At 74.6% G+C, this 53970-nt stretch carries 58 protein-coding genes (2 of these 58 running past the window's edge); 29 read left to right on the forward strand and 29 right to left on the reverse strand.

Going from position 1 to position 53970, the window contains the following annotated elements; translation table 11 throughout:
* A protein-coding gene (locus KBX06_RS08080; RefSeq protein ID WP_307854506.1) for an acyl-CoA dehydrogenase crosses the window boundary here: on the forward strand, positions 1-726 show its 3' portion. The gene continues 1092 nt to the left of window position 1, outside the view; 726 of the gene's 1818 nt are visible here — the last part of the coding sequence; its start codon lies off the left edge, out of view; it ends in the stop codon at positions 724-726.
* 22 nt (positions 727-748) lie between these two features.
* On the opposite strand, the gene KBX06_RS08085 is transcribed toward KBX06_RS08080, so the two are convergent.
* The 7 genes from KBX06_RS08085 to KBX06_RS08115 all read right to left on the reverse strand — a co-directional run bounded on the left by KBX06_RS08085 (position 749) and on the right by KBX06_RS08115 (position 7080).
* Positions 749-2437: a long-chain-fatty-acid--CoA ligase gene (locus KBX06_RS08085; RefSeq protein ID WP_210833615.1), complete on the reverse strand. Its 1689-nt coding sequence runs from the start codon at positions 2435-2437 to the stop codon at positions 749-751.
* Between the two features lie 99 nt (positions 2438-2536).
* Entirely contained in the window at positions 2537-2752 is a 216-nt protein-coding gene (locus KBX06_RS08090) for a hypothetical protein (protein WP_210833772.1), read from the reverse strand.
* Between the two features lie 129 nt (positions 2753-2881).
* A complete protein-coding gene (locus tag KBX06_RS08095) occupies positions 2882-3595 on the reverse strand; it encodes a spermidine synthase (protein ID WP_210833616.1) in 714 nt (237 codons plus the stop codon).
* A gap of 11 nt (positions 3596-3606) precedes the next feature.
* Positions 3607-4515, reverse strand: a complete 909-nt coding sequence (locus KBX06_RS08100; RefSeq protein WP_210833617.1) for a sulfite exporter TauE/SafE family protein — start codon at positions 4513-4515, stop codon at positions 3607-3609.
* Entirely contained in the window at positions 4512-5117 is a 606-nt protein-coding gene (locus KBX06_RS08105) for a rhodanese-like domain-containing protein (RefSeq protein ID WP_210833618.1), read from the reverse strand. Before KBX06_RS08105 ends, KBX06_RS08100 begins: the two co-directional genes overlap by 4 nt.
* A 153-nt stretch (positions 5118-5270) precedes the next feature.
* Complete coding sequence (locus KBX06_RS08110; protein ID WP_210833619.1) at positions 5271-6674, reverse strand: rhodanese-like domain-containing protein; 1404 nt, start codon at positions 6672-6674, stop codon at positions 5271-5273.
* Positions 6675-6810: 136 nt separating this feature from the next.
* The gene (locus KBX06_RS08115) at positions 6811-7080 is read right to left on the reverse strand and encodes a metal-sensitive transcriptional regulator (RefSeq protein ID WP_151454694.1); all 270 of its coding nucleotides are present in this window, start codon (positions 7078-7080) and stop codon (positions 6811-6813) included.
* Positions 7081-7297: 217 nt separating this feature from the next.
* Between KBX06_RS08115 and eccB the strand changes: the two genes are divergently transcribed.
* Positions 7298-8701 carry a type VII secretion protein EccB gene (gene eccB / locus KBX06_RS08120; protein WP_210833620.1) on the forward strand — a complete coding sequence of 468 codons (1404 nt, stop codon included), beginning with the start codon at positions 7298-7300 and terminating at the stop codon, positions 8699-8701.
* Positions 8702-8838: 137 nt separating this feature from the next.
* On the opposite strand, the gene KBX06_RS08125 is transcribed toward eccB, so the two are convergent.
* The 5 genes from KBX06_RS08125 to KBX06_RS08145 form a co-directional block, all read right to left on the reverse strand.
* Positions 8839-9444: a bifunctional 2-polyprenyl-6-hydroxyphenol methylase/3-demethylubiquinol 3-O-methyltransferase UbiG gene (locus tag KBX06_RS08125; protein ID WP_210833621.1), complete on the reverse strand. Its 606-nt coding sequence runs from the start codon at positions 9442-9444 to the stop codon at positions 8839-8841.
* 242 nt (positions 9445-9686) lie between these two features.
* Positions 9687-10244: a GNAT family N-acetyltransferase gene (locus tag KBX06_RS08130; RefSeq protein ID WP_210833622.1), complete on the reverse strand. Its 558-nt coding sequence runs from the start codon at positions 10242-10244 to the stop codon at positions 9687-9689.
* A gap of 53 nt (positions 10245-10297) precedes the next feature.
* A complete protein-coding gene (locus KBX06_RS08135) occupies positions 10298-11164 on the reverse strand; it encodes a carbohydrate ABC transporter permease (protein WP_210833623.1) in 867 nt (288 codons plus the stop codon).
* Positions 11164-12126, reverse strand: a complete 963-nt coding sequence (locus KBX06_RS08140) for a carbohydrate ABC transporter permease (RefSeq protein WP_210833624.1) — start codon at positions 12124-12126, stop codon at positions 11164-11166. The genes KBX06_RS08135 and KBX06_RS08140 overlap by 1 nt, the downstream gene beginning before the upstream one ends.
* On the reverse strand, positions 12123-13517 hold the full coding sequence (locus KBX06_RS08145) for an ABC transporter substrate-binding protein (RefSeq protein WP_210833625.1): 1395 nt from the start codon (positions 13515-13517) through the stop codon (positions 12123-12125). The genes KBX06_RS08140 and KBX06_RS08145 overlap by 4 nt, the downstream gene beginning before the upstream one ends.
* 116 nt (positions 13518-13633) lie before the next feature.
* Here KBX06_RS08145 and KBX06_RS08150 point away from each other — a divergent pair, with 116 nt between their 5' ends.
* The 3 genes from KBX06_RS08150 to KBX06_RS08160 are packed head-to-tail and all read left to right on the forward strand — an operon-like array spanning position 13634 to position 16877.
* Positions 13634-14671, forward strand: coding sequence for a zinc-binding alcohol dehydrogenase (locus KBX06_RS08150; protein ID WP_210833626.1), 1038 nt, complete (start codon positions 13634-13636; stop codon positions 14669-14671).
* The gene (locus tag KBX06_RS08155; RefSeq protein WP_210833627.1) at positions 14671-15489 is read left to right on the forward strand and encodes a sugar phosphate isomerase/epimerase family protein; all 819 of its coding nucleotides are present in this window, start codon (positions 14671-14673) and stop codon (positions 15487-15489) included. Before KBX06_RS08150 ends, KBX06_RS08155 begins: the two co-directional genes overlap by 1 nt.
* The gene (locus tag KBX06_RS08160; protein WP_247685482.1) at positions 15486-16877 is read left to right on the forward strand and encodes a hypothetical protein; all 1392 of its coding nucleotides are present in this window, start codon (positions 15486-15488) and stop codon (positions 16875-16877) included. Before KBX06_RS08155 ends, KBX06_RS08160 begins: the two co-directional genes overlap by 4 nt.
* A gap of 15 nt (positions 16878-16892) precedes the next feature.
* On the opposite strand, the gene KBX06_RS08165 is transcribed toward KBX06_RS08160, so the two are convergent.
* The 4 genes from KBX06_RS08165 to KBX06_RS08180 form a co-directional block, all read right to left on the reverse strand.
* Positions 16893-17300, reverse strand: coding sequence for an arsenate reductase ArsC (locus KBX06_RS08165; protein ID WP_210833628.1), 408 nt, complete (start codon positions 17298-17300; stop codon positions 16893-16895).
* 14 nt (positions 17301-17314) lie between these two features.
* Positions 17315-18424, reverse strand: coding sequence for an ACR3 family arsenite efflux transporter (gene arsB / locus KBX06_RS08170; RefSeq protein WP_307854507.1), 1110 nt, complete (start codon positions 18422-18424; stop codon positions 17315-17317).
* 91 nt (positions 18425-18515) lie between these two features.
* On the reverse strand, positions 18516-19175 hold the full coding sequence (locus KBX06_RS08175; protein WP_210833629.1) for an arsenate reductase ArsC: 660 nt from the start codon (positions 19173-19175) through the stop codon (positions 18516-18518).
* A complete protein-coding gene (locus KBX06_RS08180) occupies positions 19172-19855 on the reverse strand; it encodes a helix-turn-helix domain-containing protein (RefSeq protein WP_210833630.1) in 684 nt (227 codons plus the stop codon). Before KBX06_RS08180 ends, KBX06_RS08175 begins: the two co-directional genes overlap by 4 nt.
* A gap of 169 nt (positions 19856-20024) precedes the next feature.
* Here KBX06_RS08180 and KBX06_RS08185 point away from each other — a divergent pair, with 169 nt between their 5' ends.
* Entirely contained in the window at positions 20025-20411 is a 387-nt protein-coding gene (locus KBX06_RS08185; RefSeq protein ID WP_210833631.1) for a DUF2267 domain-containing protein, read from the forward strand.
* 254 nt (positions 20412-20665) lie between these two features.
* Complete coding sequence (locus tag KBX06_RS08190) at positions 20666-21424, forward strand: thioesterase II family protein (RefSeq protein WP_210833632.1); 759 nt, start codon at positions 20666-20668, stop codon at positions 21422-21424.
* Positions 21425-21693: 269 nt separating this feature from the next.
* Here the strand turns inward: KBX06_RS08190 and KBX06_RS08195 are convergent, their stop codons facing one another.
* A complete protein-coding gene (locus KBX06_RS08195; protein WP_210833633.1) occupies positions 21694-22950 on the reverse strand; it encodes a hypothetical protein in 1257 nt (418 codons plus the stop codon).
* A 407-nt stretch (positions 22951-23357) separates the two neighbouring features.
* Between KBX06_RS08195 and KBX06_RS08200 the strand changes: the two genes are divergently transcribed.
* Both KBX06_RS08200 and KBX06_RS08205 read left to right on the forward strand, forming a co-directional pair.
* On the forward strand, positions 23358-24992 hold the full coding sequence (locus tag KBX06_RS08200; RefSeq protein WP_210833634.1) for a BCCT family transporter: 1635 nt from the start codon (positions 23358-23360) through the stop codon (positions 24990-24992).
* Between the two features lie 98 nt (positions 24993-25090).
* The gene (locus KBX06_RS08205) at positions 25091-25669 is read left to right on the forward strand and encodes an AAA family ATPase (RefSeq protein WP_307854508.1); all 579 of its coding nucleotides are present in this window, start codon (positions 25091-25093) and stop codon (positions 25667-25669) included.
* Here the strand turns inward: KBX06_RS08205 and prfH are convergent.
* The 3 genes from prfH to KBX06_RS08220 form a co-directional block, all read right to left on the reverse strand.
* Positions 25666-26343, reverse strand: a complete 678-nt coding sequence (gene prfH / locus KBX06_RS08210) for a peptide chain release factor H (protein ID WP_210833635.1) — start codon at positions 26341-26343, stop codon at positions 25666-25668. The two genes, KBX06_RS08205 and prfH, sit on opposite strands and share 4 nt — an antisense overlap.
* Positions 26340-27515 (reverse strand): RNA ligase RtcB family protein, encoded by a 1176-nt coding sequence (locus KBX06_RS08215; protein WP_210833636.1) that lies wholly within the window; start codon positions 27513-27515, stop codon positions 26340-26342. The genes prfH and KBX06_RS08215 overlap by 4 nt, the downstream gene beginning before the upstream one ends.
* Before the next feature lie 338 nt (positions 27516-27853).
* Positions 27854-28456, reverse strand: coding sequence for a DUF4291 domain-containing protein (locus KBX06_RS08220; RefSeq protein WP_210833637.1), 603 nt, complete (start codon positions 28454-28456; stop codon positions 27854-27856).
* Positions 28457-28544: 88 nt separating this feature from the next.
* On the opposite strand from KBX06_RS08220, the gene KBX06_RS08225 reads away from it, so the two are divergent.
* Positions 28545-29027 (forward strand): type II toxin-antitoxin system PemK/MazF family toxin, encoded by a 483-nt coding sequence (locus tag KBX06_RS08225; RefSeq protein WP_210833638.1) that lies wholly within the window; start codon positions 28545-28547, stop codon positions 29025-29027.
* A gap of 3 nt (positions 29028-29030) precedes the next feature.
* On the opposite strand, the gene KBX06_RS08230 is transcribed toward KBX06_RS08225, so the two are convergent.
* Together KBX06_RS08230 and KBX06_RS08235 are read right to left on the reverse strand one after the other, a co-directional pair.
* Positions 29031-29681 carry an NAD(P)H-dependent oxidoreductase gene (locus KBX06_RS08230; RefSeq protein WP_210833639.1) on the reverse strand — a complete coding sequence of 217 codons (651 nt, stop codon included), beginning with the start codon at positions 29679-29681 and terminating at the stop codon, positions 29031-29033.
* 168 nt (positions 29682-29849) lie between these two features.
* Positions 29850-30500, reverse strand: coding sequence for a GGDEF domain-containing protein (locus KBX06_RS08235; protein ID WP_210833640.1), 651 nt, complete (start codon positions 30498-30500; stop codon positions 29850-29852).
* Positions 30501-30762: 262 nt separating this feature from the next.
* Here KBX06_RS08235 and KBX06_RS08240 point away from each other — a divergent pair, with 262 nt between their 5' ends.
* The 7 genes from KBX06_RS08240 (at position 30763) to KBX06_RS08270 (ending at position 37909) form a co-directional block, all read left to right on the forward strand.
* The gene (locus KBX06_RS08240; RefSeq protein WP_210833641.1) at positions 30763-31002 is read left to right on the forward strand and encodes a DUF397 domain-containing protein; all 240 of its coding nucleotides are present in this window, start codon (positions 30763-30765) and stop codon (positions 31000-31002) included.
* 127 nt (positions 31003-31129) lie between these two features.
* Complete coding sequence (locus KBX06_RS08245; protein ID WP_210833642.1) at positions 31130-32017, forward strand: helix-turn-helix transcriptional regulator; 888 nt, start codon at positions 31130-31132, stop codon at positions 32015-32017.
* Between the two features lie 107 nt (positions 32018-32124).
* On the forward strand, positions 32125-32973 hold the full coding sequence (locus tag KBX06_RS08250) for an SAM-dependent methyltransferase (RefSeq protein ID WP_210833643.1): 849 nt from the start codon (positions 32125-32127) through the stop codon (positions 32971-32973).
* 98 nt (positions 32974-33071) lie between these two features.
* Positions 33072-34613 (forward strand): serine/threonine-protein kinase, encoded by a 1542-nt coding sequence (locus tag KBX06_RS08255; protein ID WP_210833644.1) that lies wholly within the window; start codon positions 33072-33074, stop codon positions 34611-34613.
* A gap of 216 nt (positions 34614-34829) precedes the next feature.
* Positions 34830-35654, forward strand: coding sequence for a DedA family protein (locus KBX06_RS08260; protein WP_210833645.1), 825 nt, complete (start codon positions 34830-34832; stop codon positions 35652-35654).
* A 460-nt stretch (positions 35655-36114) separates the two neighbouring features.
* Entirely contained in the window at positions 36115-36708 is a 594-nt protein-coding gene (locus KBX06_RS08265; protein WP_210833646.1) for a hypothetical protein, read from the forward strand.
* 229 nt (positions 36709-36937) lie between these two features.
* On the forward strand, positions 36938-37909 hold the full coding sequence (locus KBX06_RS08270; RefSeq protein WP_210833647.1) for a pirin family protein: 972 nt from the start codon (positions 36938-36940) through the stop codon (positions 37907-37909).
* Positions 37910-38399: 490 nt separating this feature from the next.
* Here the strand turns inward: KBX06_RS08270 and KBX06_RS08275 are convergent, their stop codons facing one another.
* Positions 38400-38669, reverse strand: coding sequence for a DUF2795 domain-containing protein (locus tag KBX06_RS08275; protein WP_210833648.1), 270 nt, complete (start codon positions 38667-38669; stop codon positions 38400-38402).
* Positions 38670-38823: 154 nt separating this feature from the next.
* On the opposite strand from KBX06_RS08275, the gene KBX06_RS08280 reads away from it, so the two are divergent.
* On the forward strand, positions 38824-39234 hold the full coding sequence (locus KBX06_RS08280) for a DUF2267 domain-containing protein (protein ID WP_210833649.1): 411 nt from the start codon (positions 38824-38826) through the stop codon (positions 39232-39234).
* A gap of 53 nt (positions 39235-39287) precedes the next feature.
* On the opposite strand, the gene KBX06_RS08285 is transcribed toward KBX06_RS08280, so the two are convergent.
* Positions 39288-40454, reverse strand: a complete 1167-nt coding sequence (locus KBX06_RS08285; RefSeq protein ID WP_210833650.1) for a CaiB/BaiF CoA-transferase family protein — start codon at positions 40452-40454, stop codon at positions 39288-39290.
* Positions 40455-40527: 73 nt separating this feature from the next.
* Here KBX06_RS08285 and KBX06_RS08290 point away from each other — a divergent pair, with 73 nt between their 5' ends.
* The 4 genes from KBX06_RS08290 to KBX06_RS08305 all read left to right on the forward strand — a co-directional run bounded on the left by KBX06_RS08290 (position 40528) and on the right by KBX06_RS08305 (position 44536).
* The gene (locus tag KBX06_RS08290) at positions 40528-41706 is read left to right on the forward strand and encodes a glycosyltransferase family 4 protein (protein ID WP_210833651.1); all 1179 of its coding nucleotides are present in this window, start codon (positions 40528-40530) and stop codon (positions 41704-41706) included.
* On the forward strand, positions 41699-42688 hold the full coding sequence (locus KBX06_RS08295; protein ID WP_210833652.1) for a glycosyltransferase family 9 protein: 990 nt from the start codon (positions 41699-41701) through the stop codon (positions 42686-42688). Before KBX06_RS08290 ends, KBX06_RS08295 begins: the two co-directional genes overlap by 8 nt.
* 224 nt (positions 42689-42912) lie before the next feature.
* Positions 42913-43932 carry a TerC/Alx family metal homeostasis membrane protein gene (locus KBX06_RS08300; RefSeq protein ID WP_210833653.1) on the forward strand — a complete coding sequence of 340 codons (1020 nt, stop codon included), beginning with the start codon at positions 42913-42915 and terminating at the stop codon, positions 43930-43932.
* Positions 43933-44098: 166 nt separating this feature from the next.
* The gene (locus KBX06_RS08305) at positions 44099-44536 is read left to right on the forward strand and encodes a hypothetical protein (RefSeq protein ID WP_210833654.1); all 438 of its coding nucleotides are present in this window, start codon (positions 44099-44101) and stop codon (positions 44534-44536) included.
* Between the two features lie 148 nt (positions 44537-44684).
* Here KBX06_RS08305 and KBX06_RS08310 read toward each other — a convergent pair whose 3' ends face one another.
* Positions 44685-44822: a hypothetical protein gene (locus tag KBX06_RS08310; protein ID WP_210833655.1), complete on the reverse strand. Its 138-nt coding sequence runs from the start codon at positions 44820-44822 to the stop codon at positions 44685-44687.
* Positions 44823-44894: 72 nt separating this feature from the next.
* Between KBX06_RS08310 and KBX06_RS08315 the strand changes: the two genes are divergently transcribed.
* Positions 44895-46196 (forward strand): NAD(P)/FAD-dependent oxidoreductase, encoded by a 1302-nt coding sequence (locus tag KBX06_RS08315; protein ID WP_210833656.1) that lies wholly within the window; start codon positions 44895-44897, stop codon positions 46194-46196.
* A gap of 52 nt (positions 46197-46248) precedes the next feature.
* Here the strand turns inward: KBX06_RS08315 and KBX06_RS08320 are convergent, their stop codons facing one another.
* Both KBX06_RS08320 and KBX06_RS08325 read right to left on the reverse strand, forming a co-directional pair.
* On the reverse strand, positions 46249-47043 hold the full coding sequence (locus tag KBX06_RS08320) for a spermidine synthase (RefSeq protein WP_210833657.1): 795 nt from the start codon (positions 47041-47043) through the stop codon (positions 46249-46251).
* Between the two features lie 83 nt (positions 47044-47126).
* Positions 47127-48107, reverse strand: a complete 981-nt coding sequence (locus KBX06_RS08325; RefSeq protein ID WP_210833658.1) for a DUF2267 domain-containing protein — start codon at positions 48105-48107, stop codon at positions 47127-47129.
* Between the two features lie 203 nt (positions 48108-48310).
* Between KBX06_RS08325 and KBX06_RS08330 the strand changes: the two genes are divergently transcribed.
* Positions 48311-48625 carry a hypothetical protein gene (locus KBX06_RS08330; RefSeq protein WP_210833659.1) on the forward strand — a complete coding sequence of 105 codons (315 nt, stop codon included), beginning with the start codon at positions 48311-48313 and terminating at the stop codon, positions 48623-48625.
* 70 nt (positions 48626-48695) lie between these two features.
* On the opposite strand, the gene KBX06_RS08335 is transcribed toward KBX06_RS08330, so the two are convergent.
* Together KBX06_RS08335 and KBX06_RS08340 are read right to left on the reverse strand one after the other, a co-directional pair.
* A complete protein-coding gene (locus KBX06_RS08335; protein ID WP_210833660.1) occupies positions 48696-49040 on the reverse strand; it encodes an STAS domain-containing protein in 345 nt (114 codons plus the stop codon).
* A 55-nt stretch (positions 49041-49095) separates the two neighbouring features.
* Complete coding sequence (locus KBX06_RS08340) at positions 49096-49497, reverse strand: STAS domain-containing protein (protein ID WP_307854511.1); 402 nt, start codon at positions 49495-49497, stop codon at positions 49096-49098.
* A 204-nt stretch (positions 49498-49701) separates the two neighbouring features.
* On the opposite strand from KBX06_RS08340, the gene KBX06_RS08345 reads away from it, so the two are divergent.
* From KBX06_RS08345 to KBX06_RS08365, 5 genes are all read left to right on the forward strand, one after another.
* Positions 49702-51462 (forward strand): PP2C family protein-serine/threonine phosphatase, encoded by a 1761-nt coding sequence (locus KBX06_RS08345; RefSeq protein WP_210833661.1) that lies wholly within the window; start codon positions 49702-49704, stop codon positions 51460-51462.
* Positions 51459-52511 (forward strand): B12-binding domain-containing protein, encoded by a 1053-nt coding sequence (locus KBX06_RS08350; RefSeq protein ID WP_210833662.1) that lies wholly within the window; start codon positions 51459-51461, stop codon positions 52509-52511. Before KBX06_RS08345 ends, KBX06_RS08350 begins: the two co-directional genes overlap by 4 nt.
* 84 nt (positions 52512-52595) lie before the next feature.
* A complete protein-coding gene (locus KBX06_RS08355; RefSeq protein ID WP_210833663.1) occupies positions 52596-52943 on the forward strand; it encodes an STAS domain-containing protein in 348 nt (115 codons plus the stop codon).
* Positions 52944-53013: 70 nt separating this feature from the next.
* A complete protein-coding gene (locus KBX06_RS08360) occupies positions 53014-53460 on the forward strand; it encodes a response regulator (protein ID WP_210833664.1) in 447 nt (148 codons plus the stop codon).
* A gap of 161 nt (positions 53461-53621) precedes the next feature.
* Positions 53622-53970 carry the 5' portion of an ATPase gene (locus KBX06_RS08365; protein WP_210833665.1) on the forward strand. It continues 185 nt past the right edge of the window, so 349 of the gene's 534 nt are visible here — the first part of the coding sequence; it begins with the start codon at positions 53622-53624; its stop codon lies beyond the right edge, outside the window.

Raw genomic sequence — 53970 nt, forward strand, 5'->3', positions numbered from 1 at the left:
GTGGAGGGCGCCATGGCGCTGGTCCTCTACTGTGGCCGGCTGCTCGACGAGGAGGGGACCGCGCCGGATGCGGCGGACCGGGAGCGGGCGCGCCTGCTGCTGGACGTGCTCACCCCGATCGCGAAGAGCTGGCCCGCGCAGTGGTGCCTGGCCGCCAACGACCTGGCCATCCAGGTGCACGGCGGCTCCGGCTACACCCGGGACTACGACGTCGAGCAGCACTGGCGCGACAACCGGCTCAACCCGATCCACGAGGGCACCCACGGCATCCAGGCCCTGGACCTGCTGGGGCGCAAGGTCACCATGCGCGACGGGGCCGGGCTGGCGCTGCTGGTGGAGACGGTCCGGGCCACGACCACCCGCGCGTGGCGGGTCGGGGGCGAGGCCGCCGAGCTGGCCGCCTCGCTCGGCACCGCCCTCGACCGGGTCTCCCTGGTCACCCGGCGGCTGTGGAGCACCGGCGATCCGGAGGTGGCGCTGGCCAACGCGAGCGTCTACCTGGAGGCGGTCGGCCACGTGGTGATCGCCTGGATGTGGTTGGAGCAGCTCCTCGTCGTCGAGGCGGCCGGCGACCCCGGCGACGGCCCGGACGCCGACCTGCACGCCGGCAAGCGGCAGGCCGCCCGGTTCTTCTTCCGTCACGAACTGCCCCGCACCGGCCCGCAGTTCGACCTGCTGGACAGCCTCGACCGGACCACGCTGGAGATGCGCGACGACTGGTTCTGAGCGCCACCCCCGCCGGGCGGCCTCAGCCGTCGGCGAGCAGCCGGTCGCGGACCTCGCGGCGCAGGACCTTGCCGATCGGGGAGCGGGGCAGGTCCGCCACGACGACCACGCGGCGGGGCACCTTGTACCCGGCCAGGTGCTGCCGGCACGCGGCCCGGACGTCCGCCTCGTCGGGATCGGCTCCCTCCTCCGCGACGACGGCCGCCACCACCTCCTCGCCGTGCGCGCCCGGCAGGCCGACGACCGCGGCGTCGCGGACGCCGGGGGCGCGACGCAGCGCGTCCTCCACCTCCGACGGATAGACGTTGAACCCCCCGGTGATGATCAGCTCCTTGATCCGGTCGACCACCCTGACGAAGCCGTCGGCGTCGGCCACCACGACGTCGCCGGTGCGTAGCCAGCCGTCGGGCAGCAGCGTCGCTGCCGTCTCCGCCGGGCGGTTCCAGTAGCCGGCGAACACCTGCGGCCCCCGGATCAGCAGCTCGCCCGCCTCTCCCGGGCTGCGGTCGCGCGACGGGTTCTCGGGATCGACGATGCGGATGTCGGTGGACGGAAACGGCACGCCGACAGTGCCCGGCCGCCGGGCGGGGGAGACCGGGTTGGCGAGCGCGACGGGCGAGGTCTCCGTCAGGCCGTAGCCCTCGACGAGCAGCCCGCCGCTGACCGACTCCCACAGTTCGACCGTCGCCGGAGGCAGCGCCATGGCGCCGGAGATGGCGTACCGGGCCGAGGAGAGGTCGACTCCTCGTTCCCGGGCGGCCGTGGCGAGCTTCTCGTAGATCGGCGGGACGGCGGGCAGGAAGGTCGGCGGGCGGCGGCGCACCGCTTCCAGCGTCTGGTCCAGGTCGAAGCGGGGGAAGAGCACCAGCGTGGCGCCGATGCCCACCGAGAAGGTGAGGCAGAGCGTCAGCCCGTACGCGTGGAACAGCGGCAGCACCGCGTACACCGTCTCCTCGCCGTCGCGCAGGCCTGGCACCCAGGCGCGGCCCTGCGCCGCGTTGGTCCGCAGGTTGCGGTGGGACAGGATGGCGCCCTTCGGGGTGCCGGTGGTGCCGCCCGTGTACTGCAACAGCGCCGTGTCGTCCGGCCCGGGGGCGGGGTGCGTGGCGGCCAGCGGGCTGGCCGCGGCCACCAGCCGTTCCCAGGACAGCGCCCCGGGCGCGGGCCCGGTCATCGCCGCGCGGGTGGCCCGCGCGCGGGCCAGTGGCAGCCGCAGCGCCCAGCGCTTGCGCAGGGGCAGTGCCCGGGTCAGGTCCACCGCGACCACCGTCTCGACGGCCGTCGCGCCGACGGCGCCCTGTACGAGGGGGGCGACCTTGTCCCAGACCACCGCGACCCGGGCGCCGTGGTCGGCGAGCTGGTGGGTGAGCTCCTGCGGGGTGTAGAGCGGGTTGTGCTCCACCACCACCGCGCCCAGCCGCAGCACGGCGTAGAACGCGACCACGTGCTGCGGGCAGTTCGGCAGCACCAGCGCCACCCGGTCGCCCCGGCCGACGCCGAGCCGGCGCAGCGCCTCGGCCGCCCGCCCGACCTGGTCGGCCAGGTCGGCGTACGTGGTGCTGGCGCCGAAGAAGTCGAGGGCGACCCGGGGGGCGAACCGGCGGGCGGCGTCGCGCAGCAGGTCGACCAGCGACTCGTCGGACGGCGTGACGGTCGCCGGCACGCCCGGGGCGTAGCTGCGCAGCCAGGGCCGCTCCACGCTCAGGTCCATGTCTCTCCCTCGCCGTACGCCCATCGTCCTACCAAACGGTAACCTACGGTAGCGTAGGTAGTGGTCGACTACGACGACACCCGGCTTCCGTGCCCGGCGTCAGCGGTGCCCGGCGGAACGGCGCATCGCCTGCCGGCCCTTGAGCACCGCCAGGACGACGACCACGGCCAGGGCCACCGCACCGATGATCACCAGCCAGCGGACCGCCTCCAACAGCAGCCCGAGCAGGACGAGCGCGCCGGCGACGACGCCGACGACCCAGAGCATGGCCCGCATGTCCACCTCCCGTGACTCCGGCCGCGAGGCGCGGCCCACGGGAACTCCTTCCCGGTCCGCCCCGCACCATGCCGCCGTCGGCGTCGTAGCTCCCGCCGACGGGAGCAGCGCACCCGGATCAGAGCAGGACGGGGGGCACCGGTCGGGCTGCGACGTGGGGCGGCCCCGTCAGCGCTGGGCGACGTAGACGGTGTTGGCCGACTCTCCGCCGGTCAGCGGGTTGGCGAACGGGACGACGTGCGCCCGCGCGGTGCGGAACACCGCGGTGAGCGCCGCCTCGAAGTCGGCGTCGGGCGGGTCGTCCGACCAGAGGGCGAACACCCCGTCGGGGTGCAGGTGGGCGGCCAGCCGGCGCAGGCCGTCGGGGGTGTAGAAGGGAGCATGGCCGGGGTCCAGCACGTGGCGTGGGGAGTGGTCCACGTCCAGCAGCACGGCGTGGAACCGCCGCCCCGGCTCCCGCGGGTCGAACCCGGTGCCGTCGGCGACGGCGGCGAAGAAGTCGGCCCGCACGAACCGGGTACGCGGGTCGGCGGCCAGCCCGGCGGCGAAGGGCAGCAGCTCCCGCCGGTGCCAGTCGATGACGTCCTCGATCGCCTCCACCACCAGCAGCGAGCCGACCCGGTCGTCGGAGAGCGCGGTACGGGCGGTGTAGCCGAGGCCGAGGCCGCCGACGACCACGTCGAGGCCCTGCCCGGACAGGGCGGCCAGGCCCAGCCGGGCCAGCTCGATCTCCGCGACCGGGAAGAGGCTGGACATCAGGAACTCGTCGTCGAGCTTGACCTCGTACACCTCGACGTCGAGCGACGGGTCGCGGCGCCGACGCAGGCTGATGAGGCCGATCGGGGTCTCCCGCCAGGCCAGTTCCTCGAATCGCACGCCCACGGGCCCGGATGCTACCCGCCGGCGTGCCGGGCCCCGGCGCCCGGCACGGCATTCCTGCCGCCCGGCCGGTCGGTGCCTCGTCGGCGTCGGCGTATCCCGACGATCGCGACCGCCGTCACCGCGACCGCCGCGCCGAGCGTCCACAGCAGGGGATCCGTCCGCAGGTGTGCGGGCAGTTGCCCGGCCAGGACGAACACGCCCATCGCCGCCACGAACCAGCCGAACGCCCGGCGCAGCACGTCCTCCCGGACGCGTCCGGCCAGCCGACCGCCGGCCAGGCTGCCGACCACGGCGGCGGCGGTCACGGCCGTGGCCAGGCCCGGGTCGATGTCGACCGTGGACAGGTAGCCGGCCAGCCCCGCGAACGACTTCATCGCGATGACCACGAGCGAGGTACCGACCGCGACCGGCATCGGCAGGCCGCCGAGCAGCGCGAGGGCCGGCACCACCAGGAACCCGCCGCCGGCGCCGACCAGCCCGGTGACCAGCCCGACGACGACGCCGTCGAGGAGCACCCGCGCCGTGCGCGGCTCACGTCGTTCCCGCCCCGGGTCGTCGCGCCGGCCGCGCAGCATGGCCGTCGCGGTGGCGAGCATCATGAGGGCGAAGCCGGCGAGCAGGACGGCGGTCGGGACGAACGCCGCGAGGCGCCCGCCGCCGTACGCGCCGGCCATGCCCGCGGCCCCGAAGAGCAGGCCGGTGCGCCACCGGACCCGGCCGGCCCGGGCATGCGGCAGCGCGCCGACGGCGCTGGTCACGCCGACGACGAGCAGCGAGGTGGCGATCGCCTCCCGGGCCGGCAGGTCGGCCACGTAGACCAGCAGTGGCACGGCGAGGATGGACCCGCCGCCGCCGAGCAGGCCGAGGCTGATCCCGATGAGGACGGCCAGCGCGACGGTCAGCGCGAGGCTGCCGGTCACGACAGGGGCCGGGATGTCGGGTGGTCTCCGAGCCGACCGACGAGGGTGTCCACGTCGCAGCTCGCGCCCCGGTTGTAGGGGAGCCTGCCGAGCAGCATGCCCAGCGCGCAGGTGTCGGTGACGGCGGCGAAGGTGAGGCCGGCGCCGATGAGGCCGGCGACCCACTTCAGGCCGGGTGCGAAGACCGAACCGAGGACGCTGAGCAGGACGATCGAGCCGGCGACGAGGCGGACCTGCCGCTCCAGCTCCCAGCGGGGGATGCCCCGTCGGACCGGTCCCTGGGCGGCCTGCCACGCGGTCATCCCGCCGTCGAGGATCCTGAGGTTGGGCAGCCCGACGCCGGCGAGGGCCTGCCCGGCCCGGGCGGCGCGGGCACCGGAACGGCAGATCAGCACCACGGTCTCGTCGAGGTGCCGGCGCAGCTCCTCGCGGTGCTCCCTGAGCACGTCGAGCGGGACGTTGTAGGCGCCGGGGACGTGGGCCGTCTCGAACTCCGCGGGGGTGCGCACGTCCAGCATGCGGGGAGCGCGGCCGGAGTCGACCAGCTCGCGCAGCGTGGCGGCGTCGAGGGTGGCGGGTAGGGCGTTCGGTGAAGTGGTCATTTCTCCCGTCCAGGGATGGCCCGCCCATGGGCGGGCAGGGTGAGCCGGACCGCCGTCGATCGGTGTCGTTCGGCGGCGGCGAGCGCGCGTCGCCGTGCGGACGACCGGTGGCGGCCCGGCGCGTACGGAAGCGGGCCGGCGGTGCGGCGCCGGTCAGGCGTCGCCGGGGCTCATGGCGACCCCGGCGGCCTCGGCCCGGCCGAACTTGTCGTCGATCACGACGACCTCGCGACCCGCGTTGGCCAGCAGCGAGGCGGCGGCCGTGGCCCGGTAGCCGGAGCCGCAGTGCACCCAGACGGTGCCGGCGGGCACCTCGGCGAGGCGTCCGGGCAGGTCGGGCAGGGGGATGTGCACGGCGCCCTCGACGTGACCGGCGGTCCACTCGTTGGTCATCCGGACGTCGAGCACCACGTCCGGGGTGGGCAGCCCCGCCGGGGTGTCGCCGGCCCGGGCGGCGGCCAGCGCGGGAAAGTCGGCCAGGCGCAGCTCGCGGAGCTGTCCCGGCCCGGTGGACCACCGGTCGGGGGCGCCGGTGGCCTGGGCGGCCGGCCGGTCGATGCCGATGCGGACCAGTTCGCGCTGGGCGTCGGCGACCTGCTCCTCGGTCTCCGCGAGCAGGGTGAGCGGTGCGCCCCAGTCGATGAGCCAGCCGAGCCAGGTCGACATCGGCCCGTCGAGCCCGAGGGCGACGGTGCCCGCCAGGTGCGACGTGGCGTACGCCTTGCGGTGGCGCAGGTCGACGACCCACTGACCGCCGGCGATCCGCTCCCGCAGCTCGGCGGCGTCGGCCCGGGCTACCGGGGTGAGGTCCACCGGTGCCGGACCGGCGAGGTTCGCCACGCCCATGTGGGCGTAGTAGGCCGGGTAGTCGTCGAGCCCGGTGAGGGTCTCGGTGACGAACTCGTCGGCGGCCAGCCGCAGCACGGGGTTCGCCCGCTTCTCCCGGCCGATGGTCGACTCGGGGGCGTCGGACTGGCTGGCCGAGCAGAAGCTGCCGAAGCCGTGGGTGGGCCACACCTCGGTGCCGTCGGGCAGCAGGTCGGCCAGGCGCCGGGCCGAGGCGTGCTGGTGGTGGGCGAGTTCGTGGGCGTGCTGCTCGCCGAGCAGGTCGGTGCGGCCGGTGGTGCCGAAGAGCAGCGAGCCGCCGGTGAACACGCCGACGGGGTGCCAGCCGGCGTGGTCGGCCTCGTCGAGCACGTACGACAGGTGGTGGAACGTGTGCCCCGGCGTGGCGAGCACCCGCAGTCGCAGCGCGCCGGAGACGGGCACCGTGTCGCCGTCGGCGACCGGCGTCCGGTCGAACGTGACCTCGTCCTCCGCGCCGACCAGGTAGCGGGCGCCCGTCAGCCGGGCCAGTTCCAGGCCGCCGGAGACGTAGTCGTTGTGGATGTGGGTCTCCACCACGTGGGTGACGCGTACGCCCTTCTCGCCCGCGAGGTACAGGATCCGGTCGATGTCGCGCTGGGGATCGACCACGAGCGCCACCGTGCCGTCGGAGACCAGGTAGCTGCGGTCGCCGAGCGATGACGTCGCGATGACGGACACCTCAACTGCCATTGCCGTGCTCCTTCTGGTTTGACATACCCCCGGGGGTATGTGACGGGCAAGCGCCGGGTCTGTCGACGTGTGCACTCTGTCTACCCGCACACGTCGCTGTCACGCAACGTGTGCGGTGCGTTTCGCCGGGTCGCCCTCAGGCGAGGGCGAGGAAGAGCTTCTCCAGCTCCTCCTCGGTCATCTCCGGGGAGTCGCCCCGCTCGCGGGCGGCGGTGCAGTGCCGCATGCCGGAGGCAATGATCTTGAAGCCGGCCCGGTCGATCGCCTTCGACACCGCGGCGAGCTGGGTCAGCGCCTCGCGGCAGTCCTGGCCGGTCTCCATCATCTCGATCACCGCGTTGAGCTGGCCCCGGGCCCGCTTCAGGCGGGTGAGGGCGTCGCTCGTCATCTCGGGTCGCAGCTTCACCGCGTGCCTCCTCGCTTTCTCCGAGCATACCCCCGGGGGTACCCGTACGTGCCCATGCTATCCCCTCGAGCGAGAGGCGTCCGCGTCCGCGCGGTGATCCTGGTCGCACCGCCGGGGCCCGACACCAGGGAGTCCGGGCGCCGCCGCCACGCAGGGTCCTCGGGGCATCGACGCACCGCTTATCCTGTGCCCCGACCGCCCCACCGGAAGGGATGCGATGCCGTCGCGGCAGGACCAGCTGCACTCGTACCAGTTCACCGTCCAGCGGGCGGTCGCCGCCCTGGTGATGCGGGAGACCGACCCGGCGCAGTCGCCGTTCCGGCGGCTCGCCGGCGCCGGCCTGGCCAGCGTGCTGGTCGCGGCCATCGGCCTGGGCGGGTTCGCCCTCCACGGCCTCTTCACCGGGGGCGGCAGCACCTGGCGCGACCCGGGCGCGGTGATCGTGGAGAAGGAGTCCGGTGCCCGGTTCGTCTACCGGGAGGAGAAGCTGCACCCGGTGCTCAACTACGCGTCGGCCCTGCTGATCATCGGTGCCGACCGGCCGAAGACGGTGCTCGTCTCCCGTCGCGCCATCGACGGGGTGCCGCGCGGGCTGCCGCTGGGCATCGCCGACGCCCCGGACTCGCTGCCCGCCAGGGGCCGCCTGTCCACCGCGCCGTGGACGGTCTGCTCCGTCGCCGCCGAGGCCGACCGGAGGGTGCCCCGCTCCGCGCTGCTGATCGGCGTGCCGGCTGGCGGGGGCCGGGTCCTGGGCGAGGACGCGCTGCTGCTGCGCGACCCCGACGGTGGGCTGCACCTTCTCTGGCGCCAGCGCCGCTACCTGGTGCGCGACCCGAACCGGGTGCTGGCCGCCCTGGCCGCGACCCGGGCCCGGGCGGTACCGGCGGCACCGGCCCTGCTCAACAGCCTGCCCGCCGGCGCGGACCTGGCCCCGTTGGCCCTGCCGGCCGAGGGGCGGCGTTCCGTGGGGGTGCCCGGGGCGCGGATCGGCGACGTCCACCTGGTACGCAACTCCGGCGGTGGCCGGCAGTACGCCGTCGCGCTGCGCGACGGACTGGCCGGCATCACCGAGTTGCAGGCCGGCCTGCTGCTCGCCCGCACCGGCCAGGGCGAGCCGGAACCGGTCACGCTCGGGCGGTTCGCGGCGCTGCCCAAGCTGCCCGACCTCGCCCCGACGGGGCCCGCCGCCCCGCCGACCGTGCCACCCCGGCTGGCCGCTGCCGACGGGGCGGGGCTCTGCGCCCGGGTGGGCGACGACGGCGTCGTCACCGAGGTCCGGCTCGGCGTACGGCTGCCCGACCTCGCCGCCGCGCCGCGCACCGCCCCGGCGGCCGGGGACGGGGCGCGCGCCGACCACGTCGTGGTGGAGCCGGGCCGGGGTGCGGTGGTCGAGGCGGTCGCGGCACCCGGCGCGACCGGCGGCGCGGTCTGCGTGGTCACCGACCTGGGCCGGCGCTACGTCCTCGCCGACGGCGACGTGCTCGGCACGCTCGGCTACCGCGACGTGCGACCGGTGCGGCTGCCGGCCAGCCTGGTGGCCCTGGTGCCCGCCGGCGCCACGCTCGACCCGGCCGCCGCGCGGGTCGTCGCCGCCCCCGGCCTGAACGTGCCGCCCGCCTGAGCATGCCCCGGGGCGCGGGCGTGCCTCGGGCCCGGGCGTGCCTCGTGCCCCGGGCGTGCCTCGTGCCCCGGGCGTGCCCCGCGCGCCCGCGCCGACGAGGGCCCGCCGCGCCGGCCGGTGCCAGGCCCGGCGCGGGTTCAGCCGGCGGGGCGGCGCAGCACGGTGACGGCGAAGTCGGCGTCGTCGCGCCACGGGCGCAGGTCCCACGTCGCGAAGCGGTGCTCCAGCCGCAGGCCGGCGGCGACCGCGTCGGCGTCGAAGCCGGTCAGCGGGTAGCCCCGGTCGGTGCCGAAGCCGACGGCCAGCACGCCGTCGGGGCGCAGGTGGGCGGCGACGCGGCGCAGCACCTCCCGCTCGGTGCCGGGGGCGACGAAGGCCAGCACGTTGCCGGCCACGACCGCCGCGTCGAACGGCTCCGGCTCGCCGGCCGCTGTCAGGTCCAGCTCGGCCAGGTCGGCGACGAGCCAGCGCGGGCCCGGATGGTCGGCGCGGGCGGCCTCGACGAGCGCCGGGTCGGCGTCCACCCCGACCACGGTGTGGCCCCGGGCGGCCAGCACCGCGCCCACCCGGCCGGTGCCGCAGCCGGCGTCGAGGATCCGGGCGCCGGGCGCGACCATCGCGTCCAGCAGCCGGGCCTCGCCGGCCAGGTCGGCCCCCTCGGCGGCCAGCCGGCGGAACCGGTCGATGTACCACTGCGAGTGCTCCGGACCGGTCTCGGTCTCCCATCGGGTCGGGTTTCGCATGCCGCCACCGTAGCCGGGGTCCCGGTGCCCCGGTGGCGGCGGGGCGGACGGGGACCGCCGCCGGCGACACGGTGCCCGCCTGCCCCGGCGAGGTCCCGCCGCCGGCGGCGCAGTCCGCTCGCCTGATACGCACAGGCACTCCTGTGCCGCACAGGTGTCGGCGTTCCGGCGGCAGTGGTTCATCAGCTTGGCGTGCCTTCCAGGTCTTCCGCCTGCCGGAACGCCGTCAGGACAGCGACGCCTCAGCCGTCGAGGCGGGCCGACGGATCGGTCACCCAGTGGTTGGTGCGGAAGAGGCGGCCGGCGAACTCCGTCTGCTCCTCGCCCACGAGGGCGAAGCCGCCCGAGCGGCAGATGGCGTTCGACGCGGCGTTGGTCGTGGCGGGAAAGGCGTGGATGAGGCCCCAGCGGCCGTCCGCCCGGGCCAGGTCGAGCACCGCGCGGACGGCCTGGCCTGCCAAACCCCGGCCCTGGAATTCCGGCACGACCAGCCAGCCGATCTCGGACACGCCCTCGTGGGAGTACACCGTCACCGTGCCGGCCACCTCGGTGCCGCCGTCCGGGACGATCATCTTGATCCAGGCGCTGTCGTCCCGCACGGTCTCCAGGTCGCGCCGGAGCTGGGCGGAGACCCGCTCGCGCGGCTGCGGGCCGCCCAGCTCCGCCATCACGGCCGGATCGCAGCGCATGCGTACGTAGGCGTCGAGGTCGCCCGGCCCGACGTCACGCAGCAGCATCCCGACGGCGGGCGGGGCAGCGGCGGGCGGGGCGTCGGGGACGGCGTCGGGGGAGACATCCACCCGGCACATCCTCCGTCGGCGCCCACCGCGCGGCAACCCCGCCCGCCGTCGCCTCAGCCCTTCTCCGCGCCGCTGGTGAGTCCCTCGGTGAGCAGACGCTCGCTGGCGAAGAAGAGGATCACGATGGGCAGGGTGAGGATCACCGAGCCGGCCATCAGCACCGTCTTCGGCACCTCGACGCCGTCGGCGAGCTGCGCCAGGCCCAGCGACACCGTCCACCGGTGCGGCTTGTCGACCAGGAACAGCAGGGCGAACAGGAACTCGTTCCAGGCGATCATGAAGTCGTACAGGGCGACGGCCATGATGGACGGCGCCGCCAGGGGAAGGCTGACCCGGCGGAGGATACCGAGCCGCCCGGCCCCGTCGATCGCGGCCGACTCCTCCAGGCTGACCGGGATGGTCTCGAAGTAGTTGCGCAGCATGTAGACCGAGACCGGCAGCGTCTGCGAGATGTAGACGAGCACCAGGCCGAACAGGGAGCCGCGCAGCCCGGCCCGGGTGAAGACCACGAAGAGCGGGATGGCGATGACGATCGACGGGAACAGGTAGACCGCCAGGAAGAGGAAGTCGACCTGCCGCCGGCCGAAGAACCGCAGCCGGGCGACCGCGTACGCGCCGGGGATCGCCACGGCCAGCGTGAGCAGTGTCGCCGCGACGGCGACCAGGCCGCTGTTGCGCATGAAGGTGAGGAAACCCTGCCCGCCGTCGTCGACGGCCCTGACCACCTGGGCGTACGTGTCGAAGGTCAGCTCGCCGAGGCCCACCACCAGCGAGCCGGGGTCGAGCAGCAGCCGCTCGATGGGGCGCACCGAGAGGACCAGCATGTAGTAGAAGGGGAAGACGGTGACCAGCAGGAACGCGGCGATCACCAGCCGGCGCAGCCAGCGCAGGCCCACCGTCTCGATCCGGTCCCGGTCCATCAGCCGTCCCTTCGTCCGCCGAAGAAGCGCAGGTACACCACCACGAACACGATGAGCACCACGGCGAGCACGACCGCCTGTGCCGCCGCCGCGCCGATGTCCGTACGCGCGGTCAGGAACTCGTAGACCCGGACGCTGACCACCTCGGTGCCGGCGGCCCCGCCGGTGAGCAGGTAGACGTCGTCGAACTTGTTGAACGTCATGATGAACCGCAGCACGCCCAGCAGGCCGATCACCGGCAGCAGTTGCGGCAGCAGGATGTGCCGGAACCGCTGGGTGGGGGTGGCCCCGTCGACCCGGGCCGCCTCCTCCAGCTCGCCGGGGACGGCCTGGAGCCGGGCGAGCAGGAACAGGAAGGCGAAGGGGAAGTAGCGCCACGCCTCGAAGGCGACGACCGTGGCCAGGGCGGTCGACTCCTGGGACAGGAACGGAACCGGGGCGTCCCAGCCGAGGAACCGTTGGCCCCAGTCGTTGACGATGCCGAGCTGCGGGTCGAGCATCACCTGCCAGACGAAGGTGACCGCGACCACCGGCGCCACGTACGGCAGCAGCATCGACGCGCGCACCAGGGTGCGGCCCCGGAACGGCCGGCGTACGACCAGCGCCGCCACCAGGCCGAGCACGATCGAGCCGGCGGTGCTGGCCACGGCGTAGACCAGCGTGGTCCACAGCGTCTCGGCGAAGCCGGGGGTGTTCAGCACCCGCTCCACGTTGTCCATCGTGAACTCGCCGAAGAGCCCGGTACGGCGCAGCGTGGCCAGACGTACCCGCTGGAAGGCCAGCACGACGGTCCAGACGATCGGGATGCCGATCACGGCGACCACGACGAGCAGGGTCGGGGCGACCATCGCGAGCCCGGCGCGGGACTCGCGGCGGCGCAGGGTCAGCGGCCTGCGACGGCGGGTCGGGGCCGGCCGCTCCCGGGCGGGGGAGCGGCCGGTGTCCGGTGGGGCGGTGGTCAATTGACGCCCGCCTTGATCGCCTCCACGTCCTTCTTCGCCCGTCCGGCGGCCGCGGCGGCGTCGCTCCTGCCGCCGACCACGTCGCCCAGGGCCTTGGGCACCGGCAGCTCGCCGAGGATCGCGCCGACGAGCTTGCCCTGGCCCTGGGTCAGACCCCAGCGCTGGAAGGTGTCGGGGCTGCGGCGCAGGCTCGCGAGCACCTCGCCGCCGTAGACCTCGGCGAGCGGCTTTCGGGTGTCGACCCCGGCCTGGCTGGTGTTCCAGGCGGTGAGGAACTTCTCCGGCTCCTGCAGGGTGCCCTTACGGACGGGGAAGCGCCCCTCGGGGGACATGCCGAACCAGCGCGGGTAGCCGTCACCGAGCATGTGCTCCACGAAGGAGCTGGCCGGGTCGGCGGCGGCGCCGTCGAGCACCGCCCAGGAGCTGATCTCGCCGTACTGGGCGGGTTCGGTGCCGTTCGGACCCTTGATCGCGGTGACGAAGCCGCTGTTGCGCGCGAGGAACGCCGGGTCGGCCTGGCACTGCGGGCAGGTGGGCCTGGCATCGTTGCGCAGGCCGGCCAGCTCGTCGAGGATGAACGGCGACCAGACCAGCATGGCGGCCTTGCCGGCGAAGTAGGTGGCCCGGGTGGTGTCGACGTCCTGCGCGCCCTTGACCGAGCTGGTGCGCATCATCTCGCCGTAGAACCGGAACGCCTCGACGCACTCGGGGGAGTCCAGCTTCACGGCCCCAGAGTCGTCGGTGAGCTGGCAGCCGTTGGCCAGCGCGAGGTGTTCGAACGTCTGCTGGGTGAACACGTCGCCGGGGGCGGTGGCGGCGGTGATGCCCGCGACGCCGCCGGTGTTGAGCCTCGTCGCGGCGGCGGCGATCCGCTCGTACGTGTCGGGGGCGGGCAGGCCGGCGGCGGCGAACAGGTCCTTGCGGTAGACGAGCAGCTGCCCCCAGCCGTCGCTGGGCACGGCGAGCTGCGTGCCGTCCTCCGCCGTCAGTTCGAGCGCCCGCGGCGAGAAGGTCTGCCGGCCGAGCTTCTCGACGACCTCCGCGTTCGCCAGCGGGTGCAGCAGTTCGTTGCCGGCGAGGGTACGGACGCCGGCGAGCGACACCGAGCCGACCACGTCGGGCAGTTCACCGGCGGCGGCGCTGGAGGCGATCAGGGAGGGAAACTGATCTTCGTTGATGGTGACCAGGTCGACGGCGATGCCGGTGTCGGCGGTGAAGTCCGCGACGATCGCCTTGGTGGCGGTGACCCGGTCGGCCACGTCCTCCAGGCTCCACACGGTGATCTTCCTGCTGCTGCTGTCGGATTTTTCGTCGCCGCAGGCCAGCAGGCCGGCCCCGGTGACTGCCATGATCAGGGTGGCGGCGAGTATCCGCATCGGAGGTGCTGACATCGGTGGCACTCCTCTCGAAGGGTATGGAAGGGATTCAACGCCTTCGATAGATCAATTACAAGACATATGCCGATTTTCTGCCTACGATGGAGCCCAGTGCTACCGGGATGTGACTCATGGTCAACTGGGTTGTCTCACTCGCCGGGCCCCGACGGATCAGCCTCGAGCCCTGCCCCCCGGATCCGCTCGGCCCGGGCCAGGTCCGGGTCCGCACCCGCTACTCCGGCATCTCGGCCGGCACGGAACTCACCCTCTACCGGGGCAGCAACCCGCGCCTGAGCAAGGACTGGGACGACGTCAGCCGGATGTTCGTACCCCGGCAGAGCACCGTGCCGTACCCGCTGGTGGGCTTCGGCTACGAGGAGGTCGGCGAGGTCGTCGAGGTCGCGCCCGACGTGGCCGACCGGCGGGCCGGGCAGATCGTCTGGGGCATCTGGGGGCACCGCGCCGAGGCCGTCGTGCCCGCCGGCACGGTGCACCCGCTGCCCGCCGGTCTCGACCCCCTCGCGGCGGTCTTCGCCCGCCCCGGGGCGATCGCCCTCACCGCCGTGCTCGCCGGCGACCTGCACCTCGGCGACTGGGTCGCGGTCTTCGGGCAGGGCGTCATCGGGCTGCTCGCCACCCGGCTCGCCGTCCTCTCCGGCGCGCGGGTGATCGCCGTCGACCGGGTGCCCGCCCGGCTGGCGCACGCCGACCGGCTCGGCGCCCGGGCCGTCGTCGACGCCGACGCCGAGTCGGCCGCGGCCGTGCTGCGCCGGGCCACCGGCGGCCGGGGCGCCGACGTCTGCCTGGAACTCTCCGGGGCCTACCCGGCGCTGCACGAGGCGATCCGCTCCACCACGCACGCCGGCCGCGTCGTGGCCGCCGGCTTCTACCAGGGGCAGGCCGACGGGCTCGGCCTGGGTGAGGAGTTCCACCACAACCGGATCCAGCTGGTGGCGGCCCAGGTCTCCGGGCCGGCCCCGGCGCCCGGCATGGCCGGCCGGTGGACCGGGGCCCGCGTCGCACACACCTTCATGGATCTGGTGGCGGAGGGCAGCGTCGACCCGCTGCCGCTGGTGAGCCACGTCGTGGACGCGAGCGCGGTGGCCGACGCGCTGGCGCTGCTCGACCGCGGTGACGCTGACGTCCTCCAAGTGGTGCTGAGGTTCTGATGACGATTCCCCTGGCCTGTCAGGAGCAGCTCCTGCCGGGCACCGACCTGATCCAGAAGTACGCGCTCGCCACCGCGCTCGGCTACGACGCGATCGAGCTGCGCGGCGCCGGCGACCTCGGCCTCGCCCGCCGGCTGCCCGAGCTGCGCCGGGCCCGCGCCGCCGGGGTGCTCATGCCCACCGTCTGCGTCCAGATGGACCACTTCATCGGCGACTTCGACCCCGAGCGCTCCCGCGACGCCGTGCGCAACCTGCGCTCCCAGCTCTCCGTGATGGCCGAGCTCGGCGGCGTCGGTGCGATGACCCCGGCCGCGTGGGGCATGTTCTCCCGGCGGCTGCCGCCGTTCGAGCCGCCCCGTCCACCCGACGCCGACCGGCGGGTGCTCGTCGACACCCTGGGGGAGCTGGGGGAGCACGCCCGTACCGAGGGGGTCACCCTCTTCCTGGAGCCACTCAACCGGTACGAGGACCACATGGTCAACCGGCTCGCCGACGCGGTCGCCCTCTGCGCGGCCGTCGGGCTGCCCTCGGTGCGGGTGGTGGCGGACACCTTCCACATGAACATCGAGGAGGACGACGTGCACCGGGCGCTGCGCGCCGCCGCGCCGTACCTCGGGCACGTGCAGGTCAGCGACTCCAACCGCTACCAGCCCGGCGCCGGGCACCTCGACTGGCCGGCGCTGGTGCGTACCCTGTCGGAGATCGACTACCGGGGCTGGCTGGCGTTGGAGTGCCGGCTGCGCGGCGACCCCGTACGCGCCCTGCACCAGGCCGCCACCGTGCTGCGGCACGCCCAGCCCCGGCAGGCGGCGGCATGAGCACCGGGACCGCCGGCGGCCCGCACACCGACCACGGCCCGCGCGACGCAGGTACGGCGGGCGCCACCGGCCCCCGCGACCTGGGCGCCCTGCGCCGCCTCGCCGTCGCCACGCTCGAGGCCAACTGGGAACACGACCACACCGTGCCCTCGCGCACCCTCTATCCGCACCAGTGGAGCTGGGACTCGGCGTTCATCGCGATCGGCTGGTCCCACGTGCGCCCCGAGCGCGCCTGGCGGGAGCTGGCCGGCCTGTTCCGCGCACAGTGGCTCGACGGGCGCGTGCCGCACATCGTGTTCAACCCGGCGCTGCGCGTCGGCTCGTACTTCCCGGGGCCCGAGTTCTGGGCGTCGGGGCTCGCCGAGGGCGCCCCGGCCGTCGCCACCTCCGGGCTGATCCAGCCGCCCGTGCACGCGCCCGCCGCCTGGCTGGCGTACCGGCGGTTCCCCTCCGGGGCCGGGCGGGCGGCGCTGTGCCGGCTCTACCCCCGGCTGGTGGCCCAGCAGCGCTACCTCGCCACCCGCCGGGACGTCGGCGGTGGCGGGCTGGCCTGCGTCGTGCATCCGTGGGAGTCCGGGCTGGACAACAGCCCCGCCTGGGACGCCCCGCTGGCGGCGGTGCCCGCCGACGCGGCCGTCATGCGCGCGTACCGCCGGCACGACACCGCGCACGCCGACGCCGCGCACCGCCCCACGGACCTCGACTACGCGCGCTACGTCGCGATCGTGGCGTCGTACCGCGAGCGCCGCTACCGCGACGACGACCTCGCCGCCCGGCACCCGTTCCTGGTGGAGTGCCCGCTGGTCAACGCCGCGATGGGCGCCGCCGAGCACGCCCTGGCCCGGATCGCGCCGCTGGCCGGTGCCGACCCCGGCCCGCACCGGGAGCGCGCCGCGCGGATCACCGAGGCCCTGGTGCGCCGGCTGTACGACCCGACGACCGGCACCTTCCACCCCCGCGACCTGCGTACCGACCGCCTCGTGCCGGCCCGCACCGTGCTCGGCCTGACCCCGCTCGTCCTGCCCGACCTGCCCGCGCGGCAGGTGTCGGCGCTGGTCGCCGAGGCGTGCTCGGCGCGCTTCGGGCTGGCCGTCCGGATGGACCGGCCGCTGCCCAGCCACGACCGCACCGCGCCGGACTTCGAGCCGCTGCGCTACTGGCGCGGGCCGAGCTGGATGAACGTCAGCTGGCTGGTGCGCCGGGGGCTGCTGGGGCACGGCCGGCCCGACCTGGCCGCCGGCCTGCGCGACTCGATGATCGAACTGGTGGCCCGCTCCGGCTGCCACGAGTACTTCCACCCGGACACCGGAGCCGGGCTCGGCTCGCCGGCCTTCGGCTGGACGGCCGCGCTGCTGCTCGACGTCCTCGCCGACGACCCGCCCGGCTGAGCCGGGCCGCCCCCGTCAGGCGGCGGGAACCAGCTCCCGCAGCAGCCGCTGCACCCGCGCCCGGATCTCGTCGCGGATCGGGCGGACCGCCTCGACGTCCTTGCCGGCGGGGTCTTCGAGCTGCCAGTCCTCGTAGCGTCGGCCGGGAAAGACGGGGCAGGCGTCGCCGCAGCCCATCGTGACGATGACGTCGGAGGACTCGGCGGTGGCGTACTCCAGCAGGGTCGGGGTCTGCGCGCTGATGTCGATGCCGACCTCCCGCATCGCCTCGACGGCGGCCGGGTTGACGGTCCCGGCCGGGGCCGACCCGGCGGAGCGCACCTCGACGGCGTCGCCGGCGAGGTGACGCAGCCAGCCGGCGGCCATCTGCGAGCGGCCGGCGTTGTGCACGCAGACGAACAGGACACTGGGTTTGTCGCTCACGGGGGTGTTTCCTTTCAGCGCGAAGCGGAGACGGTGGGCAGGCCCGAGGCGGGCGACGGGAAGAACCGGCGGCGTGCCCACAGCGAGACGTAGACGAGGGCGACCAGGACCGGCACCTCGATCAGCGGCCCGACCACGCCCGCCAGTGCCTGCCCGGACGTGACGCCGAAGGTGCCGATCGCGACGGCGATGGCGAGCTCGAAGTTGTTGCCGGCGGCGGTGAAGGCCAGCGTCGTGGTGCGCGCGTAGCCGAGGCCGACCGCCCGACCGAGGGCGTACGACCCGGCCCACATGACCGCGAAGTAGACCAGCAGCGGCAGGGCGATGCGGACCACGTCCAGCGGCCGGTCGGTGATCGCCTCACCCTGGAGGGCGAACAGGACGACGATGGTGAAGAGCAGCCCGTACAGCGCGGCGGGACCGATCTTCGGCAGGAACCGCCGCTCGTACCAGTCGCGGCCCCGGGCCCGCTCGCCGAGGCGGCGGGTGAGGTAGCCGGCCAGCAGCGGGATGCCGAGGAAGACCAGCACGTTGCCGGCGATGTCCCAGCCTGACACGGCCAGCTCGGCGCCCTCCAGACCCAGCCAGCCCGGCAGGACCGCGAGGTAGAACCAGCCGAGCACGCCGAACGCGAGCACCTGGAACACCGAGTTGAGGGCGACCAGCACCGCGGCGGCCTCGCGGTCGCCGCAGGCCAGGTCGTTCCAGATGATCACCATGGCGATGCAGCGGGCCAGCCCGACGATGATCAGGCCGGTGCGGTATTCCGGCTGGTCGGCCAGGAAGATCCAGGCCAGGGCGAACATCAACGCCGGCCCGACGACCCAGTTCAGCACCAGCGAGGAGACCAGCAGCCGGCGGTCGCCGGTGACGGCGTCGAGCCGGTCGTAGCGGACCTTGGCCAGCACCGGGTACATCATGATCAGCAGGCCGAGGGCGATGGGCAGCGAGACACCGCCGATCTGCACCGCGTCCAGCGCGGAGTCCAGGCCGGGCACCAGCCGGCCGAGCAGGAGGCCGGCGGCCATCGCGAGGCCGATCCAGACCGGCAGGAACTGGTCGAGGCGGGACAGGCGTCCCACCACGGCCGTCTCGGCCGCGTCGTCGTGGGTGGTGGTGCTCACGGGGCTCCCGTTCGGGTCGTCGATGGGGGCGGGTCAGCGGCCGGACGCCGCGCCGCCCCCGTGGCACGCGGCGTTGGTTCGTGCGGGCAGGTCACAGGCGGGTGGCCGGCACGCCGAGCTGGTCGAGCAGCCGGCGGACCCGCCGCTCGATCTCGTCGCGGATCGGCCGCACGCCGGCCAGGTCGAGGCCGGCGGGGTCGTCGAGCTCCCAGTTCTCGTAGCGGGTGCCGGGGAAGACGGGGCACGCGTCGCCGCAGCCCATGGTGACCACCACGTCGGCGGCGCGGACCACCTCGTCGGTCCACGGCTTGGGGAACTCGTCGGAGATGTCGATGCCGCGTTCGGCCATCGCCGCCACGGCGGCGGGGTTGATCTCGGTGCTGGGCTCGCTGCCGCCCGACCACGCCACGGCGGCGTCGCCAGCGAGGCGGGCGAAGAAGCCCAGCGCCAGCTGTGAGCGACCGGCGTTGTGCGTGCAGAGGAAGAGCGCCACCGGACGGCCGTCGCGGTGGTGCCCCTCGACCCGGGCGAGCGCGCGCAGGCGCTGCCGGGCGAAGCGTTCCGCCAGGAGCGGCAGGAAGTGGGGGACGCTGCCGACCGTGGCGAACTGTTCGTAGCTGGCGTGCAGGAACCGTTCCACGGTCTCCGTGCCGTAGGTGCCGTCGAACTCGGCCGCCAGCCGGGTCGCCGCGGTGCGCAGGGCCACCTGCTGGTCGACGGCGAGATCCGGGTGGGAACGGGTGTCGGTCATCGCGGTGCTCCTGGGGTGACGGCGGGGGCGAGTCGGTCGACCCGGGCCTCGATCTCGGCGTACGCCGCCTCGAACGCCTCGTCGGTGTCGACACGGACGGGATCGGGCACCGACCAGTGCAGGCGGGGCCGGGCGGCACCGGTGAAGCCCTCGTGCGCGTTGTCGCAGACGGCCACGACCAGATCCTCGGCGCGGACGACGTCGTCGACGTGGGCGGTGCCGACCGGGTCGAGACGCAGCCCGTGGCGGCGGGCCACCGCCACGGCGCGGGGGTGCACCCGGTGGGCCGGGCTGGTGCCCGCAGACGCGGCCGGGGCGTGCGTGCGCCGCGTCCAGAGGGCGGCGGCGAGCTGGGAGCGGGCCGAGTTGTGGGTGCAGACGAAGACCACCCGGCCCACATCGGCCAGCGGCGGCGGAGCCAGCGTCGACAGCACCTCCGGTCGCAGCCGCAGGTAGGTGCGGCGTCGGTCGCCCTCGGAGCGCGTACGGGTGACCAGTTCGGCGTCGGTGAGCACCTTGACGTGGTGGGCCACCAGGTTGGTGGGCAGGTCGAGGGCGTGGGCGATCTCGCCGGGGGAGGAGTCGCCCAGCAGCAGCGCGTCCACGATCGCCAGGCGCGCCGGGTCACCGAGGGCGGCGTGGGTCCGGGCGCGGGCGGCCAACGAAGGATCAGCTTTCATTGACTCAACTATCGCTGTATTACTTTCGCGGTGTCAAGCCGGGGTGGCGCGGCGCACCCCGCCCGCCCGGCGCCGCCACGCAGCCGCCGGGAGCGTGCCGACGCGCCGGAGACCGTTTGCCGGCACCGGCGGCGGGTATCCGCCGGGCCGGTGACGACAGGAGGCTGCCGTGCGGTTTCCCCTATTCGTCGACGCGGTGTCCCGCCGTGCCGGACTGCCCACCGCGCGGGCCGCCACGATCGCCCGCGCCGTGTTGCAGACGATGGTGGAACGGATGAGCGGCGGTGCCGCCGGTCGCCTCCCCGACGAAATCGACGGCTACCTCGCCGGGCCCGGCCCCGGCGACGGCCCGGCGACCACGCCCGGCCCGGCGGACTTCGTGCGCCGGGTGGGGGAGCGGGCCGGGGTGGACGAGGCCACCGCCCGGGCGGGCACCGGCGCCGTCTTCGCCACCCTGCGGGAGGCGGTCACCGTGGACGAGTTCCGCGACATGGTGGCCCGGCTGCCCCGGGACTTCGACGGGATGACCCGACCGATCCCCCGACCGGACGCCTGACCGGCCACCCCGGTACCGCCCGCCCACCCGTCGCGGCGGCCCGTCACGGCCCGGCGACAAGCCCTATGCTGCTTCCGACGCGACGGTGTAGGCAGATCATGAGGCCCTCGGGAAACATGGCGAGGGCCTGACCGGGGCCGGCCCGCCCGTGCCTCGAAGGGCGCCGCACCTCGGGTCGGCCCGCGCACCGCACCGGCCCGTCACCGTTGCGGCGACAGTGGCACCGGAACGGCCCCTCTGACGAAAGGCGCTCGGTGACCTGGTTCCTCTCCGCCGTCGACTGGCGTTCGGCGCCGGTCCAGCTGTTCTGCCTGCCCTACGCGGGCGGGGGTGCCAGCGTCTTCCGGCTCTGGCAGGACGGCCTCGCCCCCGACGTCGAGGTGCTGCCGGTGCAGCTGCCCGGGCGCGAGAACCGGATCAGCGAGGACCCGGCCTTCCGGGTGGCCGACGTCGCGTACGCCATCGCCGCGCGGATCCGCGGCCCGTACGCGATCTACGGCCACTCGATGGGGGGCCGGGTCGGCTTCGAGGTCGTCCGCGAGCTGCGCCGCGCCGGCCGTCCACTGCCACTGCGGCTCTACGTCGGCGGCGCCCGCGCCCCCCACGTCAGCACGCCCAGCCACTTCGACGGGCTGTCCCGGGTGGACGACGACGAGCTGCTGCGCCGCCTGGCGGCCGGTGGCGGGCTGCCGGCCAGACTGCTGGAGTACCCCGAGCTGGTCGAGCTGCTGCTACCCCTGCTGCGTGCCGACTTCACGCAGGTGGACGACTACCGCTACACGCCCGAGGAGCCGCTGCCGATGCCGATCGTGGCGTTCAGCGGTCGCGACGACGACACCGTCAGCCGGGAGCACAGCGACGGCTGGCGGGAGCACAGCACCGCCGGCTTCACCCTGCACGAGATCGACGGCGGGCACTTCTTCCTCAACGAGCGGCTGCCCGAGCTGCTCGCCGCGATCCGGGCGGACCTCGCCGCCGCCCGCGAGCGACGACAGGAGGAAGGGCACGAGTGACCCGGGCCCCACGCTGCCGGTGGTCGTCGACAACGACGGGCGCCAGTCGACCGAGCTGGTCGCCGCCCACCGCGCGCAACCGCGGGCGGGCCTGGTGGAGCACGGCGGCCTGCTGTCCCGTGGGTTCGACGTGGGTGGCGTCGAGGGCTTCGACCGGGCGGTACGGGCGCTGTCCGGTGAGCCGCTGCGCTACCCGGCGCGTCCGTCGCCCCGGGCACGAGCCGCACACCTCCTGAGGCCGGTCGGCCCCTCGACGGTGGCGGACCCGGTCAGGCGTCTTCGTAGCGGTCCGCGACGTCGGCCTCCGGCAGTTCCTCGGGTTCGGCGACCCAGGCGGAGAAGACCGGCAACCCGTGCCACGGGCCGCCGGCCCGGTCGTCGGTGGCGAGGGCCACCACGGCGTACGGGTGCCCGAAGCGCAGCTCCGCGACCCGGGCCACCCCCTCCGGCGGCAGGCTGAGCGTCGCGGCGAAACCGGAGACGGCCGCCGCCTCGAAGCCGTACCGGCCGTAGCGGGCCATCGCCGCCTGGGCCGCCTCGAAACCCAGGCCCGGCTCGTCGAGCAACTCGCCGAACACCCGCGCGACGGCCGGGAAGCCCAGCCCGGGCGCGGTCAGCTCGTGCCGGCTGCGGGCCGACCAGCAGGGCAGGACGGCGGTGACCGTCTCCTCCCGGCCGTCCGGTGCGTACGTGCGGGTCGGCTCCTCGCGCAGCGTCCACAGCGGGCCTTCCCCCAACGGCACGTCGAACAGGGAGCGCCGCTGTGCCGGCAGGTGCTCCGGCGCGTCGGCGGCGACCGACGCCAGCTCGTGGGCCGCCGCCAGGACGTCCCCGGCCGGCACGTCGGGTGCCGCGACGACGGAGACGACCAGCAGCCCGGCCGCGCCGTCGGCGGTCCGCGCCGGACGGGCGGGGGCGGCGTGCACGGCGACGGTGCCGGCCCGCGCGGTGTCGGCGATCCAGCAGCGGTGCCCGTGCCGCGGGCTGCGCAGCGCCCGGCGCAGCCCGCCGGCCCAGGCGCTGCCGGAGCCGAGCGCGTCGGCCGGAGCCACCTCGAACGGGGTCGCCCACGACACCCGGGTGGCCAGGGCGCTGGCCAGCACCAGCAGCACCTGCGGCGTGACCGTCAGCGGGAACGCCTCGATGAGACCGAGCGTGTGCTCGCGGGCCCACCCGTCGAGCCCGGCCTGGTCCGGCAGCGGTCCGGTGGCGGTCGACGCGGGCAGGGCCGCCCGCCACCCGTCGAGCCCGGTCGTCGTGCCTCCCGGCCGGTGCCAGAACGCGGTCGCCGAGGCCACCAGCGGGTGCGGCGCCGCCAGCAGGACGTCGGCGGCCGTGGCGGCGGTCCGCACGTCGGTGCCGAGCACCTCCTCCAGCGCCGCGCGGGTCGCACCGGTGGCGGCCGGCGCGGCGAGCGCCAGCAGCAGCCAGGCGCCGAGCGGGGAGGCGACGTGGTGCCCGTCGCCGGTCACGGCGTGCAGGCGGTCGGCGTAGCGGGCCAGGGGCGTACGGATGTCGGTCGTCACCGCTTCACTGTGCCCGCTCGGCGGGCCGCCGTCACCACTCGCCGGTCGCGCCAGTGTCTGCTCTTCACATCCGGACCGCGGTCACCTGTCGTACCGGTCGGGGTGGGGCGGGACGGGAACAGCCGCGGCGCACCCGGCTTTGTCACAGGACTGTCATGGAACCGCAGGATCACCTCCACCATCGACGCCGAGAGTGATCGCCGATCGCCGATCGTCGCCGGCGTCCGTGGCGGTGGAGCACCGGAGGCTCCGTACGCCCGCCCGAGGACGCCGGCACAGTCAGCGACATGTTCCCGAGTTCCCGGGCGCCCTGATGGGGCCCGGGACATCCCGAGATGCGGGCCGACCGGCGCGCGGTGCCGGCTACGCGGCCCGTACGCCCGAACGCCCACGGAGGTCCACAGACCATGACCGTGTCCGCCAGTGGTCCGGCAACCGAAGACGACACCCCGCCCGACGACACACCACCTGAGCCACGCCCTGCGTTGCACATCGACCGCACGGTGCTGGGTGTCGCCGCCGTGGTGGTCGTCCTCTTCGTCGGTTGGGGCATCGTGGCCACCGACAACCTGGCCTCGGTCAGCGGCACCGCGCTCGACTGGGTGGTCCGCTCGTTCGGCTGGGTCTTCGTACTGGCCAGCACCGGCTTCGTGGTGCTGTCGATGTGGCTGGCGCTGAGCCGGTACGGCCGGATCAAGCTCGGCCGCGACGACGACGAGCCGGAGTTCTCCACCGTCTCCTGGGTGGCGATGATGTTCAGCGCCGGCATGGGCATCGGCCTGATGTTCTGGGGCGCCGCCGAGCCGCTGTCGCATTTGGCGACCCCGCCGCGCGGCCTCAACGAGGCGAACACCGCGCAGGCCGCCCGCGTGGCCATGGAGTACTCCCTGTTCCACTGGGCGCTGCACCCGTGGGCGATCTACGCCGTCGTGGGCCTGTCGCTGGCGTACTTCACCTTCCGCAAGGGCCGGCGCGGCCTGATCAGCAGCGCCTTCTTCCCGCTCATCGGGGAGCGCGCCAACCGCGGGCCCGGCCGGGCCATCGACGTCTTCGCGATCCTCGCGACGCTGTTCGGGTCTGCCGTCTCCCTCGGCCTGGGCGCCCTCCAGATCAACAGCGGTCTGACGAACCTCTGGGACGTGCCGAAGTCCACCCCGCTGGCGATCGGCATCATCGCGGTGCTCACCGTGGCGTTCGTGGTCTCGGCCGTCACGGGGGTCAAGCGGGGCATCCAGTTCCTGTCGAACACCAACATGGTGCTCGCGGTGGCGCTGATGTTCTTCCTGCTCGTGGTGGGCCCGACGGTCTTCGTCCTCAATACGCTCACCGCGTCGACGGGCGGCTACCTGTTCAACCTCGTGCCGATGAGCTTCCGCACCGGCGCCTTCGGCGGCGAGCAGTGGATGGCCGGCTGGACCATCTTCTACTGGGCCTGGTGGATCTCCTGGACCCCGTTCGTCGGGGCCTTCGTCGCCCGCATCTCCAAGGGCCGCACCATCCGCCAGTTCATCCTCGGCGTGGTGGCCGTCCCGAGCCTCGTCAGCATCGTCTGGTTCTCGGTGTTCGGCGGCACCGCCATCGACCTGCAACTCGGCGGCACCGACCTGTCGGCCGCGGTGAAGGAGAGCCCGGAGGCGGCGCTCTTCGCGGTGCTGCGGGAGTTCCCGTTCTTCACCGTCACCGCGATCCTGGTCATGGTGCTGGTGGCGCTCTTCTTCGTCAGCGGCGCCGACGCCGCCTCGGTGGTGATGGGCACGCTCTCCTCGCGCGGCAACCTGGAGCCGAAGGCCTGGCTGGTCTCGATGTGGGGCGTCCTGACCGGCGGGGTGGCCGCGGTGCTGCTGCTCGCCGGCGGGCTGTCCGCCCTCCAGTCGCTGACCATCCTCGCCGCCCTGCCGTTCCTGTTCGTGATGGTCGGCATGGTCGTCGGGCTGCTGCGGGAGCTGCGGCGCGAGCCGGAGAGCGCCACGATGGCCCCGCAACTGCGTGCCCTCGTGTCGGGCGCCGCGCGGCCGGCGCCCACGGACCCCGACGCCTCCTGACCGCCACGGCCCGGCTACCGGCGGGTGGACGTACGATCGTGGGCGTCCGTATGGGCGACGCCTCGCCGGCGGCGCCGGGCCGACCGAGGAGGCACGCCGTGACGCAGGCCCCGCCGGGCGGCGCGTCGGTTCCGCGCCTGATCGTGCTCAACGGGCCGCCCGGCTGCGGCAAGTCGACGTTGGCCCGCCGGTACGTGGAGGACCACCCACTGGCGCTCGACCTCGACATCGACCGGATCCGTGACCTCGTCGGGCGGTGGCGTGAGCACGCCGGGCCCGCCGGGCTCCTCGCCCGTGCCGTCGCCCTGGCGGCGGCCCGGGCGCACCTGGCCGGGCGCCACGACGTGATCATCCCGCAGTTCCTCGGCCGCCCCGAGTTCATCGAGCAGGCCGAGCGCATCGCGTACGACACCGGCGCGCAGTTCCACGAGATCGTCCTGCTCGACGACAGGGAGAACGCGCTGCGGCGCTTCGCCGAACGCAGCCGTACCTCCACCGACCCGGCGCATCTCGACGCCCAGCGCCTGCTCGATCGGCACGGCGGGGCCGCTGAGCTGGCGGCGATGTACGACCGGCTGCTCACGGTCGTCGCCACCCGGCCCGGGACGAAGGTGGTGCGCAGCGAGCACGGCAGGGTGGACGAGGCCTACCAAGAACTCCTCGCCTGCCTCGCCTAAGACACGGTCGCCCGGCCTCGGGGTGGCCGCTTCCGCTGCGCCGGCGCCGGTTGCTGCCCCGACGGTTCCGGGCGCTCGACGCGGGTGGGGTCGCCGCGGACGAGTTCGTCGTGGACGCGCCACCGCTCGGTGAGCAGGGCGCGCCCTGCGGCCTCGTCGCCGCGCGCGATGCGCTGCCGCAGCAACTGGAGGGCGAGGCGGCGGTTGAGGCTGAACTGCCGTTCGGTGTCGACCACGACGACGATGCCCGACGGGCGGTGGGTCGCCCGCACCGCCGTGCTGGCCTTGTTCCGGTGCTGGCCGCCGGGGCCGCCGGTACGGCAGGCCACGATGTGGACGTCCGCCTCCGCGAACGCCGTCGTCGGGCTGTCGAGCTGGCACGGTCGGGCGACGACGTACCAGTTCTTCCGGCCGGTGCCCGCCCGGTAGGGGCTGGGGGCCTGCCAGCACAGGGTGCCCGTCCACGAGGCGGCGAACGCCTCGGCGCCGCCGCCGCAGATCCGGATCAGGGCCGACCGGTAGGTGTCGGGCCGGTCGCCGGGCACCGTCTCGACGCGGTGGGTCGTCAGGCCCTGTCGGGCGGCCTCGGCCTCCAGGCGACGCAGCAGCCGGGACAGCGCCCAGGCACACTCCTGCGGGCCGCGCCCGGCGGACATGAGCAGGTGCGGGCTCACGGCCGGCCCCGCCTGCGGCGGTCGTCCCGGCGCTGCGGCCGGGCGGCGGATCCGATGTCGGGCGTCTTGTAGGTGACCAGGGGGACCGTGGTGGCCACGGGCGTGGCCAGCTCGTGGTCGACGAGATCCGCGATCACGCGTTCGATGCGTTTGTAGGCCGTGGGCGCCTCCTCGAAGAGCAGTTGGCGGTCGCCGCACACCACCAGCGACCCGACCGGGGTGCGCCGCAGTTCCTCGACGGTGTGCTTGGCCCGGCTGCGCCGCAGGGCGTCGGCGCGGGACATCTTGCGGCCCGCGCCGTGCGCCACGGAGTGGTTGGCGTCCGGGCCGGCGTGGGCGGCCACGAGGTAGGAGGCGGTGCCCCGGGTGCCGGCGACGAGCACGTCGCGGCCGTCGCCCGGCGCCGCGCCCTTGCGGTGCAGGTAGACCCCGTCGCGGACCTCCACCAGGTTGTGGCACTGGTCGACGACGGGCTCGGTGGGTTCGGCCCCCAGGGCGTGCGCGACCCGGGCGGCCAGCAGCCGCCGGTTGAGCGAGCCCCACCGGACGGCGTCGTCGTGCGCCGCCAGGTAGGCGGCGGGATCAGGGGCGGCGCCCGCGCCGTGGGCCTCGGTGTGCGCCCGCAGGATGCGCTCGCCCAGACCCCGGGAGCCGGTGTGGACGACGAGCACGAGATCGCCGGTGCCGAGACCGAGACGACTCGCGTGACCCGGCTCGAAGACCGTGTCGACGCGCGCCAGCTCGACGAAGTGGTTTCCCCGGCCGACCGTCCCGAGTCCGTCGACGTGACCGGCGGGGATGTCGTCCGCCACGACGGCCCAGGCGGGGTCGTCGGCGTCCCGCTCGGGGTCGAGCGGCCGGTCGAGGTCGGGGAACCGGGCGGCGAGCCGCTCCGGCACGGCACGCCTGAGCCTGATGGGGAACACGGCGATGCCGCAGCCGATGTCGGAGCCCACCAGCAACGGGTACAGCACGGTCGACGCCATGGCGGCGCCGATGGGGGCACCCTTGCCCGGGTGCAGGTCCGGCATGGCGGCGACGTGGATCATGCCGGCGAGGGCGGCCACCTGCCGGCACTGCGTCAGGGCCTCGGACTCGATCCAGCTCGTGGGGGAGGCGAACACGGTGACGGTGGCCGGGGTGGACCGCGGCGGGGACTGGTGCTGGGACAAGGACGCTCGCTTCTCGCGGAAACGGGAATGGACGGACGGCACCACGGCACCGGTCGGTGCCGTGCGCCTCGGCGATGGGGGGCTGCCCGTCAGAACGTCATGGACGACACCATTGCGGAACAGCCGTCGTCCGGCAAGCGGTTATCCGCCGCCCGGTGGGAAGCCGGTGTCGGCCATCAGGCTCCTGAGGTGGGGGACGGTCGGGGGGCGGGCAGGGCGCCGAGGCGGTGCAGCCACTCCCGCTCCCGGTCCGGCCCGCTGCGGCGGGCCAGCTCCTGGAACACCGGCACGTTGGCCCAGGTCGGGTGAGCGGCCGGCGCCGGGGGTACGGGGTCCGGTCACGGTGCGGACGCGCCGATCACGGCGGCCACGTCGGGCGGCAGCGGGTACGGGCGCTCCGGCGGCAGCAGCGCCTCGGCGGCGGTGTCGTCGCCCGCGTCGAGCGCGGCGCGCACCGCGTGGGCGGTCGGGGTCACGTCGGTGAGGTCGACCAGCCACTCGTCGACGTACCGGCGCACCGCCTCCCCGGCGAGCCCGACCTGGAGGGACCGGTGCGGCAGCGGGGCCAGGCGCAGCGACCGTTCCGGGTCCCACTGCACCCGCACGGGGCTGGCCCGCAGCCGTCGCGACCAGGTCTCCCGGTCGGGGTGGCGGTCGCGGTCGAAGCCGCTCAGGCACGAGTTGGCCAACGCCCACTCGAAGCCTGCGCGGCTCATCTCGACGGCCAGCACCCGCTCCTGCCCGGGCTTCGCGCCCCACCCGCAGCGGTACATCATCCACCGGAACGACGGCTTGATCCACGTCATCCGGTCCCGCTTGAACGGCGGCACGAAGCGCCCGGCGGCCAGCGCGGGGCGCGCGATCTCCGGCGGGTACGCCTGGTACACGGTCACGGTGTCGGCGGTGTGGCGGGCGCGAACCTGATGCAGGGGAACCGGCATGGCGCCGATCCTGACGGCTCGCCCGCGCCCGGTCCACCGGATTGTCCCCACCGGGACCGGTGGCGCGGTGGGGGATAGGCTGCCGGTCGTGGCAGGACTTCTCCGCAGCGTGGCGGCCCGCATCGGCGGGGCGATCCCGTCGCCGCGCCGGCCCCGACCGGGCACGGCGCAGGTCGCCCGCCCCCGCCAGGTCGCCGCGTTGCAGCGCCGGCAACTGTCGTACGCCCCGGAGTCAGACGGGCACGCCGACCCGGGCGAGATCGTCTGGACCTGGGTGCCGTACGAGGACGACCCGCGGCAGGGCAAGGACCGCCCGGTGCTGGTGGTGGGCCGGCACAGCCGGACGCTGTTCGGACTGATGCTCTCCAGCCAGAGCGAGCGCGACGGGCAGCGGCACTGGCTCGCCCTCGGTCCGGGCGGGTGGGACCGGGACGACCGGCCGAGCTGGGTGCGGCTGGACCGCGTACTGACCATGCGGGAGGACGGCATCCGCCGGGAGGGCGCGGTGCTGGACCGGGCGCGTTTCGACCGGGTGGGGCAGGCCCTGCGCGCCGGCTACGGCTGGCGCTGACCGTCAGGCCGGCTCGCGGCTCGGACCGACCGAGGCGCCGCGGGTGTCCGGCGGCGGGTACGGCTGCTCGGTCAGGAGCCGGGCCAGGTGCGCGCTGTTGAGCGCCAGGGCCTGTGTGGCGCGCCCCGTGGTGTCGGGCTTGGGGCGGGCGTCGAGGTAGTCCGTCGTGTGCAGTGCCTCCCCGACCCAGTAGGTGGCGCCCGCCGCGGGGCAGGTGAAGCCGACCTCGTTGAGGGCCTGCTGCACCTCGGCGATGGTGTGGTGGGCACCGTCCTCGTTGCCGACGACCGCGACCCCGGCCACCTTGCCGTAGGTGAGCAGCCGGCCCTCGGCGTCGGTCTCGGAAAGTTCGGCGTCGAGCCGCTCGAGGACCATCTTGCACACCGCGGACGGCTGGCCGAGCCAGATCGGCGTGGCGATGACGAGGATCTGCGCGGCCATGAGCCTGGACCGGATGGCCGGCCAGCCGTCGCCGTCGCCCTCGTCGACGGAGACCCCGAACCGTACGTCCTGGTCGACGACCCGGACCAGGTCGCCCGCCACCCCCTGCTCGGCGAGGGCGTCGAGCACCTCGCGCCCGAGCGCCTCGGCGCTCGACGGGGCGGGGGACCGCTTGAGGGTGCAGTTCAGGACCAGGGCCCGGATGCTCGCCACGGTGGTTCCCCTCTCGGCCGGTGCGGCGCTGACCCGGCCGGCATACCCGGCATCCCCCGCGAGACACGTCGGAACGCGTCGGGCCGGTGATCACCGCCATGGTCTGCGGCAGGGTGCCGGCGCCGGCACCCTCGTCGACGGCGAGGCGGGCGCGATCGGCCGGCCCGCTCAGCACTCCGCCAGGTGGGCGGTGTCGACGAGTTGCCGGGGCGGGCGGGCCACGCCGAGGCTCTTGGCCTGGTACATGGCGGCGTCGGCCCGGTCGAGCGCCTCGGTGAGCTGTGCCGGCCCGGTGACGGGGGCGAGCCCGACGGAGGCGGTCACCCGGACGCTGAGCGCGCCCAGCGGGATCGGCGCGGCGAGGCTGTCGCAGAGCCGTCGGGTGGCGTGCTCGATCCACCGCCGGTCGATCGTCGGGCTGGCCAGCAGCCCGGCGAACTCGTCGCCGCCGAGCCGGGCGACCAGGTTGTCCCCGGCGAAGGCGGCGAGCCGTTGGGCGACGCTGACCAGCACCTGGTCGCCGGCGGAGTGCCCGTAGCGGTCGTTGATCTGCTTGAAGTCGTCGAGGTCGAGCACCACGGCGATCAGCGGCTGCCCGGCCGCGTCGGTGAGCAGGGTGGCGGCGAGGCGATAGAACGCCCGGCGGTTGGGCAGGCCGGTGAGGGGGTCGTGGCTGGCGGCGTGCCGCTCGGCGGCGAGCTCGGCCTGAAGGTGCCTGATCTCGGCCTCGGCCTCGATCGCGCGACGCCGCAGTTGCCAGGAGGTGACGAGTGCCCCGGCGGCACAGATGCCGGACGCGATGGTCAACGGATCCGGCACGAGACCTCCCGTCACACGATGTCTGCGGCCCCGGCGGGTGGGCGGTCGGCCCCCGCGCGCGGGGGCCTGTCCGCCCGGGTGCCAGCCCAGTTGCGGTAACTCAGAGTGAACAGATGGGCACCGTTCACGTGCGTTATCATGCTCGCTGTCCGATGCAGATGCAATAGCAGATGCACGTGCAGGAAGCCCATCGTCGATGCCGTGCGCCCCTCACCGAGCCACCGCTGCCCGGCGTCGTGGGGCTCGCGAGAGAAAGACGCCCATGCAACAGCCTCCGAACGGCGTTCCCACCACTCAGCTGCCCCCGCTCCGCTGGCGGAAGAGTCACCGGAGCAACCCCAGCGGCAACTGCGTCGAGCTGGCCGAACTGCCCGGCAACGCCGGGATCGCCCTGCGCAACTCCCGGCACCCCGAGGGGCCGGCGCTGATCTACACGGTGGACGAGATCGCCGCCTTCGTGTTCGGCGCCCGCGACGGGGACTTCGACGATCTGATCGCCTGACCGCGTCCCGTCCGCGGGACGGATCGTCCGCACCGAGGAAGTTCACCTCACTCACGGTTCATGGCATGCTTACACGTCGGCCGCGCGGGGGTGCTGGCCGACACGAACCGGCAAGTGGAGGTCGGCTGTGGCGATGGGTCCCGCCGAGGGCGGTCCGGGGAGCGGCCCGACCGTGCTGCGCATGTTGCTCGGTGCCCAACTGCGCCGGCTGCGAGAGTCCAGCGGGGTGAGCCGGGAGGGCGCCGGCTGGGAGATCCGCGCCTCCGAGTCGAAGATCAGCCGGATGGAGCTGGGCCGCGTCGGCTTCAAGGAGCGCGACGTCGCGGACCTGCTGACCCTCTACGGCGTCACCGCCCCCGACGAGCGGGAATCGCTGCTCAAGCTCGCCCGCGACGCCAACAGCCCGGGCTGGTGGCACCGCTACGGCGACGTGCTGCCGAACTGGTTCCAGTCGTATCTCGGGCTGGAGGCGGCCGCGGCGCTCATCCGCAGCTACGAGGTCCAGTTCGTGCCCGGCCTGCTCCAGACCCGGGAGTACGCCCGCGCGGTGGTGTTGCTCGGGCACGGGCGGGCCGCGGCGGCCGAGATCGAGCGCCGGGTCACGCTGCGCCTGCAGCGTCAGCGGTTGCTGCACCGCGAGAACCCGCCGCTGCTCTGGGCGGTGGTGGACGAGGCCGCCCTGCGCCGGCCCATCGGCGGCCCCCGGGTGATGCGTGACCAGGTTGCGGCGTTGATCGAGGCGACCAAGTCGCCGAACATCAGGCTCCAGGTCATCCCGTTCGCCGCCGGGGGGCACGCCGCCGCGGGCGGGGCCTTCACCATCCTGCGCTTCGGCGACCAGGAACTGCCCGACATCGTCTACATCGAACAACTCACCAGCGCGATCTACCTCGACAAGCGCGACGACCTCGACTACTACGCGGTGGCGATGGAACGCCTCTGCGTGGAGGCCGAGCCGCCGGAGCGTACGCCCGAGATCCTCGGCGGGATCCTGGACGACCTCTATCCGGGGTGACCATGGTGGGGTCTCGCCCCGACGGCGCTGCGGCTACCATGGTCGCCGACCGGCGACAGTGGACGGACGCCCCCGCTCGCGGGTGGTGCAGAGTCGTGGAGGCTGCCTTGACCACCGATGCCCCGGGCGCGGCGACCGGCCCCGCCCACCCCAGCGACCGCATCGACACCTCGGTGGCCCACCCTGCGCGCCGGTACAACTACTGGCTCGGCGGCAAGGACAACTTCCAGGCCGACCGGGACTCCGGCGACACGATGGCGGCGTCCTTCCCGACCATCCGCACCGCCGCCCTGGAGAACCGCCGTTTCCTCCAGCGGGCGGTGCGGCACCTCGCCCGGGAGGCGGGCATCCGCCATTTCCTCGACATCGGCACCGGCATCCCGACCGCCGACAACACCCACGAGGTCGCCCAGGCGGTCGCCCCCGAGTCGCGGGTCGTCTACGTCGACAACGACCCGATCGTGCTCGCGCACGCCCGGGCGCTGCTGACCAGCGCGCCAGAGGGCGCCACCGCCTACATCGACGCCGACCTGCGCGACCCGGAGCGCATCCTGCGCCACCCCGACCTGCTGCGCACCATCGACCTGTCCCGGCCGGTGGCCCTGATGCTGGTCGCGATCCTGCACTTCGTGGGCGACGACGACGACCCGTACGCCGTGGTCGCGCGGCTGCTCGACGCGCTGCCGTCGGGCAGCTACCTGGTGGCCTCGCATGCCACCCACGACTACCTCCCCCCGCAGGTGGCACAGGAGGCGAAGGCGGCAGCCCGGGGCGGCGGGCCGCACGGCCTGATCAACCTGCGCGCCCGGGCCGAGTTCACCCGGTTCTTCGAAGGGCTGGAGCTGGTGGAGCCCGGCATCACCTCGGTGGCCGACTGGCGCGCCGAGGACGCCCCGCAGCCGCGTCCGTCGGCGGCCGAGGTCAGCATGTACGGGGCGGTGGCCCGCAAGCCCTGACCTCCCGCCGACGCTCGCCGGCCCGAACCGGGACGGCCGGCACGCGCGCGGGCACCGCGCTGGTCGCCGCCCCCGCCGGCAGGGCAGACTGAACGGCCATGTCGCCGTTCTCGCCCAGCCTGCGGTTGCACGACCGGTACGTCCTGCGCGAACGTATCGGCCTCGGTGGAATGTCGGAGGTGTGGCACGCCGACGACGAGGTGCTGCACCGCCCCGTGGCGGTCAAGGCCCTCACCCGGGAGTTCGCCACCGACCCGCAGCTGCGAGCCACCATCCAGCGCGAGGCCCGCGCCGCCGCGCGGCTCACCCACCCGCACGTCACCCAGGTGTACGACTACGGCGAGGCGAGCCTCGACGGCGGCATGGTCGTGCCGTACCTGGTGATGGAGCTGGTGCAGGGGAGTAACCTGGCCGACCGGCTGGCCTCCGGCCCGCTGCCCTGGCCGGAGGCGCTGCGGATGGCCGGTCAGGTCGCCGCCGCGCTCGCCGCCGCCCACCGCATCGGCGTGGTGCACCGCGACGTCAAGCCCGGTAACGTCATGCTCACCGAGACCGGCGCCAAGGTGCTCGACTTCGGTATCGCCGCGCTCGCCGGGCCGCTCCACCCGCGCGCCGGGCAGACCGGCGAGCTGCTGATGGGCACGCCCGCGTACTTCGCCCCGGAGCGGATGAGGCCCGGGGCGCCGGACCCGGCCAGCGACGTCTACGCCCTCGGTGCGCTGCTCTACCGCACCCTCACCGGCCGGGCCCCGCTGCCCGTGCAGACCTGGGAGGACGCGCTGGAGGTGCACGCCGGGCACCGGCCGGTGCCGCCCCCACGGGTCCCCGGGCTGCCGGCCGACGCCGCCGAGCTGACCCTGGCCTGCCTCGCCACCGACCCGGCGCACCGGCCGAGCGCCGCCCAGCTCGCCGCCCGCTTCGGCGCCGGAGCGCCGGCCCACCCGTCCACCGCCGTCCTGCCGAGGCTGCCCGCCGGCGCGGCGGCCCCGCCGGCACACCCGCCGACCCTGGTCGACCGCGCGCTGCCGTCGTCGAACCGGGGCCCCGCCAGCGGCCGTGCCGGGGGGTCGTACCCCGCCCCGGCCGGCGGGCACCACCTCGCGGCCGGCCGCACCGGCGGCCCCGTTCCTGGCGGCGGGCCCGCCGCGCCGCGGGACAGGCCGCTCACCGCGCTGGTCGCCGTGGGGGTCGTGCTGCTCGTCGGGCTCGTCGGGGCGCTGGTCCTCAGCGACGGCGAGAGCCCGCCACCGGCCGCGGCCCCCGCCACCGCCACGCCGGCCGGCGACCCGACCCCGGTCAGGCCGACGCCCCGGCCGAGCGCGACCTCGGCTACGCCCCCGGTCACCGCGCGGCCCGCACCGGTCGGCCTGCCGCAGTTCGTCGCCGAGTTCGCCGCGTTGCTCGCGTGGGCGCAGGCCCGCGGCGAGATCGACCGCAAGACGGTCGAGGGGCTGCGGGACAAGCTCGCCGACCTACGCCGGGGCAACCAGAAGGACCGGGCCAGGCGGGTCGAGCAGCTGCGGGAACGCCTCGCCGAGGCGGCCCAGGAGAGGCGCATCCCGCCCGACACGGCGGCCCGCCTCGACGCCCTGCTCGACCGGGTCGACGTGGGGTCGCGGGACGACGAGGACGACGACTGAGGCGGCTCGCTCGGCCTCGCCGGCCTCGCCGCCGTGCCGGCCGCCCCGACGAGGCCGCCGCACACCGCCGGACCGCGCGCGTGGTCCTCGCCCGGACCGCCCGTCGGACCCGGCGGGCCCCGCGTTGCTCCGCACCCCGCCGCTGCGGAGCGTCCCGCCGAACGGGAGGGCCGGCCCCATGGCGGACTCCCAGGATCGGTTCGTAGCGTGGGGACCATGATTCGTACCGCGCACGCCTTGCTCGCCTCCGGCTCCACCGCCGCGGAGGCTGCGCCGCCCGAGGACGGACTGGCCGGCTTCGTCATCGGTCTGGTCGAGCGGCTCGGCGGCCCCGGCGCGGGTCTGGCCGTGGCCCTGGAGAACCTCTTCCCGCCGATCCCCAGCGAGGTGATCCTGCCGCTGGCCGGCTTCGTCGCGGGCCAGGGCCGGATGAGCGTGGTCAGCGCGATCTTCTGGACCACCCTCGGCTCGCTGATCGGCGCCCTCGCGCTGTACCGGATCGGCGCCGCGCTCGGCCGGGAGCGGATCCGCGCGATCGCCCAGCGGCTGCCGCTGGTCAAACTGAGCGATGTGGACCGCACCGAGGAGTGGTTCCTGCGGCACGGGGTGAAGGCGGTCTTCTTCGGCCGGATGATCCCGATCTTCCGCAGCCTGATCTCCATCCCGGCCGGCGTGGAGCGGATGCCGGTGTTGACCTTCGCGGTCTACACGACGCTCGGCAGCCTGATCTGGAACACCACCTTCGTGATGGCCGGCTACCTGCTCGGCGACAACTGGCACCTGGTCGAGGGTTACGCCGGCGTGCTGCAGAAGGTGGTCATCGTCGCCTGCGTGGCGGCGGCCGGCTGGTTCGTGGCCTCCCGGATCGTCCGGGCCCGGCGCGGCGCGGCGGCGTCCGTCGACCCCGCCCCGCCCGTCGACCCCGCCCCGCCCGTCGCTTGCGTCCCGTTGCCCTACGCGCCGGACCCGACGGGGCGGGGCACGATCTACCGCAGCGCCTACTCCGACGGGCAGGTTCCGGACCACGACCCGTCGCGCTGAGCCACCCCCGGGGGTACGCACCGGGCGGGCCCGCCGACGAGGACCGGCGGGGCGCGACACCCGCATCCGCCCCTGGTGTCACGCCCCGTGCGAGTGGGCGGAAGACCCGGCCGGACAGGCACTGGGGTGCCGGATGGTCGGTTTGTCTGGTTTCGGCGTGTGGTCGGGGTCATCGTGGGGGCGGAATCGTGGCCGGGGCGGGGTCGTTACACCCTGCGTACGACCGAGCAGGGCACGGCCACGCCGCCGCGATGGCGTGCCGGGGCCCCGGAATGATGGCGGGCCGGCGGTCGTTACACATGGTCCGACCGACGTGAGGGCAACCCCCGCCCCGCGCGATCTTCTCCAGGTCGACTGGAGTCCCCCTCGAGTTCATGGGCGCCGGACGGTGCTTGCATCCGCGTGCAGCCGATCCCCCTTTTCGGTGCGTGGGTGCCGACCCCCGAATGGAGCATTTCTGATGAACACGTTCCTGCGTAAGAGCGTTCTTGGTGTTGCGGGTCTGGCGTTTGCCGGTGGCGTGTTCGCTGGTCCGGCTGTCGCGGATGCCGCGCCGGCGGTGGACACCACGCCGGTGGCGGTGGCGGTGCAGGCCGACAAGCCGTCGGTCGACACGGCGAAGCTGGTGCCGCATGGTGTGCAGGGCGCGCAGTCGCGCGTCGAGTTGTCCGACGAGCAGGTGGCCAACGTCAAGGCGATCATCGCGGCGACGAAGAAGGCCGGCATGGACGAGCGCGCCGCCGTCGTGTCGATCGCCACCGCGTTGCAGGAGTCGAAGCTGGAGAACCTGGGTCACCTGGGTGACCGCAACGACCACGACTCGCAGGGCCTGTTCCAGCAGCGCCCGTCCAGTGGTTGGGGCACGGTCGAGCAGATCACCGACCCCGAGTACTCCACCCTGGCGTTCCTCAAGGGCCTCAAGCAGGTCGACGGCTGGCAGGACATGCCCCTGACCGAGGCCGCGCAGACGGTGCAGGTGTCGGCGTACCCCGACCACTACGCCCAGTGGGAGCAGCAGGCCGCCGACCTCGTCGCCGAGCACTGGAACAGCTGACCACAGGCTCAGCACAGCACCAGACACAAGGCGCGGCACCAGGCACAGGCACGTTCGTGATCACTGCCGCCGGCCGGCACCCCACCCGGGGTGCCGGCCGGCGGCATGCTTGGTGCCGGGCCGGTCAGCCGCATGCTTGGTGCCGGGCCGGCCAGCCGCATGCCCCGGTGCCCGTTGGGCGGCGAGGCGGCCGGCGGCTTCGTGCCGTGTCCCGGCGTACAGTCGGGCGGTGGAGCGCACCGAGAAGATGCCCGCGGACACCCGACCACCCGGCGTGGCCAGCGCCGACCCCGGCAGCGTCCTGCTGCCCGGTCACGACGTTCCGCTGGGCCGCTACACGACCGTCCGCCGACTGCTTCCGCAGCGGCAGCGGCGGATGATCGGCGCCTGGTGCTTCGTGGACCACTTCGGGCCGGACGACGTGGCCGATCGGCCCGGCATGGAGGTGCCGCCCCACCCGCACACCGGCCTGCAGACCGTGACCTGGCTGCTCGACGGGGAGATCATGCACCGGGACAGCCTGGGCAACGTCCAGCCCATCCGCCCCGGCCAGCTCAACGTGATGACCTCTGGGCACGGCATCGCCCACTCGGAGCGCTCGCCCGAGCGGCACCCGCCGCTCATGCACGGCGTGCAGCTCTGGGTGGCGCTGCCGGACCCGGCCCGCGCCGGGGCTGCCGACTTCGCCCACCACGCCGACCTGCCGCGCTGGCGCGACGGCGAGCTGGGGGTCACCCTGCTGGTCGGCGAGCTGGCGGGCGAGCGGTCGCCGGCCCTGACGTACACGCCGCTGCTCGGCGCCCAGGTGGAGTTGCGCGGTTCCGCGCCGGCCACGCTGCCGCTGCGCCCCGACTTCGAGTACGGGCTGCTGGCCATGTCCGGCGCCGCGGAGGTCGACGGGGTGCGCTTCGCCCCCGGGGCGCTGCTCCACCTCGGCGCCGGCCGGGAGCGGCTCACCCTGACGGGCGAGCCGGGGAGCCGCCTGCTGCTGCTCGGCGGGGCCCCCTTCGAGGAGCCGCTGGTGATGTGGTGGAACTTCGTCGGACGCTCGCACGAGGAGGTGGCAGCCGCCCGGGAGGACTGGATGGCCGGGCGGCGCTTCGGCCTCGTCGCCGACGATCCCGCCCCGCCGTTGCCCGCCCCGGCACTGCCGACCACCCGCCTCAAGGCGCGCGATCGCAGCGGTGGGCTAAGGGGCTGAGCTGAGGCGGGCAGGCGTGGCCGGAGGTGGCGCGGGTAGTCGCCGGCATGCCGACCACAGCCACCTCCCACGTCGAGGACAGGAGACGACTGGTACGCCGGCTTGCCGGCAGCGGGCGCGGCTTCGCCGAGCACGCCGCGGGCTGGGACAGCGCCGCCCGGCTGGCCCGTTCCCCGCACGGCCGCCTGACTCACGGGTGGGCTGGCCCACACTTGCGCCGTAATCAGCCGAACGGATGATGTTCCATCGTATGATGGTCGCAGCGCTGATGCTCGCCCGGTTCGGGCGTACATCGACCGCCTGGTGGTCGCGGCCCGGTTCGGGCCCGACCGGCCACCGGACAGGTTCTGTGTGGCGCCCCGGTCGCGGTTCGTGACGGGGGCGCCCGCCTGTCCGGCATCTTCTCGCCGGGTGCCGATCCGGCGTCGTCCCGCCCGGCGTCGACAGCCCGTCCGGTCCGGGTACGCCACTCGACCGTTGCCAGCAGGTCTCAGCGGCCGCGCAGGTGCTGCGCCACCCGCTGGTGCTTGTCCCGGGCCTGCGCCGCCCGTTGGGCGGGGTCGACCTCCGGGGCCGCCTCGACGCCCGCCGAGCGGGCCACCTCGTTGCCGTTGGCGTAGTCGACCGGCGGGAGGGCCCGCAACGCGCGCAGCACGTCCGGCGGGGCGCCCTCCCGTTCAGCCTCGCGTACCACGTCGTCCTTCTCGGCCGGGTAGTCCAGGCTCGACAGGTAGTGCAACACGTCGGCGTAACTCGCCATGGTGTGGGCTCCTCCCGGGCATCGATCGGGTCACGACCGGCGGCGGTTACCCGCCCGGCGGGCCGTCACGCGCCGCCCGGTCCTGAAATGCCCGCCGTTTCCCGGCCGCCCCGGCGGGTACGCGCAGGCCCCGACGCAGCCCGAAGGAGCCCGGATGAACTACGACACCTTCATCGACCAGGTCGCCCGGCGCAGCCGTACCTCCTCGGAGCAGGCGGTGGCGTCGACCCGGGCGACGCTCGAGACCCTCGCCGAGCGGCTGACCGGCGGGGAGGTGCTGGACCTGGCCGCGCAACTGCCCAAGCCGTTGCAGCTCGTGCTGAAGCCGAGCCCGCGCACGGAGTCGGCGGAGCGGTTCGGCGCGGCCGAGTTCGTCGCCCGTGTCGCCGTGCGGGCCGACGTGACCGAGCCCGCCGCCCGGGACGCCGCCCGGGCGGTCTTCGTCACCCTGCGCGAGGCGATCAGCGGCGGCGAGTTCGACGACGTGGTGGTCCAGCTTCCGCGCGACTACCGGGACATGGTCGAGCCCGCGATGGCGCCGGGCGCCACCCTGCGCCGCTCCTGACCGGCCCGCCCGCGCGCGCGGCCGGGCAGTGCCGTGCGCGCCAGTGCCGCGCGTCAGGCCACAGCGGCGGCGGCGCGCAGGGCGGCGACGCGCTCCGGGCCGAAGCCCGCCTCGGCCAGCAGTTCGTCGGTGTGCTCGCCCGGCTGGGGCGGGGGGCGGCGTAGCGCGGTGGGAGTGCCCGAGAAGCGGGGCGCCGGGGCCGGCTGGGTGACCCCGTTGCGCTGCACGAACGTGCCCCGTGCGGCCAGGTGCGGATGCTCCGGCGCCTCCCGCCAGTCCAGCACGGGGGCCACGCAGGCGTCCGAGGAGTCCAGCAGCGCCGCCCACTCGTCCCTGGTCCGGGTGCGGAACAGCCGCGCCCACGACCGGCGCAGCGCCGGCCAGTTCGCCGGGTCGGTGCGCTCCGGCGCCTCGTCCGGGGGCAGCGGGAAGCCGGTACGCCGCACGAGCTCGTCGTAGAAGCGCGGCTCCAACGCGCCGACGGCCAGGTACCGGCCGTCGGCGCACTCGTAGGTGTCGTAGAACGGGGCGCCGCCGTCGAGCAGGTTCGCGCCGCGCGCGTCGTGCCACATGCCGAGCTGGCGCAGCGCGTGGATCTGGGTGCTGAGCACCGCCACGCCGTCGACGATGGCCGCGTCGACCACCTGGCCCCGCGCCCCGCCGCGCACCGCGTACAGGGCGGAGACCAGGCCGAGGGCGAGCATCATCCCGCCCCCACCGAAGTCGCCGAGCAGGTTCATCGGCGGCACCGGCCGCTCGTCGGCCCGGCCGATCCCGTGCAGCGCGCCGGTCAACGCCACGTAGCCGATGTCGTGCCCCGCGTACGGGGCGGCCGGGCCGTCCTGCCCCCAACCCGTCATCCGTCCGTAGACCAGCCGGGGGTTCACCGCGAGGCAGTGTGCCGGGCCGACACCGAGCCGCTCCGTCACCCCGGGACGGAACCCCTCGATCAGCGCGTCGGCGCCGGCGACCAGGGCCAGCACCACCTCCCGGCCGTCGGGGGATTTGAGGTCCACCCCGACCGAGCGGCGTCCCCGGTTGAGCAGGTCCGGGTGCGCGGTGCCGAACGCGTCCGGGTCCACGTCCGTGGACCGGTCCACCCGGACCACGTCCGCGCCCAGGTCGGCCAGCATCATCGCGGCGAACGGACCGGGCCCGATGCCGGCCAGCTCGATCACCCGTACGCCGGCCAGCGGGCCGGCCGGGAGGTCCTCGGTCATCGGCACACCATAGGCGAGGCGCGTTTGCCCCGTAAGGGGTCGGGAACCCGCCCGCCGAGACACGGGAGGTGGCGTGGTCGACGACCGGATCAGGGTGGCCATGCTGCACGGTCCCGGTCGCCCCGACGCCGACGGCGTCAGCGACTACGTGACGCACCTGGTCGAGGCGCTCGACGGCGTCGGCGTCGAGGCGACCCCCGTGCCGGTACGCCCGGACGGCGCCGGGGGACCGTGGCGGGCCGCCACCGCCCGGGCCGCTCGCCGGGTCCGCCAGTTGGCCCCCGATGTGGTGCACGTGCAGTTCGCCCCGTCGGCGTACCGGTTCTCGGGGCAGCCCGGACTGCTGCCGTGGCGGCTGCCCCGGCGGGTGCCGCTGGTCACCACCCTGCACGAGTACGGCTGGTGGGCCTGCCCCGGCTGGCTGCCGGGACGGCTCTGGTCGGCGGTGGAGCGGGCCCGCTGCTGGGACCGGGAGTCCGGCCGGCTGGTGCCGGCCAGCGCGGCCGTGATCGTCACGAACCCCGGCCACGGCGCCGTGGTGCACGCCCGCACCGGCCGGCCGGCCACCCACATCCCGATCGCCCCGAACGTCGTCGACCACGTCGGGGCGGCCACGTCGGGGGCCCGCCTGCGGCTGGAGCTGGGGCTGCCGGAGGGCGCGCCGCTGCTGGCCTTCTTCGGCTTCGTGCATCCGGTCAAGGGACTGCGGTACCTGATCGAGGCGCTGCCCGAGCTGCGTCGCGACCATCCGGACCTGCGGCTGCTGGTGGTCGGCGGGTTCACCTCGCAGGCGCTGCCCGAGCGGGAGGCACAGGCGTTCCGCGCCGAGCTGACCGGGCTGGCGGACCGCTGCGGGGTGGCCGACGCGGTGACGTTCACCGGGCACCTGCCCGCCGAGCGGGTCTCCGCCGCGCTGCACGCCGCCGACGTGGCGGTGCTGCCGTTCACCACGGGGGTGAGCACGAAGAGCGGCGCCCTGCTCGCCGCGCTCGCGCACGGCGTGCCGACCGCGGCGACGGAGTCCGACGCCGGCGACGACGGGCCGCACCGCAGCGGGGCGGTCGCGGTGATCGGGGCCCGCCGGGACAGTGCGGCGATCGTGCGTACGGTCGGCAGGCTGCTCGCCGATCCGGTGCTGCGCCGCCGGCTCGCCGAGCGCGGGCGGGCCTTCGCCGCCGCGTACTCCTGGCCGAGGGTGGCCGCCGCGCACCGCGACCTCTACGCCCGGGCCCTGGGGCGCGCGGATGCCTGAGAAGTACGCGGAGATCCTGGTGGTGGACCTGCTCGGCGGGATCGGCGACCTGCTGATGCTGCTGCCGGCGGTGCACGGGCTGGCCCGCCGCAACCCCGGTGCGCGGCTGCGGGTGCTCACCCACGCCCCCGGGGCGGACCTGGTGCGCGCCGACCCGACGGTCGCCGAGGTGCGCACTCCCCGGCACGCCGGACCGGGTGCCGAGCGGGAGGCGGTCGTCGCGGCGCTGGCGGCCACCCGGCCCGATCTGGCGGTCACCACCACCCGTTACGACGGCATCCCCGACCTGCTCGAATCCGGCGCCGGGCGGGCCGTGACGAACCTGTGGCGCGATCCGCCGCCGGAGCAGCCGGTGGGCGACCGCTACCTGGAGATCCTCTGCGCCGAGGGGCTGCTCGGCGCGGTCGACCGGGCCGCCCGACCCCGGGTGCGCCTCAGTGGCGCGGCCGGCCGGGCGGGGGAGCGGGCGGTGGCCCGGCTGGTGGGGGAGCCCCTGGCGCCGCCGGTGGTGCTCGTCACCGATGCGGGGATGGCGGTGAAACGCTGGCCGGACCGGCGCTGGCGGGAACTGGCCCGCGCCCTGACCAGGCGCGGGCACCCCGTGCTCACCGTCGGCCCGGTGGACCCCGTCGCGCCGGTCGGGGTGCCGCTTCCCCGGGCCGACCTGCCGACCCTCGCCGGGCAGTTCGCGGCGGTCAGGCGGCGTGGTGGGGTGGTGGTCGGGCCGGACACCGGGCCGGTGCGCCTCGCCGCCGCGACCGGCGCCGGGACGGTGGCGCTGTTCGGCCCCACCGACGCCCGGCGGTACGGGATCGGCGGCGTCGACCTGCAGGGCCTGCCGGGGTGCGCGTACCGGCGCCCCACCGCCATCACCGAGCAGCCCTGCTGGTGGGAGGCGCGCTGCCCGCTCGACGCGGCCGGCCCCGCGTGCATGGCCGACCTGGACGTGGCGGCCGTCCTCGCCGCCGTCACCGCCCGCTGAGCTCGTACGGAGGCCCTCCGAGGCCGCGTCACGCGTCGCACGCGTGATCTGGCGTGCCCCGTTTGCCGAGCCCACTGGCCTGCCCTAACCTTGTCGCGACGAGGGGAGTACTTCCCACGAGCCATCCCGGTCAGTACGGCGTGCCCGGAGCACGCCTCGGGTGGCTGCCCACGAAAAGTGGGTGAAGGAGACCTCGAACATGACAGGGTGTTCGAGGAGGCTCCATGTCCGATCTGACATATCTTGCTGCCACTGGTTTTCAGTCGGTCGGTACCCCCACGCTCTGGGGCGTCACCATCGCCGCCGTGATCGCCCTGCTGGTGCTCGACTTCCTGGTCACCCGCCGCCCGCACGAGGTGTCGATGCGGGAGGCGCTGGGCTGGTCCGCGTTCTACATCGCCCTCCCGCTGGCCTTCGGTGCCTGGGTCTGGGCCCGCTTCGGCTCGAAGCAGGGCGTGGAGTACCTGACCGGTTACCTGGTGGAGAAGTCCCTCTCGGTCGACAACCTGTTCGTCTTCATGCTGCTGCTGGCCGCGTTCGCGGTGCCGGCCGAGCTGGCCCAGCGGGCGCTGCTCTACGGCATCACCGGCGCGCTGGTGCTGCGCGCGGTCTTCATCGCCGTCGGCGCGGCGGCCCTGCAGACCCTGGACTTCGCCTTCCTGCTCTTCGCGATCATCCTGCTGCTCACGGCGGCGAAGCTGCTGCGCGACGCCCTTTCCGGGCACGAGCAGGAAGTCGACATCAGCAAGATGCGCTCGGTGCGGTTGTTGCGCAAGTTCATGCCGGTCACCGAGGAATACCACGGCCCGAAGATGGTCGTACGCCTCGCCGGCCGGCGTACGCTCACCCCGTTCGCCCTCGTGGTGACGGCGCTGCTCGCCACGGACATCGTCTTCGCCGTCGACTCCGTGCCGGCCGTCTACGGCATCACCGAGGACCCGTACCTGGTCTTCGCCACCAACGCGTTCGCCCTGCTGGGGCTGCGGGCGCTCTACTTCGTGCTGCACGCCGCGCTCAGCCGGCTGGTGCACCTCAGCTACGGTCTGGCGATCATCCTGGCGTTCATCGGCGTCAAGCTCGGCCTGCACTGGGCGCACGGCATCTGGAAGGGCGTGCCGGAGATCCCGACCCTCGCCTCCCTGGGCGTCATCATCGGTGTCCTGGTGATCGTCACCCTCACCAGCCTGCGCGCCACCGCCAAGGCCAGCGGGGACGAGAAGGAGATCGTGGTCGAGCGGCGTTGACGCGTCACCCGACGCGGTGCGGTTCCGCCCGACCGCGTCTCGCCGCGCCACCCGGCTGGTACGACTGACGGGTGGCGATCGGGTCGCCGGGCTGCCGGGCCGGCTCCGATCCGCGGAGCCGGCCCCGCCGCCGGGGCGGACCGACCCGTCAGTACCCGGCGGCACCATGCCCGACGCGGTGCTGGCGGCCGGATCGGACGGAGGTGGTGTGGTGGACGAGGCCCTGCGGGCGCGGTCGGCGCGGGAGGTGTTCGACGACCATCTGCGGCTGGCCGGAGAGCACCGGTTCGCGGAGGACCTGGCGCGCAACGTGTCGCCGTCGTGCGTGGTCCTGGAACGACGCGGCGTGTTCCGCGGGCACGCGGGCGTGGGCGAGTTGGCACGCCTGTTGGAGGAGGAACTGCCCGGCGCCCGGTACGTGTACACCAACCGCCTGGTCGAGGACCGGGTGGCGTTCCTGGAGTGGACGGCGCAGATCGAGGGCGTACAGGTTCGCGACGGGGCGGACTCGTTCCTCATCGAGCAGGGCTGGATCGTCGCCCAGACCATCCACTACACGCTGGAACGGATCGACGACGAAGCGGACCGGCCCGCCGTTCCGTGAGAGCCGCGGGGCGGGTCCCGGCCGCCGCCGGGCCTGCGCGGCGGCTATCTCGGCTATGCCGCCTTCCTGCCGTACAACGGCACCGGGCACGCCTCCGCCGGGACGTAGGCCGGCGGCGGCCGGTCGCGACCGGCCGCCGGCCGCGGCGTCAGCGCCTGGGCCGGCGTGCCTCGGGCCACTGGCCGCCGAGCCGCTCGATGCGCCCCTGCTTGTGCTCGACGCGCCGGCGCTGCCGGGGCGTGAGCTGCCTGCGGCCGCTCTGCCGCAGGTAGGGCGCAGCGGGCATGGCCGGCCGGCCGAGCGCTGAATCGTCAGTCCCGCCACGTTTGTCACGCCCCGGGGTGGGAACGGGGCCGCAATGACGAAACCTCGTGTGGTGATCGTGGGGGCCGGGTTCGCCGGTTACCACGCGGCGAAGACGTTGAGCCGGCTGGCCCGGGGCCGGGCCGAGATCGTGGTGCTGAACTCCACCGACTACTTCCTCTACCTGCCGCTGCTGCCCGAGGTGGCCGCCGGCGTGGTCGAGCCCCGGCGGGTCTCGGTACCGCTGACCGGGACGCTCGACGGGGTGCGGGTGCTGATCGGCGAGGCCGACCAGGTCGACCTGCAGAACCGCTGGGTCGGCTTCACCCAGCCGGAGGGGGACCGCAACCGCATCGCGTACGACCGGCTGGTGCTGGCCGTGGGCAGCGTCAACAAGCTGCTGCCGATCCCCGGCGTCACCGAGTACGCCCACGGCTTCCGCGGCCTGCCCGAGGCCCTCTACCTGCACGACCACGTCGTGCGCCAGATCGAGCTGGCCGAGCAGACCGACGATCCGGCCGAGCAGCAGGCGCGTGCCACCTTCGTGGTCGTCGGCGCCGGCTACACCGGAACCGAGGTGGCCGCGCACGGCCAGCTCTTCACCGACGAACTGGTCTCCCAGCGCCCCCGGCTCAAGATCCGCCCCAAGTGGCTGCTGCTCGACGTCGCGCCCCGGGTACTGCCCGAGCTGGACAAACGGATGTCGGAGACCGCCGACCGGGTGCTGCGCCGCCGGGGCGTGGACGTGCGGATGGGCACCTCGGTGGCCGTCGCCACCGCCGACGGGGTCACCCTCACCGACGGCGACTACGTGCCCACCTGCACCCTGGTCTGGTGCGTCGGCGTGCGTCCCGACCCGTTCGTCGCCGAGCTGGGGCTGCGCACCGAGCGGGGCCGCCTGGTCGTCGACGAGTACCTCGGCGTCCCCGGCTTCCCCGAGGTGTACGCCTGCGGCGACGCCGCCGCCGTACCCGACCTCACCCGACCCGGACAGATCTGCACCATGACGGCGCAGCACGCGCAGCGGCAGGGCAAGCTGGCCGCGCACAACATCGCCGCCTCCTACGGGCAGGGGCAGCGCCGACCGTACAAGCACCACGACCTGGGCTGGGTGGTCGACCTGGGCGGCCGGGACGCGGCGGCGAACCCGCTGAAGGTGTCGCTGTCCGGGTTGCCCGCCAAGGTGGTCACCCGCGGCTACCACCTGCTGGCGATGCCCGGCAACCGGATGCGGGTGGGCGCCGACTGGATGCTCGACGCCGCCCTGCCGCGCCCGGCCGTGCAGCTCGGCCTGGTCCCGGCCAACGCCGTCCCGCTGGAGAGCTCCTCGCCCGAGCTGGCCGTCCGGGCACGCTGACCCGAGCCGGCGGTGCTCATCCGGGGGCGACGACGTCGTCGGGTGCTGCGCCTCAGCGCGTGGCGAGGGCGGCGTCGGTGGCGGGACGGGCACCGGCGACGAACGCGTCCAGGGCCGCGCCGTGCAGCACGCCGCCGGGCACCGGGTCCCGTGCGGCCCGGGCGGACAGCCGGGCCACCGGCAGCCGCCCGGGGCGTGCCGCGGCGGCGAACACCACGTTGCCGTACCGCCGCCCGCGCAGCATCCGGCGGTCGGCGACCAGGCAGACGTCGGCGAGGACCTCCCGCAGGGTGGCCGCGTGGACCCGGGCGAGGACCAGCGGCGGCAGGTCGGTCACGTTGACCAGGAGTACGCCGTCGGGCCGCAGCGTCCGGGCCACCTCGGTGACGAACTCGACGCTGCGTACGTGAGCGGGCATCCGCGCCGCCCGGTAGATGTCGGCCAGCACCAGGTCGTAACCGGCCGAGGGCGCCCGGCTGAGCGCGTCGCGGGCGTCGGCCACCCGCACGTCGACGTCGGCGGGTGGCGCCGGCAACTCCCGGGCCACCAGGTCGACCACGGCCGGGTCGCGTTCCACGACCAGCTGCGGCGAGCCGGGCCGGGTGGCGGCCACGTAGCGGGGCAGGGTCAGCGCGCCGCCGCCGAGGTGCAGCACGTCCAGCGGGCGGCCGGGCGGCGCCGCCAGGTCGACCACGGCCGCCATCCGACGCACGTACTCGAAATGCAGGTGACGGGGGTCGGAAACGTCCACGTAGGACTGCTCGACGCCGGCGGCGAGGAGCGTACGCCCGGTGGGGCGGATCGGGTCGACGACCAGCTCCAGGCGGTGCGCGTCGGAGGGGTCCATCCCGGCACGTTAGCCGAGCCGAGCCGAGCCGAGCCGAGCCGGGGCGGGCCGGCGGGAGGATGCCCCGCCGGCCCGCGCGCCGGTCAGCCGGCTGCCATCCCGGCGCCCGCCTCGTCGATCGCGTCGTCGACGGCGTGGGCGAGGTCCACGTCCATCGCGGTCACGGCGCCGGCCTGCCGGGACCGTACGGTCAGCACGGCGGTGCCCGGGTCCGGGCGGCCGATCCGCGGGCCGCGGCCGGTCTCCTGCCGCAGCTGGTCGATCCGGTCCAGGACCCGGTCCAGGTTGTCCGCCGGCAGCTCCACCGTCCGGGTCAGCGCGTCGCCGTCGCCGGACCAGTACGGCAGCTCGCCGAGCGCCTCCCGCAGGTCCGCGTCGCTGAGCGGGGGTGTCGCGCCGGCCGCGCCGACCACCCCGCCACCGGCGGGCGGCGGCTCCAGCAGGTCCCGTAGGCCGTCGGGCACGTGCAGCGACTCGACCAGGTCGCCGTCGTGGTCGGCCAGTGCCGCCACGGTCGCCTCCGCCTGGTAGCGGGCCTGCTCCGCGGTACGGCCGCTGATCCGGCCCACCTCGGCCAGGAAGCCCGGCAGGTCCTGCCGGCGCCGGATGCCGTCCACCGGTACGACGTCGTGCAGCTTGCTGGGCACGGCCGCCAGCAGCCGCTGGCGCTCCGCCTCGCCCAGGGCGAACGCGAGGACCAGCACGGTCGACTCGACCCCCACCTTGGCGGTGCGGAAGTCCGCCCCGGTACGGCGGACGACGTCGTCGACCAGCGCGTGATAGCCCAGCGGAGTCCCGCCCGGCGCGCCCGACCCCCGGTCGGGCAGGGGGCGGGGGGACTCCGGCACCCCCGCCGGTGGCGGGGCCGGCCCGCCGCGGGTGCTGTCCGGCTTGTGGCGGCTGCCGGCCGGCGGCGGGCCGGCGCGCTTGCCCTGCTCCAGGTGGGTGAGCTGCTTGGAGGCGCTCAGGCTGGCCCCCGTCTCGCTGGCCTGCATGCCGCGCTCGCGGGCCTGACGGGCCAGCGCGCGGCGGCGCTGGTTGTCGCCCTCCATCTGCTTGCGCATGGTGACACCTCGCTTCCGCTGGTGTTCCCTCGCTTCCGCCGGTCGCCTTCCCGTCGTCGCCGGCACCGAAACGGACGCCGGCGGCCGGGCCGCAGGCGCTCCGGCGGAGCTTCATCCGGCGGGGGTGAGGGTCGGTCACCCGGCGGGAGCCGACGATCGCAGCGGACCGGAGAACTTCCGAGAACGCGGAAGGACAGGTCGTGATGAAGAGGATCGTCGAGATCGTTCCCGCCCGACCCGGCTGGTACGCCCGCTGGCGCCTCTCGCCCGAGGACACCCGCTGCTATCCGGTGAGCCTGTGGGCGTTGCTGGAGGAGGGCGACGGCTCTGGCCGAGAGGTGGTGGGGGTGGACTGCGTCGGGCAGTGGCCCGGGGCGGACGACAACGAGGCGGGTGGGGTGTTCGTCCGCTATCTCTTCCAGACTCCCGACTCGGGGCCGCCGGAGGACGCCGAGCCGCCGACGACGCGGCAACTGCGGACGACCGGGCCCCGGCTGCAACCACTCACCGCACCCTGACCCTCACTCCGGCCCCCGGCCCCTGGTCCCAGGGTCGGGGGCCACCCCTCGCCGCCGGGCAGCCCCGACCTCAGCCCGCCCGGCGGACGTCGCGGGCGGTGGCGGGTTCCACCGCGAGCAGCTCGGTGAGGCCGGTGCGGTCGAGCAGCTGCTGGAGCTGGGGACCGACCCCGGTGAGCCGGACGGCGCCCGTGCCGCCGCGGTGGGCGGTCACCAGCGCGCTGAGCCCGGACGAGTCACACAGGCTCACCGCGCCCAGGTCGAACAGGAGCTCCTGATAGCCGTCGCGGCGCAGCTCCGCGGTGGCGGCGACGAGTTCCGGGGCGGTGTCGAAGTCCAGCTCACCGGACAGCCGGAGCCGGGCACGCCCGGCGTCGAGCCGGGTCACCTCGATGGTCAACAGCTGGACGGCCATGCGTCCATGTTCCCAGTCGCGGGCCCGCGAGCAAAGCCGGGGCCGGCGGGTCGCGTCAGGCTGTGCCGGTGGCGTGCTCGACGACGTTCTGCGCCGCCGTCCGGCTCTCTCCGCCGAGCGGCCGGTCCAGCAGGCCGGTGACGCCGGTCATGTCCAGGATCGTCTCCAGGAACCGGGGCACGGCGCGCAGCCGGAGGGCGGTGCCGCACTGCTGCCCCTCGCGCCACGCGTGCACGATCACCCCGAGGCCGGTGCTGTCGATGAAGAGCAGGTCGGTGAAGTCGAGGACGAGGACCGGGGGAGGGTCCGCGAGCACCCGGTCGACCTCGGCGCGCAGTGGCCCGGCGGTGGTGTAGGCGAGGTCGCCCCCGACCCGGATGAGCGTGGCGGCCGGATCGGACCGGTCGACGGCCATGCTCAGCGGAGTCGCCTCGGGTTGGCTCCGACGGGACAGCACGATCACGCCTTTCCGCAGGACGCGAAGGGAAGGAGTGAGGGGATCGTAACAATCCCCGGCAGGTCCCGCCCGGTACGCGAGCGGCGCCCGCGCCACGGACGTCGGGTGGCGGTCGCGACATACGGGCGTAGGGTGGGTGCAGAGATTGACCACATGCGCCGCCTTGTGGTGGTACGGCTGTCGACAAGGAGTGGGGCTCAGCTGGTGACTGCTGCCGACGTCCGGGACTCGGATCCCGGCGACGGACGGATCTCCGCACCGCGTGCCGCACGGGCCACGGCGTGGACCGCCGGCGCCCCGGCGCGTCAGACACCGTCCCTGCCCGCGCTCGCGGCCGACCGGGAGCACGCGGCGCCCGACTGGTCCGAGGTCGTCGAGCACTTCCGCGAGGGCCTCGTCGTCTGTGACGCGCGGGGTGTCGTCCGGCACGTCAGTCCGGTGGCCGAGCGGCTGCTGCCCGAGGTCGCCCCGGGCGAACTGCTCGCGGCGGCCGGCATCGCGGCGCTGGCCGACGGCGCCGAGTTCACCCACCACGGCCGTCGGCTGCGCGCGCGTCGGGTGCCGCTGTCGGCCGCCCGCTGCTGCTGGTACGTCGAGGACGTCACCGAGAGCGTCACCCGTGCCGACGCGCTGCTCGCCGAGCGGGCCCGTTCGGCGTTCCTGGCGGTCGTCGGCGAGAAGCTCGGCAACCCGCTGCACCCGGACCGGGCCGCCGCGGCGGTCGTCCGGTTGGCCGTGCCGACGCTGGCGGAGGTGGCGGTGCTGGTGCTGGCCCCCCGTTCCGGGCGGGCCCGCTGGTGGCGGGCCGCCCGCAGCGACGACGACGCCCCCGTGGTGGACAGCGGGGTCCTGCCGGCCGTCGACCTGCCGGCGGCGATCGTCGAGGGCCTGGACGGCGTGGAACCGCACACCCTCGACTGGTTGGTGGAGCAGGCCGTGGAGGCCGGCTGGCTGCCGGGGCTGACGGCGGCGGAGTCCTGCGCGCGGGTGGTGCCGCTGCCCGGTCGGGACGCCCCGGCGGGTGTGCTGCTGACCGCCCGGCGCGTCGACCGCTGGTACGACGAGGCCGACGTGGAACTGGTGCGCGCGTTCGCGGCCCGGGCCGGGGCGGCGCTGACCACGGCGCTGCTCTACCGCGACCAGGCCGAGGTCGCCGACACGCTCCAGGCGAGCCTGGTGCCGGTGGAACCGGCCGAGGCGACCGGGGTGCAGTGGGGCACCGCCTACCGGCCGGCCCAGGCGGGCCTGCGCATCGGCGGCGACTTCTACGGCTCGCACCGGCTGGTCGACGGCGGCTCGGTGTTCTTCCTCGGCGACGTCTCCGGCAAGGGCGTCGAGGCGGCGGTCTTCACCGGCCAGCTGCGGCAGTGCCTCCAGGCACTGCACCGGGTCGAGTCGCAGCCGGGGCGGCTGCTGAAGCTGCTCAACGACGCGTTGCTGGAGACCAGCCAGGCCCAGGGCCAGGGGCGCTTCGCGACGATGGTGCTGGGCGTGGTCCGCGCGCACCGCGAGGGTGGCCTCACCCTGACCATGGCCGGCGGCGGCCATCTGCCACCGCTGGTGCTGCGCGGCTCCGGCGAGGTCGAGCCGGTGCCGCTGTCGGGCATGCTGGTCGGCGTGGTCCCCGACCCCCGCATCGGCGAGGTGACCGTCCGGCTGGAGCCGGGCGAGACCTGTCTGCTCTACAGCGACGGGGTGACCGAGGCGCGCGGTGGCCGTCGCGGCAACGAGCAGTTCGGCACGGAGCGGCTGGTGCACGCGGTGGGCGGGTGCCAGCGGATGCCCGCCCCCGCCCTGGCCGAACGCGTCGAGCAGGTGACCTGCGACTGGTTGGCCCACGGCGACCACGACGACATCGCCGTGCTCGCGTTGCGGGCCACCGGCCCGGTCGAGCGTACGCCCCGGCACCTGCACGCGGTGCCCGACGCGACCGGCGCCGCCGAGCTGAGGGGGACCCGACCGTGACCGCCGCCCCGACCGCCGGAGGCATCCCGGCCGGTGTCTGGCCGGCATACCTGGACTGCCTCCAGGACGCCGACGAGTACGCCGCCGTCGAGGTGGCCGTCGGCCTGCTCGAGGCGGGCGTGCCCGCCGAGCGGGTCCTGCTCGACCTGGTCGCCCCGGCACAGGCCGAGGTGGGGGAGCGGTGGGCGCGCAACGAGTGGAGCGTGGCCCAGGAGCACGCCGCGACGCACATCAGCGAGCGGGTGGTGGCGGCGGTCGCGGGCTACGCGAACCCGCGCCCGACGCGGGGCCGGGTCGTGGTGGCCTGCATGGACGGCGAGTGGCACGCCCTGCCGCCCCGGCTGGTCGCCGAGGTGCTGCGGTTGCGGGGCTGGCAGGTCACCTTCCTCGGCGCGAGCGTCCCCGCCCCGCACCTGGTGTCGTACCTGCACCGGCACGACGCCCACGCGGTCGCGCTCGCCTGCGCGCTGCCGATGCGCCTGCCGCACGCGCACCGCATGATCGAGGCGTGCCGCCGCGTGGACGTCCCCGTGGTGGTGGGGGGCCGGGGATTCGGCGTGGACGGGCGCTGGGCCCGTCGGCTCGGCGTCGCCTGGGCGTCCGGGGCTCCGAGCGCCGCCGACCTGATCGCCGACGAGCGCGCGTTGCGTCGCGTCCCGCCGGCGGAGCTGAGCCACCTGGCGGACGACGAGTACACGAGCCTGCTCAAGCGGCGCGGTGAGCTGATCGACGGGGCGTTGGCGGAACTGCGCGAACGCGACCCCGGGACACGCGACTACACGCCCAGCCAGCTGGACTCCACGGTCAGCGACCTCGGCTACATCGTGGACTTCCTGGCCGCCGCGCTCTACGTCGACGACGGCGCGCTGTTCACCGAGTTCGTCGACTGGCTGGTGGAGATCCTCACCAGTCGCGGTGTGCCGGCCGCCACGGTGGGGTCGACTCTGGAACACTACGGACGGGTCCTGCGCGACTTCCCCCGGGCCACGCGGTTCCTCGGGGCGGCCCGGTCGTCCGTGGTCGCGGCGGGCGGTGTCCGACCGCGCTGAGCGCCGCTTCGGCAGCGTCCGGTGCCCCTGCTTATACTTGCCTCACTGCAAGCATCCGCCTGCGGTGGAGCGAAGGGACCAGGGGTGACGCTCACCGTCACATGCGCCGACAGCGGCGGCGGGGCGACCCGCCTGTGGCTGGCCGGCGAACTCGACCTGAGCACCGCGCCCGAGCTCGACGCCGCCATCGACCGGCTGGTGGACGCGGGCGAGCGTCGCCTGTTGGTCGACCTCACCGAGCTGACCTTCTGCGACTCCACCGGCATCGCCGCCTTCGTCCGGGGCGACAACCGGGTCGCCCCGGAGGGCGGGTGGTTGCGGCTGACGGGCGCCACCGGCCGGGTCGACCGCGTGCTCCAGGTGACCGGGCTGGCGGAGGTGCTCAGGCACGACTCCGGCAGGGCAGACCCGACAGCGCGCTCCGCCGGCTGATGGGCTAGATTTCCCCGCCGGCACAGAGCGCCTCGCGAATCTCCGTTCCACCGACCCGAAGCAGGTAGTGATGGGTGCAGACACCCCGAGTCCGGTTCGCATCCTCGTGGTGGACGACGACCCGGGCGACGTGCTGATGATCGAGGAGGCACTGGCGGACTCCGACGTCGAGAAGGTGATCGACGTCGTCAGCGACGGCCAGGAGGCGATGGAGTTCCTGCGTCGCGAGGGGCGCCACACCGAGGCCCGGCGGCCGGACGTCATCCTGCTCGATCTGAACATGCCCCGGATGGACGGGCGGCAGGTGCTCGGCGAGGTCAAGAACGACGAGGACCTGCGCACCATCCCGATCGTCGTGCTGACCACCTCCAACGCCGACACGGACATCGTGGGCAGCTACACGCTCCAGGCCAACGCCTACGTCACCAAGCCGATCGACCTGGACGACTTCAACGACGTGGTGCGCCGGATCGACGAGTTCTTCGGCCGGGTGGTCGTGCTTCCGAAGCGCGCCTGAGGCTTTCGGGCAACTCCTCGCGCCGGGCCGGCCCCGGGCCTCGGCGACGCCCCCGGGCGCGTACGCATGGTGAACATTTTTCCCGAACCCCCTCCGCTGCCGCCCCCAGCGCCGAGGATCCAGGGTGGGGAAGGAAACACCAGCTGCCTGGGGGCGACAGTATGAGGTTCTCCGTCGTTGAGACCGGCTACGACCAGGGGCAGGTCGATTCCTGCCTGGACGAGATCGGCATCCGGTTGGCCCGGCTCGCCGCCCGCGCGGAGGGCGCCGCGAAGGCCGGGCGGGAGTGGGACGAGATTCGTGCCGAGGCGAACGCGCTGCGCGACCTGCTCGGGCGGCTGGACCTCGGCGACGCGGACCGTCCCCGGCGCGGCGTGCGCGACGCCGACCGCGAGGTGGTCGACCTCCTGAGCCGGGCACGGGTCGAGCTCGACGCGGCCCGGGAGGAGGCCCGCCAGGTGCGCGAGCGCGTCTACGCCGAGGCGGTGCAGGCCCGCCGGGAGTTCGAGG

This window comes from Micromonospora sp. C31, from assembly GCF_018070575.1.
Classification (GTDB): Bacteria; Actinomycetota; Actinomycetes; order Mycobacteriales; family Micromonosporaceae; genus Micromonospora.

What these genes read in the sequence shown, in the direction of transcription:
- KBX06_RS08085 (WP_210833615.1), bottom strand. Translation starts at nt 2,437, where the DNA reads ATGGACCTGAGCGTGGAGCGGCCCTGGCTGCGCAGCTACGCCCCGGGC.
- KBX06_RS08105 (WP_210833618.1), bottom strand. Translation starts at nt 5,117, where the DNA reads ATGACCACTTCACCGAACGCCCTACCCGCCACCCTCGACGCCGCCACG.
- KBX06_RS08110 (WP_210833619.1), bottom strand. Translation starts at nt 6,674, where the DNA reads ATGGCAGTTGAGGTGTCCGTCATCGCGACGTCATCGCTCGGCGACCGC.
- eccB (WP_210833620.1), top strand. Translation starts at nt 7,298, where the DNA reads ATGCCGTCGCGGCAGGACCAGCTGCACTCGTACCAGTTCACCGTCCAG.
- KBX06_RS08125 (WP_210833621.1), bottom strand. Translation starts at nt 9,444, where the DNA reads ATGCGAAACCCGACCCGATGGGAGACCGAGACCGGTCCGGAGCACTCG.
- KBX06_RS08135 (WP_210833623.1), bottom strand. Translation starts at nt 11,164, where the DNA reads ATGGACCGGGACCGGATCGAGACGGTGGGCCTGCGCTGGCTGCGCCGG.
- KBX06_RS08145 (WP_210833625.1), bottom strand. Translation starts at nt 13,517, where the DNA reads ATGTCAGCACCTCCGATGCGGATACTCGCCGCCACCCTGATCATGGCA.
- KBX06_RS08150 (WP_210833626.1), top strand. Translation starts at nt 13,634, where the DNA reads ATGGTCAACTGGGTTGTCTCACTCGCCGGGCCCCGACGGATCAGCCTC.
- KBX06_RS08155 (WP_210833627.1), top strand. Translation starts at nt 14,671, where the DNA reads ATGACGATTCCCCTGGCCTGTCAGGAGCAGCTCCTGCCGGGCACCGAC.
- KBX06_RS08160 (WP_247685482.1), top strand. Translation starts at nt 15,486, where the DNA reads ATGAGCACCGGGACCGCCGGCGGCCCGCACACCGACCACGGCCCGCGC.
- KBX06_RS08175 (WP_210833629.1), bottom strand. Translation starts at nt 19,175, where the DNA reads ATGACCGACACCCGTTCCCACCCGGATCTCGCCGTCGACCAGCAGGTG.
- KBX06_RS08180 (WP_210833630.1), bottom strand. Translation starts at nt 19,855, where the DNA reads ATGAAAGCTGATCCTTCGTTGGCCGCCCGCGCCCGGACCCACGCCGCC.
- KBX06_RS08200 (WP_210833634.1), top strand. Translation starts at nt 23,358, where the DNA reads ATGACCGTGTCCGCCAGTGGTCCGGCAACCGAAGACGACACCCCGCCC.
- KBX06_RS08220 (WP_210833637.1), bottom strand. Translation starts at nt 28,456, where the DNA reads ATGCCGGTTCCCCTGCATCAGGTTCGCGCCCGCCACACCGCCGACACC.
- KBX06_RS08240 (WP_210833641.1), top strand. Translation starts at nt 30,763, where the DNA reads ATGCAACAGCCTCCGAACGGCGTTCCCACCACTCAGCTGCCCCCGCTC.
- KBX06_RS08255 (WP_210833644.1), top strand. Translation starts at nt 33,072, where the DNA reads ATGTCGCCGTTCTCGCCCAGCCTGCGGTTGCACGACCGGTACGTCCTG.
- KBX06_RS08260 (WP_210833645.1), top strand. Translation starts at nt 34,830, where the DNA reads ATGATTCGTACCGCGCACGCCTTGCTCGCCTCCGGCTCCACCGCCGCG.
- KBX06_RS08265 (WP_210833646.1), top strand. Translation starts at nt 36,115, where the DNA reads ATGAACACGTTCCTGCGTAAGAGCGTTCTTGGTGTTGCGGGTCTGGCG.
- KBX06_RS08275 (WP_210833648.1), bottom strand. Translation starts at nt 38,669, where the DNA reads ATGGCGAGTTACGCCGACGTGTTGCACTACCTGTCGAGCCTGGACTAC.
- KBX06_RS08280 (WP_210833649.1), top strand. Translation starts at nt 38,824, where the DNA reads ATGAACTACGACACCTTCATCGACCAGGTCGCCCGGCGCAGCCGTACC.
- KBX06_RS08285 (WP_210833650.1), bottom strand. Translation starts at nt 40,454, where the DNA reads ATGACCGAGGACCTCCCGGCCGGCCCGCTGGCCGGCGTACGGGTGATC.
- KBX06_RS08295 (WP_210833652.1), top strand. Translation starts at nt 41,699, where the DNA reads ATGCCTGAGAAGTACGCGGAGATCCTGGTGGTGGACCTGCTCGGCGGG.
- KBX06_RS08300 (WP_210833653.1), top strand. Translation starts at nt 42,913, where the DNA reads ATGTCCGATCTGACATATCTTGCTGCCACTGGTTTTCAGTCGGTCGGT.
- KBX06_RS08305 (WP_210833654.1), top strand. Translation starts at nt 44,099, where the DNA reads ATGCCCGACGCGGTGCTGGCGGCCGGATCGGACGGAGGTGGTGTGGTG.
- KBX06_RS08310 (WP_210833655.1), bottom strand. Translation starts at nt 44,822, where the DNA reads ATGCCCGCTGCGCCCTACCTGCGGCAGAGCGGCCGCAGGCAGCTCACG.
- KBX06_RS08315 (WP_210833656.1), top strand. Translation starts at nt 44,895, where the DNA reads ATGACGAAACCTCGTGTGGTGATCGTGGGGGCCGGGTTCGCCGGTTAC.
- KBX06_RS08320 (WP_210833657.1), bottom strand. Translation starts at nt 47,043, where the DNA reads ATGGACCCCTCCGACGCGCACCGCCTGGAGCTGGTCGTCGACCCGATC.
- KBX06_RS08325 (WP_210833658.1), bottom strand. Translation starts at nt 48,107, where the DNA reads ATGCGCAAGCAGATGGAGGGCGACAACCAGCGCCGCCGCGCGCTGGCC.
- KBX06_RS08330 (WP_210833659.1), top strand. Translation starts at nt 48,311, where the DNA reads ATGAAGAGGATCGTCGAGATCGTTCCCGCCCGACCCGGCTGGTACGCC.
- KBX06_RS08335 (WP_210833660.1), bottom strand. Translation starts at nt 49,040, where the DNA reads ATGGCCGTCCAGCTGTTGACCATCGAGGTGACCCGGCTCGACGCCGGG.
- KBX06_RS08360 (WP_210833664.1), top strand. Translation starts at nt 53,014, where the DNA reads ATGGGTGCAGACACCCCGAGTCCGGTTCGCATCCTCGTGGTGGACGAC.